55 protein-coding genes and 1 riboswitch are annotated in these 57,367 nt (G+C 44.3%); of the genes, 17 read left to right on the top strand and 38 right to left on the bottom strand.

Going from position 1 to position 57,367, the window contains the following annotated elements; all coding sequences use genetic code 11:
* Nucleotides 1-383: 383 nt before the first annotated feature.
* A complete protein-coding gene (locus AB4513_RS23140; protein ID WP_009848258.1) occupies nucleotides 384-836 on the top strand; it encodes an RNA-binding protein in 453 nt (150 codons plus the stop codon).
* On the opposite strand, the gene murI is transcribed toward AB4513_RS23140, so the two are convergent.
* Genes murI through AB4513_RS23125 form a run of 3 tightly spaced genes read right to left on the bottom strand, consistent with a single transcriptional unit; the run spans nucleotide 799 to nucleotide 4,140 of the window.
* Nucleotides 799-1,605 (bottom strand): glutamate racemase, encoded by an 807-nt coding sequence (gene murI, locus AB4513_RS23135; RefSeq protein ID WP_009848257.1) that lies wholly within the window; start codon nucleotides 1,603-1,605, stop codon nucleotides 799-801. The genes AB4513_RS23140 and murI overlap by 38 nt on opposite strands.
* Before the next feature lie 60 nt (nucleotides 1,606-1,665).
* Nucleotides 1,666-2,331, bottom strand: coding sequence for an ATPase (locus AB4513_RS23130; protein ID WP_009848256.1), 666 nt, complete (start codon nucleotides 2,329-2,331; stop codon nucleotides 1,666-1,668).
* Between the two features lie 48 nt (nucleotides 2,332-2,379).
* Nucleotides 2,380-4,140 (bottom strand): TonB-dependent receptor domain-containing protein, encoded by a 1,761-nt coding sequence (locus AB4513_RS23125; protein WP_009848255.1) that lies wholly within the window; start codon nucleotides 4,138-4,140, stop codon nucleotides 2,380-2,382.
* A gap of 39 nt (nucleotides 4,141-4,179) precedes the next feature.
* Nucleotides 4,180-4,383, bottom strand: a riboswitch (cobalamin riboswitch).
* A gap of 154 nt (nucleotides 4,384-4,537) precedes the next feature.
* On the opposite strand from AB4513_RS23125, the gene trmA reads away from it, so the two are divergent.
* A complete protein-coding gene (trmA, locus tag AB4513_RS23120; RefSeq protein ID WP_009848254.1) occupies nucleotides 4,538-5,647 on the top strand; it encodes a tRNA (uridine(54)-C5)-methyltransferase TrmA in 1,110 nt (369 codons plus the stop codon).
* A gap of 82 nt (nucleotides 5,648-5,729) precedes the next feature.
* On the opposite strand, the gene AB4513_RS23115 is transcribed toward trmA, so the two are convergent.
* Nucleotides 5,730-6,101 carry a YijD family membrane protein gene (locus AB4513_RS23115; RefSeq protein ID WP_004736696.1) on the bottom strand — a complete coding sequence of 124 codons (372 nt, stop codon included), beginning with the start codon at nucleotides 6,099-6,101 and terminating at the stop codon, nucleotides 5,730-5,732.
* Nucleotides 6,101-6,742, bottom strand: coding sequence for an HTH-type transcriptional repressor FabR (gene fabR / locus AB4513_RS23110; protein WP_009848253.1), 642 nt, complete (start codon nucleotides 6,740-6,742; stop codon nucleotides 6,101-6,103). The genes AB4513_RS23115 and fabR overlap by 1 nt, the downstream gene beginning before the upstream one ends.
* A gap of 327 nt (nucleotides 6,743-7,069) precedes the next feature.
* Here fabR and sthA point away from each other — a divergent pair, with 327 nt between their 5' ends.
* Nucleotides 7,070-8,470, top strand: coding sequence for a Si-specific NAD(P)(+) transhydrogenase (sthA, locus tag AB4513_RS23105; protein ID WP_009848252.1), 1,401 nt, complete (start codon nucleotides 7,070-7,072; stop codon nucleotides 8,468-8,470).
* A 96-nt stretch (nucleotides 8,471-8,566) separates the two neighbouring features.
* On the opposite strand, the gene dinF is transcribed toward sthA, so the two are convergent.
* The 4 genes from dinF to AB4513_RS23085 form a co-directional block, all read right to left on the bottom strand.
* On the bottom strand, nucleotides 8,567-9,922 hold the full coding sequence (dinF, locus tag AB4513_RS23100; protein WP_032555306.1) for an MATE family efflux transporter DinF: 1,356 nt from the start codon (nucleotides 9,920-9,922) through the stop codon (nucleotides 8,567-8,569).
* 141 nt (nucleotides 9,923-10,063) lie between these two features.
* Nucleotides 10,064-10,942: a class I SAM-dependent methyltransferase gene (locus AB4513_RS23095; protein WP_009848250.1), complete on the bottom strand. Its 879-nt coding sequence runs from the start codon at nucleotides 10,940-10,942 to the stop codon at nucleotides 10,064-10,066.
* A 97-nt stretch (nucleotides 10,943-11,039) separates the two neighbouring features.
* A complete protein-coding gene (gene lexA, locus AB4513_RS23090; RefSeq protein WP_009848249.1) occupies nucleotides 11,040-11,660 on the bottom strand; it encodes a transcriptional repressor LexA in 621 nt (206 codons plus the stop codon).
* 94 nt (nucleotides 11,661-11,754) lie between these two features.
* Nucleotides 11,755-12,117: a diacylglycerol kinase gene (locus tag AB4513_RS23085; protein ID WP_029223019.1), complete on the bottom strand. Its 363-nt coding sequence runs from the start codon at nucleotides 12,115-12,117 to the stop codon at nucleotides 11,755-11,757.
* Nucleotides 12,118-12,336: 219 nt separating this feature from the next.
* Here AB4513_RS23085 and plsB point away from each other — a divergent pair, with 219 nt between their 5' ends.
* Entirely contained in the window at nucleotides 12,337-14,760 is a 2,424-nt protein-coding gene (plsB, locus tag AB4513_RS23080) for a glycerol-3-phosphate 1-O-acyltransferase PlsB (protein WP_009848247.1), read from the top strand.
* 104 nt (nucleotides 14,761-14,864) lie between these two features.
* On the opposite strand, the gene ubiA is transcribed toward plsB, so the two are convergent.
* Together ubiA and AB4513_RS23070 are read right to left on the bottom strand one after the other, a co-directional pair.
* On the bottom strand, nucleotides 14,865-15,719 hold the full coding sequence (ubiA, locus tag AB4513_RS23075; protein WP_009848245.1) for a 4-hydroxybenzoate octaprenyltransferase: 855 nt from the start codon (nucleotides 15,717-15,719) through the stop codon (nucleotides 14,865-14,867).
* A complete protein-coding gene (locus AB4513_RS23070) occupies nucleotides 15,720-16,262 on the bottom strand; it encodes a chorismate lyase (protein ID WP_170962732.1) in 543 nt (180 codons plus the stop codon).
* Nucleotides 16,263-16,424: 162 nt separating this feature from the next.
* On the opposite strand from AB4513_RS23070, the gene AB4513_RS23065 reads away from it, so the two are divergent.
* Entirely contained in the window at nucleotides 16,425-16,832 is a 408-nt protein-coding gene (locus AB4513_RS23065) for a flagellar basal body-associated protein FliL (RefSeq protein WP_009848242.1), read from the top strand.
* An 87-nt stretch (nucleotides 16,833-16,919) separates the two neighbouring features.
* On the opposite strand, the gene glpG is transcribed toward AB4513_RS23065, so the two are convergent.
* The 6 genes from glpG to ftsY form a co-directional block, all read right to left on the bottom strand.
* Nucleotides 16,920-17,762, bottom strand: coding sequence for a rhomboid family intramembrane serine protease GlpG (gene glpG / locus AB4513_RS23060; protein ID WP_009848241.1), 843 nt, complete (start codon nucleotides 17,760-17,762; stop codon nucleotides 16,920-16,922).
* Between the two features lie 55 nt (nucleotides 17,763-17,817).
* Nucleotides 17,818-18,138 (bottom strand): thiosulfate sulfurtransferase GlpE, encoded by a 321-nt coding sequence (gene glpE, locus AB4513_RS23055; RefSeq protein WP_009848240.1) that lies wholly within the window; start codon nucleotides 18,136-18,138, stop codon nucleotides 17,818-17,820.
* Between the two features lie 441 nt (nucleotides 18,139-18,579).
* The gene (gene rpoH, locus AB4513_RS23050) at nucleotides 18,580-19,437 is read right to left on the bottom strand and encodes an RNA polymerase sigma factor RpoH (RefSeq protein ID WP_029223159.1); all 858 of its coding nucleotides are present in this window, start codon (nucleotides 19,435-19,437) and stop codon (nucleotides 18,580-18,582) included.
* Between the two features lie 177 nt (nucleotides 19,438-19,614).
* Nucleotides 19,615-20,583 (bottom strand): permease-like cell division protein FtsX, encoded by a 969-nt coding sequence (gene ftsX, locus AB4513_RS23045; RefSeq protein WP_009848238.1) that lies wholly within the window; start codon nucleotides 20,581-20,583, stop codon nucleotides 19,615-19,617.
* Nucleotides 20,570-21,247, bottom strand: a complete 678-nt coding sequence (gene ftsE / locus AB4513_RS23040) for a cell division ATP-binding protein FtsE (RefSeq protein ID WP_009848236.1) — start codon at nucleotides 21,245-21,247, stop codon at nucleotides 20,570-20,572. Before ftsE ends, ftsX begins: the two co-directional genes overlap by 14 nt.
* 77 nt (nucleotides 21,248-21,324) lie before the next feature.
* A complete protein-coding gene (gene ftsY / locus AB4513_RS23035; RefSeq protein WP_102258045.1) occupies nucleotides 21,325-22,599 on the bottom strand; it encodes a signal recognition particle-docking protein FtsY in 1,275 nt (424 codons plus the stop codon).
* Nucleotides 22,600-22,829: 230 nt separating this feature from the next.
* Here ftsY and rsmD point away from each other — a divergent pair, with 230 nt between their 5' ends.
* Both rsmD and AB4513_RS23025 read left to right on the top strand, forming a co-directional pair.
* Complete coding sequence (gene rsmD, locus AB4513_RS23030; protein ID WP_009848234.1) at nucleotides 22,830-23,432, top strand: 16S rRNA (guanine(966)-N(2))-methyltransferase RsmD; 603 nt, start codon at nucleotides 22,830-22,832, stop codon at nucleotides 23,430-23,432.
* A gap of 10 nt (nucleotides 23,433-23,442) precedes the next feature.
* Nucleotides 23,443-23,709 carry a DUF1145 domain-containing protein gene (locus AB4513_RS23025; RefSeq protein WP_009848233.1) on the top strand — a complete coding sequence of 89 codons (267 nt, stop codon included), beginning with the start codon at nucleotides 23,443-23,445 and terminating at the stop codon, nucleotides 23,707-23,709.
* A 117-nt stretch (nucleotides 23,710-23,826) separates the two neighbouring features.
* Here the strand turns inward: AB4513_RS23025 and AB4513_RS23020 are convergent, their stop codons facing one another.
* The 4 genes from AB4513_RS23020 to AB4513_RS23005 form a co-directional block, all read right to left on the bottom strand.
* On the bottom strand, nucleotides 23,827-24,411 hold the full coding sequence (locus tag AB4513_RS23020; RefSeq protein ID WP_009848232.1) for a YhgN family NAAT transporter: 585 nt from the start codon (nucleotides 24,409-24,411) through the stop codon (nucleotides 23,827-23,829).
* A gap of 212 nt (nucleotides 24,412-24,623) precedes the next feature.
* Nucleotides 24,624-24,860, bottom strand: coding sequence for a YecH family metal-binding protein (locus AB4513_RS23015; RefSeq protein ID WP_009848231.1), 237 nt, complete (start codon nucleotides 24,858-24,860; stop codon nucleotides 24,624-24,626).
* Between the two features lie 90 nt (nucleotides 24,861-24,950).
* Nucleotides 24,951-25,571 carry a lysoplasmalogenase gene (locus AB4513_RS23010; protein ID WP_009848230.1) on the bottom strand — a complete coding sequence of 207 codons (621 nt, stop codon included), beginning with the start codon at nucleotides 25,569-25,571 and terminating at the stop codon, nucleotides 24,951-24,953.
* A gap of 928 nt (nucleotides 25,572-26,499) precedes the next feature.
* Entirely contained in the window at nucleotides 26,500-26,874 is a 375-nt protein-coding gene (locus tag AB4513_RS23005; RefSeq protein WP_009848229.1) for a hypothetical protein, read from the bottom strand.
* A gap of 244 nt (nucleotides 26,875-27,118) precedes the next feature.
* Between AB4513_RS23005 and AB4513_RS23000 the strand changes: the two genes are divergently transcribed.
* Nucleotides 27,119-27,448 carry a DUF2500 domain-containing protein gene (locus AB4513_RS23000; protein ID WP_009848228.1) on the top strand — a complete coding sequence of 110 codons (330 nt, stop codon included), beginning with the start codon at nucleotides 27,119-27,121 and terminating at the stop codon, nucleotides 27,446-27,448.
* Between the two features lie 60 nt (nucleotides 27,449-27,508).
* Here the strand turns inward: AB4513_RS23000 and AB4513_RS22995 are convergent, their stop codons facing one another.
* The 7 genes from AB4513_RS22995 to rhtB form a co-directional block, all read right to left on the bottom strand.
* Entirely contained in the window at nucleotides 27,509-28,522 is a 1,014-nt protein-coding gene (locus tag AB4513_RS22995) for an acyltransferase (RefSeq protein WP_009848227.1), read from the bottom strand.
* A 154-nt stretch (nucleotides 28,523-28,676) separates the two neighbouring features.
* Nucleotides 28,677-29,897 carry an organoarsenical effux MFS transporter ArsJ gene (gene arsJ / locus AB4513_RS22990; RefSeq protein WP_009848226.1) on the bottom strand — a complete coding sequence of 407 codons (1,221 nt, stop codon included), beginning with the start codon at nucleotides 29,895-29,897 and terminating at the stop codon, nucleotides 28,677-28,679.
* A 221-nt stretch (nucleotides 29,898-30,118) separates the two neighbouring features.
* Nucleotides 30,119-30,628: a cyclin-dependent kinase inhibitor 3 family protein gene (locus AB4513_RS22985; RefSeq protein WP_009848225.1), complete on the bottom strand. Its 510-nt coding sequence runs from the start codon at nucleotides 30,626-30,628 to the stop codon at nucleotides 30,119-30,121.
* 26 nt (nucleotides 30,629-30,654) lie between these two features.
* Nucleotides 30,655-31,656 (bottom strand): ArsJ-associated glyceraldehyde-3-phosphate dehydrogenase, encoded by a 1,002-nt coding sequence (locus AB4513_RS22980; protein ID WP_009848224.1) that lies wholly within the window; start codon nucleotides 31,654-31,656, stop codon nucleotides 30,655-30,657.
* Nucleotides 31,657-31,757: 101 nt separating this feature from the next.
* Nucleotides 31,758-32,099: a metalloregulator ArsR/SmtB family transcription factor gene (locus tag AB4513_RS22975; protein WP_009848223.1), complete on the bottom strand. Its 342-nt coding sequence runs from the start codon at nucleotides 32,097-32,099 to the stop codon at nucleotides 31,758-31,760.
* A 98-nt stretch (nucleotides 32,100-32,197) separates the two neighbouring features.
* Nucleotides 32,198-33,418: an EAL and HDOD domain-containing protein gene (locus tag AB4513_RS22970; RefSeq protein WP_009848222.1), complete on the bottom strand. Its 1,221-nt coding sequence runs from the start codon at nucleotides 33,416-33,418 to the stop codon at nucleotides 32,198-32,200.
* Nucleotides 33,419-33,463: 45 nt separating this feature from the next.
* Nucleotides 33,464-34,081 (bottom strand): homoserine/homoserine lactone efflux protein, encoded by a 618-nt coding sequence (gene rhtB, locus AB4513_RS22965; RefSeq protein ID WP_009848221.1) that lies wholly within the window; start codon nucleotides 34,079-34,081, stop codon nucleotides 33,464-33,466.
* A gap of 81 nt (nucleotides 34,082-34,162) precedes the next feature.
* Here rhtB and AB4513_RS22960 point away from each other — a divergent pair, with 81 nt between their 5' ends.
* Nucleotides 34,163-35,143, top strand: coding sequence for an alpha/beta fold hydrolase (locus AB4513_RS22960; RefSeq protein WP_009848220.1), 981 nt, complete (start codon nucleotides 34,163-34,165; stop codon nucleotides 35,141-35,143).
* Nucleotides 35,144-35,333: 190 nt separating this feature from the next.
* The gene (locus tag AB4513_RS22955; protein ID WP_009848219.1) at nucleotides 35,334-36,161 is read left to right on the top strand and encodes a Cof-type HAD-IIB family hydrolase; all 828 of its coding nucleotides are present in this window, start codon (nucleotides 35,334-35,336) and stop codon (nucleotides 36,159-36,161) included.
* 88 nt (nucleotides 36,162-36,249) lie between these two features.
* On the opposite strand, the gene AB4513_RS22950 is transcribed toward AB4513_RS22955, so the two are convergent.
* Nucleotides 36,250-36,717 carry an EVE domain-containing protein gene (locus AB4513_RS22950; RefSeq protein WP_017098543.1) on the bottom strand — a complete coding sequence of 156 codons (468 nt, stop codon included), beginning with the start codon at nucleotides 36,715-36,717 and terminating at the stop codon, nucleotides 36,250-36,252.
* A gap of 39 nt (nucleotides 36,718-36,756) precedes the next feature.
* Here AB4513_RS22950 and AB4513_RS22945 point away from each other — a divergent pair, with 39 nt between their 5' ends.
* Together AB4513_RS22945 and AB4513_RS22940 are read left to right on the top strand one after the other, a co-directional pair.
* Nucleotides 36,757-38,301, top strand: coding sequence for a COG3650 family protein (locus AB4513_RS22945; RefSeq protein WP_009848217.1), 1,545 nt, complete (start codon nucleotides 36,757-36,759; stop codon nucleotides 38,299-38,301).
* 2 nt (nucleotides 38,302-38,303) lie between these two features.
* Entirely contained in the window at nucleotides 38,304-38,900 is a 597-nt protein-coding gene (locus AB4513_RS22940; RefSeq protein WP_009848216.1) for a tRNA-uridine aminocarboxypropyltransferase, read from the top strand.
* A gap of 180 nt (nucleotides 38,901-39,080) precedes the next feature.
* Here AB4513_RS22940 and AB4513_RS22935 read toward each other — a convergent pair whose 3' ends face one another.
* From AB4513_RS22935 to lptM, 8 genes are all read right to left on the bottom strand, one after another.
* A complete protein-coding gene (locus tag AB4513_RS22935; RefSeq protein ID WP_009848215.1) occupies nucleotides 39,081-41,561 on the bottom strand; it encodes an EAL domain-containing protein in 2,481 nt (826 codons plus the stop codon).
* Nucleotides 41,562-41,752: 191 nt separating this feature from the next.
* Complete coding sequence (locus tag AB4513_RS22930) at nucleotides 41,753-44,251, bottom strand: EAL domain-containing protein (RefSeq protein ID WP_009848214.1); 2,499 nt, start codon at nucleotides 44,249-44,251, stop codon at nucleotides 41,753-41,755.
* A gap of 165 nt (nucleotides 44,252-44,416) precedes the next feature.
* Nucleotides 44,417-45,133: a 5-amino-6-(5-phospho-D-ribitylamino)uracil phosphatase YigB gene (gene yigB / locus AB4513_RS22925; protein WP_009848213.1), complete on the bottom strand. Its 717-nt coding sequence runs from the start codon at nucleotides 45,131-45,133 to the stop codon at nucleotides 44,417-44,419.
* A gap of 15 nt (nucleotides 45,134-45,148) precedes the next feature.
* Nucleotides 45,149-46,081, bottom strand: coding sequence for a tyrosine recombinase XerC (gene xerC / locus AB4513_RS22920; RefSeq protein ID WP_009848212.1), 933 nt, complete (start codon nucleotides 46,079-46,081; stop codon nucleotides 45,149-45,151).
* Entirely contained in the window at nucleotides 46,050-46,748 is a 699-nt protein-coding gene (locus tag AB4513_RS22915; protein ID WP_009848211.1) for a DUF484 family protein, read from the bottom strand. Before AB4513_RS22915 ends, xerC begins: the two co-directional genes overlap by 32 nt.
* Before the next feature lie 43 nt (nucleotides 46,749-46,791).
* The gene (gene dapF, locus AB4513_RS22910) at nucleotides 46,792-47,622 is read right to left on the bottom strand and encodes a diaminopimelate epimerase (RefSeq protein ID WP_102258046.1); all 831 of its coding nucleotides are present in this window, start codon (nucleotides 47,620-47,622) and stop codon (nucleotides 46,792-46,794) included.
* Nucleotides 47,623-47,633: 11 nt separating this feature from the next.
* Complete coding sequence (lysA, locus tag AB4513_RS22905) at nucleotides 47,634-48,887, bottom strand: diaminopimelate decarboxylase (RefSeq protein ID WP_009848209.1); 1,254 nt, start codon at nucleotides 48,885-48,887, stop codon at nucleotides 47,634-47,636.
* 41 nt (nucleotides 48,888-48,928) lie between these two features.
* Complete coding sequence (gene lptM / locus AB4513_RS24795) at nucleotides 48,929-49,045, bottom strand: lipoprotein (RefSeq protein WP_407829960.1); 117 nt, start codon at nucleotides 49,043-49,045, stop codon at nucleotides 48,929-48,931.
* 75 nt (nucleotides 49,046-49,120) lie between these two features.
* Here lptM and cyaY point away from each other — a divergent pair, with 75 nt between their 5' ends.
* Nucleotides 49,121-49,435, top strand: coding sequence for an iron donor protein CyaY (gene cyaY, locus AB4513_RS22895; protein ID WP_009848207.1), 315 nt, complete (start codon nucleotides 49,121-49,123; stop codon nucleotides 49,433-49,435).
* 71 nt (nucleotides 49,436-49,506) lie between these two features.
* On the opposite strand, the gene AB4513_RS22890 is transcribed toward cyaY, so the two are convergent.
* Entirely contained in the window at nucleotides 49,507-52,035 is a 2,529-nt protein-coding gene (locus AB4513_RS22890; RefSeq protein WP_009848206.1) for a class I adenylate cyclase, read from the bottom strand.
* Between the two features lie 344 nt (nucleotides 52,036-52,379).
* On the opposite strand from AB4513_RS22890, the gene hemC reads away from it, so the two are divergent.
* Genes hemC through AB4513_RS22870 form a run of 4 tightly spaced genes read left to right on the top strand, consistent with a single transcriptional unit; the run spans nucleotide 52,380 to nucleotide 56,475 of the window.
* Nucleotides 52,380-53,318, top strand: coding sequence for a hydroxymethylbilane synthase (gene hemC / locus AB4513_RS22885; RefSeq protein ID WP_009848205.1), 939 nt, complete (start codon nucleotides 52,380-52,382; stop codon nucleotides 53,316-53,318).
* A gap of 2 nt (nucleotides 53,319-53,320) precedes the next feature.
* Complete coding sequence (locus tag AB4513_RS22880; RefSeq protein WP_009848204.1) at nucleotides 53,321-54,049, top strand: uroporphyrinogen-III synthase; 729 nt, start codon at nucleotides 53,321-53,323, stop codon at nucleotides 54,047-54,049.
* An 18-nt stretch (nucleotides 54,050-54,067) separates the two neighbouring features.
* Complete coding sequence (locus AB4513_RS22875; RefSeq protein WP_009848203.1) at nucleotides 54,068-55,294, top strand: uroporphyrinogen-III C-methyltransferase; 1,227 nt, start codon at nucleotides 54,068-54,070, stop codon at nucleotides 55,292-55,294.
* The gene (locus AB4513_RS22870; RefSeq protein ID WP_102258047.1) at nucleotides 55,294-56,475 is read left to right on the top strand and encodes a heme biosynthesis protein HemY; all 1,182 of its coding nucleotides are present in this window, start codon (nucleotides 55,294-55,296) and stop codon (nucleotides 56,473-56,475) included. The genes AB4513_RS22875 and AB4513_RS22870 overlap by 1 nt, the downstream gene beginning before the upstream one ends.
* The last annotated feature ends 892 nt before the right edge of the window (nucleotides 56,476-57,367 follow it).

Below are 57,367 nucleotides of genomic sequence, written 5' to 3'. Positions count from 1 at the left end.
GTTTAAATTGTTAAAGAGCTCTAGCGTTTTGTGACTTACATCTCAGTCGCTAGGGGTGCGTACTATACCTGCACCACTTAGAGAGTCAAGGGTTATTTTCAAACTCTTATTCTCTACCGATTTCGCAGCGTGACTTTCGTCTCACTCCTTGTCGGTGAGGCGGCATTATAGAGAGTTCGATATAGAGCACAAGAGCTTTTTTAAATAAAAGTTTTGTTCGCCTAAAAAGCCACCACATCCGCATTTTTCGAATAAAAACTAAACATTTGAGACGTATCACAGCAATACATTGGCAAAATGGAAGCCATGAACGTAAGATTCATGTGTCTATTTTGTTAATGGTAGATGCGTATATTTCGTTTATTAATATGTAGTATTCCGATATGAACTCAAAAAAATCGATGTTGTTAATTGTCGCGCTAGCTGTATTGGGCGGCATTGTTTTCTCTCAGGTAGATATATCGCCTGCAATTACCTTTATCCTTGGTGTCTTGGCTTCCGCTTTTGTTGTTAATTTTTCAAGCACCAACTCAAAATCAGAGTCAGAACCTAAGGCTTCAACAAAAACACTTTATGTGGGTAACCTTCCATACAAAGCGAATGAATCACATGTACGTGAATTGTTCTCTGAATATGGTGAAGTATTTGCTGTACGTTTAATGAAAGACAAACGTACTGGTAAAAGAAGAGGTTTTGGATTTGTTGTTATGGCAAGTAATGATGTGAATCATGCTATTTCAGAACTTAACGATAAAGATTACATGCAACGTACTTTAAAAGTACGCGTTGCAAACGATCCTAAACATCCAGAAACGGACGAAGCTGAGCTGAGCTAAACCCTAACCGCTTCAGCATACTATTTAGTGCACTTTCTTTTTTAGGAAGTGCACTACAAAAAGCCTCACGCACTCCCCCTTCTTCAGTACTGCTCTCTAAATCCAATAAATCTTGAACCCGCTTAGCAATAGCCTTACCTGAATCAATCAACATCACGTTTTTACCTAGCACTTGCTGAATCTCTGATTTGATCAGTGGGAAATGAGTACACCCTAAAACAGCCACATCAATTGTGTTGATCATTGGTTGAAGGATTTGCTGCAGCTCTTCAAGGTTAATCGCCTCTCCTCGGAGTTTATCTTCGGCCATATCCACCAGCTGAGTAGAACCTAAAAGCTCAACTCTTTTATTACTAGAGAAGTTTTTGATGAGCTCGTGTGTGTATTCACGAGTAATCGTTGCGGGTGTTGCAATAAGACCAACGGCTTTATTGGCAAGTAGCGATGCTGGCTTGATTGCCGGAACAACCCCGACAATAGGGATTGGGTTATTAGCCCTTAGTGTAGGTAACACAATTGTACTTGCTGTATTGCAGGCTATCACCACAATATCAATAGCGTGGCTAGCCACAAAACTGGCGACGATGCTTTGAACTCTGTGGATAAGGACTTGCTGGTCGAGCTCACCGTATGGGTAAGCCTCGTTATCGAATACATAAGTATAGTTATGATTCGGTAGTAAGTGGCTTATCTCTTTATATACGGACAGACCGCCAACTCCAGAATCAAAGATCAATATGTTTTTTTGTATGCTTTCCGACACAACCATTACCTGTAATAAGTTCCGTTGCAATGATACCCCTTCACTTAGTTTTCGCCAATCATCACTCTACATAATGCAGGCTCGGTAGCGTTGATGCACAAAGCGCTCACCCTGATCTACATTTTCCAGCTCTATCTTAAGCCTTCCTTTAAAGCATGGCGCTGACGTTACTAAAGTATGGAACTCACCATCTTCGCCGCATGGGTCGACGTGACTCGGTAAACTGTCGATTAGCTCAAACGTGTATTCTTTCCCGCAATAGCTCATGTCTAATGCATCGGTATCGACCGTGACGAGAAAGGTTTCGATTCCTCTGTCTATTATTTCACTCGCAAGTACCTGACTGCTCTCTCCCATTAGGGGAAACACACACTCCCAACCAGCTGGCTCTATATAACTTCTTCGGTAATCGGCAATGCCATTACAGAACATATCTCCAAACGCGACCGCATCGATTGATAAACTAGAATCTTTAAGTACCGAGACAATCGTACTTTGATAAACCTCATTACTTGGGAAGACTTCCGGTAGCTCAATCATGATTAATGGTAAACCGACCAATCGAGCTTGCATTGCAACTACCTCAATAGGAGTGACCTGGAAAGGAACTTCATCTCCAACATACGTAGTATACAGAGCAACAACTTCATACTCGGTGCTTTCAAGTAGGCGCTCTAACGTTAACGTAGAGTCTTTTCCTGACGACCAACTCATGACGACTTTCTTTTTCATTGATATATCCAATAAGAAGAAACCGCCCGAAGGCGGTTTAGTTGTTAATTAGAACTGGTAGTCAGCGTTTATAAAGAAACTTCTTTCTTGTGTTTCATACCCTTTGGCTAACGTGTAATCTTTATCAAAAAGGTTAGCAATACGCCCTCTCATTGTGAAATGATCCGTCACAAAGTAGCTCGCAGCTATATCTACTAGCGAGTACTCATCTAACTCAGCATTGCCGCTATCCATACGTTTACCTTGATATAAATAACTCAAGTCCGCCTGCCAGTTGTCCGCAAAATACGTCACGTTCCACTTAGCATTTTGTTTCGCTCTACGTAAAAGTTGAGACCCATCGCTTTTATCTGTCGGGTCCATAAAGTCAAGGCTAACTTGGTGAGAAAAACTTCCTGTATCGAATTCTCCCGATAGCTCTAAGCCTTTAATTTCAGCGACACCAATGTTTTTTGAAGGCCATCCAACTATCATGTTTTTAATATCATTTTTGTAAGCCGATACTCTCCAATCAACCAATGATTGATGGGCTTCGAACGCGACTTCATAGTTTTTTGACTCTTCAGGTTTCAGCGTTGGAACACCTGAGCCCGGCCAATATAGTTGATTAAATGTAGGTGCTTTAAATGCCGTACCAGCATTAGCCGTCACGCGATAATTAGCTGCTAACCAATATCCTAAACCCGCTTGCCATGTCGTATTCTTGCCGTAGCGTTGGTTATCGTCACCGCGTAAAGCTAATTCAGCTTGTACGGCTTGGTTGTCATAAAAGCCACTAACATATAGCGAGTTATTCGTACGAGATTTCTCGGCATAGTCTTTTGAGGACTCTGATACGTCATCTTTAGACCAATCAAGACCCGCACCAATAGAAACTTCATTGTTCACAGTGAATAAATTTGTGAAAGCAACGGCCTGGTGGTCCGTTTGATAAGTACTTTTGTAGTAATAATCTTTACTAGAATCTTGAGCTTTACTTAAAGAAAAGTTGCTCGACAACGTTTCTCCAGTATAACTAAGACGGCCAATTGCACTGTAAAGTGTCTGATCTTTTGTAGCATTTTTCGGATCGTACTCTGTTTCACCATCCGAGTAAGTAGAATTAAACTTAAGCTTAAACTCGTCATTCAGCTTATGAGTTATCGCAAGTGCTAGCTCAGTCACTTCATGTCCATCTGCGTCTTGATCACCTGCTGAGTTTTGAACAGAAAACCCATCAGTCTCTGCTCGCTTTACAGCTACAGAACCACTTGTCGAGTCTGTAATATTACCAGACACTGCCACACTGCCTTTTTTGTATGAATCAGATCCAAACCCTACGCTAACTTTTGCTTCTGAACTTGATGTGTCTGTAATAATATTAATTACACCACCAATCGCATCGGCTCCATAAATTGCTGCTCGAGGACCACGCACAAACTCAATGCGCTGAACACCAACTAGTGGAATAGCAGCAAAATTTGCTCCTCCTGATGTTGCACTTGCTGTTTTTACGCCATCAATAAGTACTAAGATGTGGTCAGAGTTAGTACCTCTAACAAAAACACTCTGCTTTTGTCCGTAACCGCCGTTGCTCGCTACCTGAATACCAGGTAAACGACGTAGTACTTCGTAAATATCATTAGCTTGAATCGCTTCAATCTCTGCTCGAGTAACAACTACAACAGGTAACGTTGTACTTTGAGTGCTTTGCTCAAAACGGTTAGCCGTAACGACCATGGTTTCGTCAGCAGATGCTTCTTGTGCGTGTAAATTGGAGATAGGTGAAAGCAGCGATGCTACAGCAACCGCTAAAAGGGATTTGTTCATGTTGTGATCCTAAATCGCGTAAAGTCCTACCAAACCACATTGTATGGCTTAGCCGCTGGCAGGTATTCGGACTTAAGAGCACAACCTTTCGGTTACCTAATATTCGACTTCCCACAAAATGCTATTTGCAGTGTCTATGAATACTCGTTCTCTTTTACCGCTGCGCGTCAGTTCTGGATTTTCACCAGATTCCCTCTTCAGCCATCTATACATCCACATGGCACCAGCTTGCCGGAAATAGTATTGACCTATGAATCATTTGTCTAGTCTAAGATAGTTATAAGCTATAGTTTTCGTCGTCTATTTAGACTGAATGGCTCTCAACACTGGACAAGCGCCTGTGATTGAATAAAATCTGCGCTCTTGATTTAAAAGCACGATAGCAAAAGGCATAACAATGGCGAATTTAGAAGTAAACCCGCAACGCTACCAAGAACAACTGGCAGAAAAGACTGAGCGTCTTACTGAAATGTTCTCAGAATATAATGTGCCTGAGCTGGAAGTGTATGAATCTCCAGAACAACACTACCGCATGCGTGCAGAGTTCCGCGTGTGGCATGAAGGTGACGATATGTATTACGTCATGTTCAATCAAGAGACCAAAGAAAAATACCGCGTAGACCAGTTCCCAGCGGCTAGCCGCCTGATCAACGACCTAATGCCTCTATTAACGGATGCAATGAAGGACAACCACTCTCTACGCCACAAACTATTCCAAGTAGACTTCCTTTCTACATTAAGCGGCGAGATTTTGGTGTCACTGCTTTACCACCGCCAATTGGGTGAACAGTGGATTCAAGATGCTAAAGCACTTAAACAGCAATTAAACGATGAAGGTTTTAACCTAAACCTGATCGGCCGTGCGCGTAAGATGAAAATCGTACTGGACCGCGACTACGTTATCGAAAAGCTAGATGTGAATGGTGATAGCTACATCTACCAGCAAGTTGAGAACAGCTTTACTCAACCAAACGGTAAAGTAGCAGAGAAAATGCTGGAGTGGGCTGTCGACTGTACTCAAGACAGCAAAGGCGACTTGCTTGAACTTTACTGTGGTAACGGTAACTTCTCACTAGCACTGGCACAGAACTTCGAACGTGTACTGGCAACAGAACTAGCGAAGCCGTCAGTAGAATCTGCGCAATACAACATCGCAGCCAACAAGATTGAAAATGTTCAGATCATCCGCATGTCTGCGGAAGATTTTACCGTAGCAATGGAAGGCAAGCGTGAATTCCGTCGTCTACAGCAAGCGAACATCGATCTTAAGAGCTACAACTGCAACACTATCTTTGTTGATCCACCGCGTTCAGGTATGGATGTCGATACTTGTAAGATGGTTCAAGGCTACGAGCGTATCATGTACATCTCTTGTAACCCTGAGACATTGAAAGAGAACCTAGACATTCTAAGCGAAACACACGACATAACTCGTTTTGCTCTATTTGACCAGTTCCCTTATACGCACCACATGGAAGCCGGTGTATTCCTAGAGCGTAAAGCGTAAGCCTAGCTCTCTAGGTCGAAGTCGAAGCAGCAGATACAAAAAAACGAGCCAATTGGCTCGTTTTTTTTATTTATAGATTGATTTAAGCGGTTTTACCGATAAAGCCTAGCTTCTTACCTACCCAAGCGAGCAGTAGCATCGCAACGATAATCGCAAAGAAGTTTGACCCGGCATCAGGGTGTTGTGCTTTCACAAAAGCCGAGTGGCCAAATGCACCTACAAAGAAACAAGCTAAACCCACTAACGGAATATCTTCAGATACTGGATTTGTTAGGTATTCTTGGTATAGCGCTTGTACAGCCAACACTAAAGCAATCAGCGGGAAAATAGAGAAGCCCACTTCGCTCATTGTTACCCAAGATAGCAGTGCATCACCACACACACCTGCTACAACAGCAAGTACGAGTGTCTTTCTTTCAGAACCACGGTTTACAGTATTATTTTCATTCGACATTATTCAATCCCGCCTTTTAATCGGTTACGTTCACGTTCTTTACGATACCAAAAAGCCCCTTTGGCCATCATTCGCAATTGCATGATCAAACGCTCAGCCAATTCATCTCGCTGACGTCGATCTAAATCTAATGCTTCTGCCCCTGAGTTAAAAACCAAGATGACGGAGGCTTCCGCTTGAGTAAAAGCTTCGTCTCTTGTCATGCCAGTCGTTATCAAATATTCGGTTAACTCAGCAGAGAAGTGCTGTATCTCACGAGCTACCGCTGCACGAAACTCAAATGAAGTTCCTGAGCGCTCCCGCAATAACAGTCTGAATACGTTTGGGCTGCTTTCAATGAATTCCATAAAGGTTTCAACCGATGTGCGAATCACGCTGCCTTCTTTTACTATGCGTTGCCTAGCTTGACGCATCAACTGACGCAACAATAAGCCACCTTCATCGACCATGGTTAAGCCAAGCTCATCCATGTCTTTGAAATGGCGATAAAAGGAAGTCGGAGCTATTCCAGCCTCACGAGCGACTTCTCTCAAGCTTAGATTAGAAAAACTACGATCGGCACTGAGTTGGCTAAATGCCGCATCAACTAAGCTACGACGAGTCTTTTCTTTTTGCTGTGCGCGAATGCCCATTGGTTTCATACTTTATCAACATCTTCTTTTACAGCCTAAACAGGCATGTCTAATACTCTATTCAATATAACGCGAATCACTTACTTATATAAGGCACTCTGGTTATATAAGACACTAAACACACCTCTTTGTTCACGTATCGAAGTAAATACGTTCAAAGAAAACATTTCAATATCCGCACCGTCATTTGGAGACATACGACATACCAAATATTATTTTTTCAGTAGCATGACGTGATCTCACCGACTCTCTGATGCCCTTTTCATGTACCCAAGAACAGAATCAGTTAAAATCTCGCTAAAGCAATGTTAATCAAATATAACAAGGAAGATATCTATGTCGCACTCCAACCACTTTGATGTAATCGTAATTGGTAGTGGCCCCGGAGGAGAAGGGGCAGCGATGGGATTAACCAAAGCCGGGTTGAACGTTGCTATCATTGAAAAAGAGAGCAGCGTTGGTGGTGGTTGTACCCACTGGGGGACTATTCCTTCCAAAGCACTGCGTCATGCCGTAAGTCGTATTATTGAATTCAACAGTAACCCTCTGTTTTGTCAGAACAATAAAAGTATCCACTCAACATTTTCCAATATTCTGGGGCATGCTAAATCGGTCATCGACAAACAGACTCGCTTGCGCCAAGGTTTCTACGATCGCAACCAATGCACGTTAGTCTTCGGTACTGCACGTTTTATCGATACCCACACGATCTCCGTAATGCAAAGCGACGGTACTGAAGAACACTACAGCGCAGACAAATTTGTTATCGCGACAGGTTCTCGTCCTTATCAGCCAGACAACGTCGACTTCATGCATGAACGTGTCTACGACAGCGATTCAATTCTTTCTCTTAAACACGATCCTCAGCACATCATCATCTATGGTGCTGGTGTTATCGGCTGTGAATATGCCTCTATATTTCGCGGTTTAGGCGTTAAAACCGATCTCATTAATACTCGCGATCGCCTGTTGTCCTTCTTAGATAACGAAACCTCAGATGCACTTTCTTACCACTTCTGGAACAGTGGTGTTGTTATTCGTAACGATGAGACCTTTGAGAAAATTGAAGGAACAGATGATGGTGTAATCATTCATCTCGAGTCAGGTAAAAAAATGCGTGCCGATTGCCTACTGTATGCCAATGGTCGAACGGGTAATACTGATAAACTGAACCTTGGTGCGGTTGGCTTAGAAGCGGACTCTCGTGGACAAGTATCAGTCAACAGCAACTACCAAACCAGTGTTGAACATGTTTACGCTGTCGGTGATGTGATTGGGTATCCTAGCCTAGCAAGTGCTGCTTATGACCAAGGTCGATTTGTGGCCCAAGCAGTGGTGAAAGGTGAAGCAGAACGACACCTTATCGAAGACATCCCAACAGGTATCTACACCATTCCTGAGATCAGCTCTGTCGGTAAAACCGAGCAAGAGCTTACTGCAGCTAAAGTACCGTATGAAGTGGGACGTTCTTCATTCAAGCACTTAGCTCGCGCTCAAATTGCAGGTAAAGATATTGGTAGCTTGAAGATACTTTTCCATCGTGAAACTAAAGAGATTTTAGGTATCCACGTGTTTGGTGAACGTGCCGCTGAAATCATTCACATTGGCCAGGCGATCATGGAACAAAAAGGCGAAGCCAACACCATCGAATACTTTGTGAATACCACCTTTAACTATCCGACGATGGCCGAGGCGTATCGCGTAGCAGCGCTTAACGGACTTAACCGTTTGTTCTAAACAAAGAACCAACAGGACTATTTGACCACCTGTAGGCCAAATACATAAACAGCAAGCCATGAGCTTGCTGTTTTATTTTTCGTTCTCTGAACTAAGCTAGGCGAGAAACTCACCTTTCTTCCACTGAGAAATAAATAAAACACCGAGACCGATGCCACGCACCGCCATAAAGCTCAACATTGCTAGCCACAGCGCATGGTTATCAAAACCTGATGCTAAGTAGAAAATTACGAAGAAACTGCAGGTCGCAACAAACATACTGTTACGCATATCTTTGCCTTTGGTTGCGCCTACGAAGATACCGTCCAGCAAGAAGCACCACATTGAAACCAGTGGCATTGCGATCAACCAAGGCAGATACACCTCAGCTTGGCTTTTTACATCTGGGATAGTGGTGATCATATTAATTAAATTAGACCCAGCGATCGCGAATACTGTGGTCAGCACCAAACAAATATTAAAGCTCCAGAAGAAAGTACCAATTAAAGACTGATTAAGCTCTTCTTTATCTTTCGCGCCTATCGCCTTACCAACCATAGCTTCCATTGCATAGGCAAAACCATCCATCCCATAAGAGATGATCATCAAGAAACTCATTAACACTGCATTGGCCGCAACAACATCATCGCCAAAGCTTGCACCTTGGAAGGTCATGAAAGTGAAAGTCGTTTGTAGGCATAGTGAACGAAGGAAGATATCGCGATTCAGTTTTACGAAACGACTCAAACCTTGACTGGTTTTCTTAAGCAGATCCCATGGCGATGGTAACTGCTTCTTCACCCAGATTCGGTAAACACAAATCAGGCCAAATGTTAAACCGGCATAATCAGCCATTACAGATGCCAATGCTGCGCCTTCCACTTGCCAGCCGAGGCCAATCACAAATACGATATCTAAAACGATGTTGGTGATATTAGTAATGATCACCATCCACATGGGTGCTTTGGCATTTTGGGTTCCGAGTAACCAACCTAACAGCACAAAGTTAGTCAACGCAGCAGGCGCACTCCATGCTCGGATAGAGAAATATTGCTGACCATAGTGTTTCACTTGGTCACTGGCACTACTCAGAGAGAAAACCGCATCCGCAACAAAGCTATGCAATAGCAAGAAGAAACCAGCAAACCCTAGTGCCATGGTCACGCCTTGCACAAAGACTAAACCAAGTTGCTTGCCATCGTTCGCCCCATAAGATTGCGCGGCCAGTCCCGTCGTCGACATTCGTAGGAAACCAAGCAACCAAAAGGTCACGCTGATCATAGTCCCACCCAAAGCGACACCACCTAAATACCAAGAATGCTCTAAGTGACCGATAACCGCAGCATCGACTAAGCCCAACAGTGGAACCGTAATATTAGAAAGAACCATCGGGATCGCGAGCAACAGCACTTTTTTGTGCATCGCCTGATTGGATAACGTTTGAAAAATAGTTTGGGGATTAAATAACTTCACGATCACCTCTTAGATTAGAGGCGATAGTTTAACCTAGTGAGTGGGCTTTCACTATGGTGTGGGGAGGCGCTTGCCTTTTATCGATAACGAATAGCTATAACGAGGCAAGTATTCAGATACCTGCCAACAGAACCGCTAGCACTACCACTTAACAAGCACTAACTGCGGCGTTAAACGCTTTTTGACCTGAGAGATTTTACAAAGAAGTCGCTGCCACAATTTCCAACGATTACACTGCTGGTCAAGTGGAGAAAACGCTTTTACCCACTGAGCCCATGGCAGCCAATTAAGGACGCTGTCTATCGGAGAAGATAAGCCATGTGCGTATTTTCCAGAACCGAGCTTTTGCCCCAGAGCACTAGAGCTTTTATCTCCAGCTAACACTAAACACGCATGTGCGTGGGTAAAATAACGACTCAAAGATTGAATAAAGTTCGCCGTCTGTTGTTCATTACAATCCAGCAGAGCATGTTCACACACCACCATCACTGAGGCTTGTTCTGGAATATTAAGTTCATCCAACCAGGTCAGGTCATCCACCGAGCCACACTCTAGACGGTAGCGTTCATTCTTGTGGAACAGGCGTTGTCGCCAAACTAAGTTCTCGGTTACATCTAGCTCAACCCAATGACAGCGGCCATTATCTAAACGGTAGAAACGGGTATCGAGCCCTGCTCCCACGTTAATAATCCAAGCATCTGGGTTATGAGATAAAAACTGTTGAACTTGAGAGTCACAAAGTTGAGTCAGTGTCGCGTAAAGGAGTTGTTGCTGGTCGAGTTCACCGGTAAGGCATTCAGGTGCGAGTTGGCAACGCTTGCAGGCTTGTGCTGCAATAGGGTCATAAACAAGACCGTCATCGGCTAGGCTTTCGCGGCTGCGAAACCAAAGGTGTTGAACAAGATTCGTCGGTACTTGGAATTCTTGATGTGCTGACCCGAGATCAGAAGAAGCCTTTTGATCATAGGTGTGCGACTTACGAATAAGCGGCTTCATTTGAGGTTTGGTTGGGTTTGGCATCATCATCTTCCTTGTATCTCGACAAAGAAGATGATAATGAATATCAATTACAATAACAAGTTATTGAGAGTAAATATCAATAAGCTGTTTGCACTGACTACATCCAGTCCGTGTTACGAATAATACCAACCGCAAGTCCTTCAATAGACAAGTGTTGGGATTCTAAGTCCACGTGAATTGGAGAAAACTCTTCATTTTCAGCATGCAACAGAACGGTAGAACCTTTGCGCTCTAGGCGTTTTACCGTTACATCATCGTCGACACGAGCCACGACAACTTGTCCATCACGCACGTCTTGTGTTTTATGCACGGCCAGTAAATCGCCATCCATAATACCGATGTCTTTCATACTTTCGCCATTTACGCGAAGTAAGAAGTCAGCTTGTGGCTTAAACATACCTGGGTCAACTTGGTAATGCATTTCTACATGCTCTTGAGCCAAAATAGGCTCGCCAGCGGCAACCTGACCGATTAATGGTAACCCTTGCTCTTCATTCGCTGCATCTTCAAGCAAAATACGAATACCGCGAGACGCACCCGGGATAATCTCAATCGCTTCTTTACGAGCAAGAGCTTTCAAATGTTCTTCTGCAGCATTTGCAGAGCGGAAACCAAGTTCACGTGCGATTTCTGCACGAGTCGGTGGCATACCGCAATCTTCGATCTTACTTTTGATAAGGTCAAAAACTTGTTGCTGGCGGGGCGTTAACGGCTTCATGATTCACCTGTCTTTTTATACAGTTGACTGTGAGTATATCCAGTAACTGAACAAAAGCAAAGCAATTGGTTGTTTTTAGTTCATTTTTAGCGAATTACAAAAATAAGATCTCTAACCACACGTAACCAGCTAATACTAAACAGATAAAAACGGCAGCTGAGCCAACATCTTTCGCCATCCCAGAAAGCTCATGATGTTCGCTACCGATTCGGTCAACGACCGCTTCAATCGCGGTATTAATCAACTCGACAACCATCACCAACACGACGGCTGAAATCATTAATATTCGCTCAACTTGGTTTACATCTAAGTAGAACGCCAACGGAATAAGCACTGCGGCCATGAAGACTTCTTGTCGAAATGCAGCCTCGTTTTTAAACGAGCTCGTGATGCCTTGCCACGAAAAGCCCGCAGCTTTGACGATACGTTTGAATCCGGTGTTTGATTTTTTGGTCATTTTTAACTCTATACTCAATCAGTCGATGAATGATTTTCCACAAACTTAACGGCAATATGACTATTTCCATTAAAAGGTTAGACCAGTTTCTGGTATTCTTGCATCGATTAAATTTACGCCTAGGCTTATCCCTATTTCACTCATAGGATTTATCCTCTCATTATAGAAATAGAGATACGCTTGAGCACATTGAAATAACTATTGAGGCAGTGAACCTATATGTCTTCTGGACAATCTTTTTCACGTTCATTAATGAAGCTACCTTTATCCCTATTGGTAAAGAGCACATCAATCCCTTCAAACCCTGTAGAGGATTTGAACATTGATTTGAGCAAACCGATTGTATACGCCTTACCGTTTCGCTCAAGTGTAGACATTCTTACATTGCAAAAACATGCACTTGAACTAGGGTTGCCTGATCCATTGAGCAAACTTGAAATCAATGGCAAATCACTGCAACGCTACGTTTTTATCTCTTCTCGCAAAACTCTGCTGCAAGACGATGATTATGTACCAAGCTCATCAATTGAAGTCTTCTCTGAACTGCTTTCACTGCATGCTGAAGACTCTGAGCTCGACGTTCAAGTTATCCCTGCCACCGTATTGTGGGGTCGTAAACCTGGTAAAGAGAATAACCAGAAGCCTTACCTACAAGCAATGAACGGCTTAGAGAAATCGAAAGCTGTATTGCTAGCAGGTCGTGACTGTCTGGTTCGCTTTAGCCCAGTGGTATCTCTACGATACATGGCTAACTCACACGGTACCGACAGCACCATCGCGCATAAACTGGCGCGCGTGGCACGCATTCACTTCTCTCGTCAAAAGCTTGCAGCATCGGGTCCAAACCTACCAAGCCGCCAAGCTCTGTTCGACCGCCTGCTAAAGTCAGAAGCAATCAAAAAGGCGATAGAAGATGAAGCTGAATCAAAAAATATTTCCATAGAGAAAGCGAGCAAAGAAGCTCAAGACATCATGGATGAGATCGCAGCTAACTTCTCTTACTCGCTGATTAAACGCGGTGAGAAGATTCTTGGTTGGTTGTGGAATAAGTTGTACCAAGGCCTGCATATCAGCAACGCTTCAACCGTTCGTAAGCTGGCTCAAGATGGTCACGAGATCGTTTATGTACCTTGTCATCGTAGTCACATGGATTACTTACTGCTTTCTTATGTGCTTTATCATGAAGGCATGGTGCCTCCGCACATCGCAGCAGGTATCAACCTGAACTTCTTCCCTGCCGGTCCTATTTTCCGTCACGGCGGTGCGTTCTTTATTCGTCGTAGCTTCAAAGGCAACAAGTTGTACTCGACTATTTTCCGCGAATACCTAGCGGAATTATTCGCTAAAGGTTACTCGGTAGAATACTTCAGTGAAGGTGGTCGCTCTCGTACAGGTCGTCTATTGCAGGCGAAAACCGGCATGCTAGCGATGACAATCCAAGCCATGCTGCGCGGCATGAACCGTCCGGTGACTTTGGTTCCTGTATACATCGGCTATGAGCACGTAATGGAAGTCGCGACCTACGCGAAAGAACTTCGTGGTAAGCGTAAAGAGAAAGAAAACGCGAGTCTAGTGATTCGTACAATTCGTAAGCTGCGTAACTTTGGTAAAGGCTACGTGAACTTCGGTGAGCCAATTCAGCTTAACCAATATCTGAACGAACATGCTCCTGAGTGGACTAAAGATATCGACCCAATGGGAACCAGCAAACCACAATGGATGAACCCGGTGGTTAATGACTTGGCAACCAAAATGATGACGCACATTAACGATGCGGCAGCGACCAATGCCCTGACTCTTTGTGCAACGGCACTATTGGCTTCAAGACAGCGCGCATTGTCTCGTGACTCTTTGGTTTCTCAGATCAACTGCTACCTGTCTTTACTTAAGAATGTGCCTTATTCAGGTACATTCACAGTGCCTAAAGACAGCGCTGAAGACTTAGTAAAACACGCAGAGTCATTGAACAAGTTCTTAATTGAATCAGACACTATGGGCGACATCATTTCGCTTGATCGTCACCAATCGATTCTGATGACCTACTATCGTAATAACATCATTCACTTGTTTGCATTGCCATCATTGATCGCTCAGATGACCATTCGTCAGCACGGTTTATCAATCGACGCTATTCAAGAAAATGTTGCAGCTATCTACCCATTCTTAAAGAAAGAGTTATTTTTAAGCTACGACGAAGATCAGCTTGAAAGCGTGGTTGCGAACATCATTGATGAGCTAGTCGGTCAAGGCATGCTTGTTGTGTCGAACAACCAAGTAACGATCAACCAGTCAAACAGCCAAGCACTGATGCTACTAGGCCGTACGATTTCAGAAACGCTCCAGCGCTACTCAATTGCTCTGAACCTATTGGCAGAGAATCCTGATCTAGATAAGTCAGACCTTGAGCAGAAGAGCCAAGACATCGCACAGCGACTGGGTCGCCTACAAGGTATCAACGCACCGGAGTTCTTCGATAAAGGCGTGTTTGCGTCGATGTTCGCAACTCTGAAACAGCAGCAATATCTGGATAACGATGGTAACTGTGATTTAGAAAAGACTCAGCAATTCGCTAAACTTCTCTACTCAATGCTTTACCCTGAAGTACGTTTGACGATTCAAGAGAGTATCCACCAAGCAGAATAATCTCTTGGCTAGCATTCACTTTAATCACTAGACTGAACACGATCAAAAAAGGCACCCAATGGGTGCCTTTTTCTTTAGCGTTCGTTTACTTGTAAAGTTGATGCTTACCAGAAGGTAATGAACAAGCCTACAGTCACCGCCATTCCAACATAGTTATTGTTCAAGAAGGCTTGGAAGCAAAGGTCTCGATCGCGGTGACGCATCAGATGCTGTTGATACACGAACAAGCTTCCCGAAACTAACAGTGCCCAGTAGAAAGTATCACCGAGTTGGTAGTGCATGCCCAATGCAATCAACATCGCCAGTGTAACTAACTGCAGCGCGCCAACCATAAGCTTATCAAAACGACCAAACAGAATAGCCGTCGACTTGATGCCAATCTTCAAGTCATCATCTCGGTCAACCATCGCATATTGCGTGTCGTAGGCTATCGTCCACAACGCATTAATCACGAAGATAAACCACACAATGCTTGGCAGTTCATTGGTTTGCGCCGCCCAAGCCATTGGTATTGCCCAACTGAAAGCCAATCCGAGAAACAACTGTGGAAGGTGTGTAAAACGCTTCATGAAAGGATAAATGAACGCGAGACCAACCCCAATAAAAGAGAGCTTAATAGTCAGCGGGTTCATGGTGAGTACCAACAAAAAAGAAACCACAGCTAACACTAGAAAGAGCACAATGGCTTCCTTGCTGGAAACCAAACCTGAAGGTAATGGACGTTGCTTGGTGCGTTTGACATGACCATCAACTTTACGGTCAGCAAAATCATTAATCACACAGCCAGCCGATCGCATTAACACCACACCGAGTATGAAAACAACCAAGACATCAAAATCAGGCATGCCTTTCGCAGCAATAATCAGCGACCACAAGGTCGGCCAAAGGAGTAACAGAGTACCAATCGGGCGATTCATTCGCGTCAATTGCCAGTACGCCTTCGCTTTGGTGGCAAGCATTTACACACTCTCCTTAGAGTAAATGGGGGATGTTGGTAAAAAAAGTTCGGCCACAAGCATCGGTTTATGATTCATCCATAATCGAGAACGACGCGCGAGTAATCGCTCATCGCCAGCGATAACCCAACCGACTTGAAGCGCATCTCGATCCACGTTCTCAGCACTGAAAACCGTTAACCCAAGCGGGACATCCCCTTGTTGAGAAAGGTCAGAATGCTGATGATCTTCTAGGGTAATTCGAGGTATTAAGGTTCGACCTAACACCCACGGCTCATCATCACCCTTTAAAATCACTTTACGCAGTAAGCAATCATGTGATGATAAAAGGCGTTCTTCGTCCTGTTGCAGAATTGATCGTTCCACAACTTGATTATGAAGCAACTCAACAGACAGGTGCTTGCAGCACTTGCCCAACTTACGGGAAAGCGATCCTTGTTCCATAAGCCACTCTTTGGTGGTTTCATTAGGAAAATTAAATTTTTCTGTGCTTTGCCAATCTACATTCATTAATGAATTTAGATACAATGATATTGACTGATTCATACTAGTATTCAATAGGTGACTTTACACGTACAATAAAGCTTCAACTTTCGAATAAAATTAAAGCGTCCTTCGAATTGTAAACGTATTTAGATTTAGACCGCTCATTGTAACAAGACTAATGCGTTTCGAATATCGCGAATAAACTAAAGAAAAGTCTCAAATATGCACAAACGTTATGTAGCCCAACTATTTATTGCGATTAATCTACTATTTTCAGCATCAAGTTTCGCTGAAGAAGAATCGACACCCAAACTAGCCTACTTCACGCTAGAGCCCGATCTCACCACCAATTTTTACACTAAAGGTAAAAAACTGGGCTATATTCAGGTCCGTCTAGACATAATGGTCGCAAATAGTAATGACTTAGAAGCCATTGAGCATCATCAGCCATTGATTCGTGATGCGGTGATTGAATTACTCGGCAAGCAAAATGAAGAGACAATTAAGTCTCTATCCGGTCGTGAAGATTTGAGAAAGTCCTTAGTTGAGCACCTCAATAAGATTTTACTTCCTGAAACAGGTAAAACTCTCATTGCTGACTTATTGTTTACCAAATATCTTTACCAGTAACGATGTAAAAACGAATCCCAATAAAAAAGCGGCTCATCTGGCCGCTTTTTTGTTTCTATCGTTTGGCTACTCACTAAAAAAAATGAGTTAGCTTCTTGCCGAGCTCGGTGCTTTCATCGCATCGATAAAGCCAATAATGACACCAGCGGCTAGGCCAGCTAAATGCGCTGTATTGGCGATCGCCATAAATGGCTGCATGTACCCAAGCACTAACCACACCAACATAAAGCCGACAATCTGTCTTGGGATACCTAAACCAAGTTGTGGCGCCTTCGCACCGACAACCCATAAGTAACCAACCAAAGCATACACAACACCAGACAAACCACCGAAGTTCGCCCCTTCAACCCAATACTGACCAGCACCTGAAAGCGCAGAAGAGACAGCAAAGATCTGAAGTAGCTTGAGGCTGCCTAGTTTCTTCTCAATATCCCCACCTAGCTGCCACCACCACAAAATATTGAATGCGATGTGCATAACAGAGAAATGCAGAACAGCATGGCTCAACCAACGCCACAGCTGCCATTGCTGTCCATCAACCGCTGGGAAATGCAGGGCATTGAAAATAGCTTGGCCAAAACCAATCTGTTGCAGCGCAAAAATCACCACACACACCAACATTAGGCTCAGTGTCACAGGACCTGCTTTTGCTTTGATCATGCCCAAAAAGCTTGGTGTGTGGTAATGGAAATGACTCTTTCTAGACTCAGCCATATCCCAAGACGCCGCTTGATAGCGTTTATGATTGGGTTCAGCAAGAAAACGATTCAGCTCAGCTTCGGTTTCAACCTGAAATTGACCATCAAGAAGCCACAAAGCAAAACGCCCTTCTCCCTCTGGAGACATGTGAATAGAGATCTGACGAGAGGCCATATAATCAATAAATGCTTGAGCAAGACGTGGGTTGTCTAACACCATCAATCTAATCATTGTTACTTCCTATTCATACTATGGAGATGCTTGAAGCGTTTAAGTGATAAAGCTATTAACCCGCAATCACCGGAAGTTCAGCACGATGCCAAGCTTCGAAACCGCCATCAACACTATATACCTCTTCAAAGCCTTGGTTCACTAAATATTGTGCCGCGCCTTGGCTACTAATACCGTGGTAACACATCACTAAGATAGGCTGTTCGAACTCAACCTCATCCATAAACGACACCATTGTATCGTTAGTCAGGTGGTAGGCGGTTTCTGAATGGGCTACCGCAAAAGATTGCGGATCTCGTATATCGACAAGTCGAGCTTCACTTTGTTCAATAAGGGCTTGAGCGCCTTTAACGTCGATATGTTTAAACTGGTCCATGACTTTCTCTTTTTATACTGATTTACTTTGCTGCCATTGTAACCTATCCCAAGGCTAACAATCACACCCACTTAATAAGGTTATCCACCAGCGATCACTTTTACACCATTTGTGGATAAATCTGTGAATTGCGTGAATAAAGTGCCTTTTTAAAAATAGATCCACAACATGTAGTAATGATCCTGATCTAACTGTGGGTTAACTGAAACATATCCCCACTCAAAAAAACCTGTCAAAGCCTTACTACACCCTGCTTTTAGACAGCTGACGAATAAATTCCTCACAGAGTTATCCACAAAATCATTTTGCAAATTTCGATCGCAAAAGTTGAGAAATCGATCCAAAACAAAAAGGCCGAGATCTCTCGATCTCGGCCTTTTCAAAATTAAGCTATTTGCTTGCTACTATGAGAAACCAAATACTATTAAAAATTAAATGCTATTAGAAGTCGCCAACTGCTTGCTTCAATTTCTTCATCGCATTCTTTTCTAACTGGCGGACACGCTCTGCAGAAATGCTATAGGTATCCGCTAAGTCTTGCAGTGTTGCTTTGTTGTCGTCTAACCAACGTGAGCGAACAATGTGTTGACTACGCTCGTCTAAGCTCTTCAATGCGAGACCTAAGCGATTATTAGTATGAGATTCCCAGTTAGCTGCTTCAACCGTCTCAGCAACGTCTGACGCTTTATCTTCTAGGTAATAAACTGGAGCTGTGTAAGCAGAACCACCGTCGTCGTCGTCCATAGGCGCTTCAAACGTCGCGTCTTGTGCCGCTAAACGAGATTCCATTTCTCGAACTTCTGAAGGCTCAACACCCAGTTCACGCGCAACCGTCTCAACTTCACCGTTATTGAACCAACCTAAACGCTTTTTAGACTTACGAAGGTTAAAGAACAATTTACGCTGTGCTTTAGTCGTTGCGATCTTAACGATACGCCAGTTACGCAATACGTATTCATGAATCTCAGCTTTGATCCAATGAACAGCAAAAGAGACTAGACGGACACCAACTTCTGGATTAAAGCGCTTAACAGCCTTCATCAAGCCGATGTTACCTTCTTGGACAAGGTCAGCCATTGGCAGCCCGTAGCCAGAGTAGCCTCTTGCAACGTGCACCACGAATCGTAGGTGTGAAAGGATCAAGCCTTTCGCAGCGTCGATCTCACCTTTGTAATGTAATCGCTCTGCAAGTCCACGTTCCTCGTCAGGCGTCAGCATTGGGTAACTGTTCGCTGAGCGGATATAGCTATCTAAACTATCTTGTGTGACTAAAGCCATTTGATACGCTTGGTTTGCCATTCGGTTCCTCATCAATCTCTGATCTGGAGTAATACATCTATTAAAACCCGACAATCTTGAACCTAAAATGAACAGGTTTCAAGGAGGGGGAAGTAATTATGCATAATCAATTCGTCTATACAAGGCAAAAACTGGTTAAGAACTGCCTATTTTTCGTATAAATATGACTCTATTCACCTAAACTGGTTCAATTTCTTTGAGATGACGCTGTGCAGAAAGCTTCGCAGCTACACTACCAAGCAAGGTTCCGACGATCAAAAGCAGTAAAGATTCATCCCAACTCAGGCCAATTAAGCGGAAGTGGCTATCGTACAGCTGAGCCAAGTCATCCACAGCACTGTTCAGTAATACGGTAATCAATGCCGTCATTACCCACGCGCTAATCGAACCTAAAACACCAAACCACATTCCAGCATAGAGGTATGGTCGAAGAATGTAGCTGTCGGTAGCACCAATCAGCTTCATGGTTTGAATCTCTTCTTTATGCGCCAACACATTAAATCGTAATGTGTTGCCGATAATCAGAAATACTGCGCCCAGCATCAGCACAGTTAAGGTAATCACGATGACGGCTGCAAGTGCTTTGATAGCATCCAGTCGAGCTAACCAGTCTTCATCTAAACGAACATCGGTGACTAACTTTTGCTTCTTAACCTTGCCTGCCAGTTCTTTAATTAACGTGTCGCTGTGTACGCTTGGCGTAATCACCAAAACACCTGGCAATGAATAATCATCTAGGATAGTTAGGGCGTCCTCAAAACCAGAATACTGGCTAAGATCTTCAAGACCTTGCTGCGGAGAAATGTACTCAACCAGATCGACTTGGTCCCAACTTTCGATTTCATCCTTAAGCACCATGACTCTCGGCTCAGGGATACCATCCTCTACATAGGCACTAATTTGTGACGGGCTGGTGACATCTTGCGCCACTTCACCAACGTTCTTGCCCAGTAGGTACAAACAAGCGGGCATAGCTAAAGCCATTGAAATCACCGCAAGCGTCAGCAAGTTACCCAACGGACGCTGCCACATTTGCGAGAACGATGACTTGGCTTGTTTCCAATGAACAACAAAGAAACCGTCGCTTGAAGCCCGGTTTACTGCTCGATTGGATTGAGGTTTCTTAATGCGCTTATTCGCGGCCATAATCTTCAACCTCACTCAAAAAGCCTTGGTTTAATTCCAGATGTCGATATTGAGGGCGAGTGTTCACTAACCCGATATCGTGCGTCGCTAGCATGATCGTGACACCCGCACGGTTGAACTCTTCAAACAAGCGTAATACACGACTCGATAGTTCAGGATCTAGGTTACCAGTTGGTTCATCCGCTAAAAGCAGAGTTGGACGGTTAACCACAGCGCGAGCAATACCGACCCGTTGTTGTTCACCCCCAGAGAGCTGGCTTGGCAAACAACGGGCTTTATCTAATAAACCGGTTTTGTCCAACGCAGCGCTGACTCGACGTTTAATTTCGTTTTCAGAAATAGATTCTATACGCATAGGCAGAGCGACGTTATCGAAGATCGAGCGATCCATAAGTAGGCGGTGATCTTGAAAGACAATCCCGATGTTACGGCGTAAAAAGGGAATGTCTTTGGCTGGGATACGAGTAATATCGTGATCGTTAAACCAAACACGTCCGTCAGTTGGACGCTCTATCGCGCAGATCAACTTCAGCAAGGTACTTTTACCAGCACCAGAGTGCCCGCCTAAAAATGCCATCTCTCCTCGTTTGAGATGAAAGTCCACTTTTTGGAGCGCTTGTCGTCCGCCTCGGTAGGCTTTGCTCACTTGCTGAAATTTGATCACCGAAAATTCCTCTTACGATCACTCATATCAAATTTAAAACGGTAGCAGGTTAAGAATAAACCACTTTGCTACACGCGTTACTCTTCGCGGCTAAATAGTGCTTCAATAAAGTCTTTCGACTCAAATGGACGCAGGTCGTCAATGCCTTCACCCACGCCAATGTAGCGGATTGGAATCTGGAACAGGTCAGCAATTGAGAAAATTACGCCACCTTTCGCTGTACCATCTAGCTTAGTTAGCGTAATGCCCGTTACTGGTGCCACGTCACTAAACAACTTCGCTTGGCTAATCGCATTCTGACCGGTACCTGCATCTAGCGTTAACATGATTTCGTGCGGTGCAGAATCATCGATCTTCTTCATTACACGAACAATCTTGCGTAGCTCTTCCATCAAGTTGCTCTTGTTCTGCAAACGGCCTGCAGTATCTGCAATCACAACATCAACACCACGCGCTTTCGCCGCTTCAATCGCATCGTAGATAACAGACGCGCTATCGGCACCAGTGTGCTGAGCGATAACCGGAACATCATTACGCTGCCCCCAAACCTGAAGTTGTTCAACCGCTGCCGCACGGAAGGTATCACCCGCCGCCAGCATCACTTTCTTGCCTTCACTTTGGAATTGTTTCGCCAGCTTACCGATAGTGGTTGTTTTGCCCACGCCATTCACACCCACCATTAAGATAACATAAGGTGTTTTAGTGGTATCAACAACCAGTGGCTGTTCCACTTGGCTCAAGATTTCTGACATCTCTTCTTTAAGCAGACCATAAAGCGCTTCACCGTCTTTTAGGTCATTACGGGATGCTTTTTCTGTTAGGTTTTCAATGATCTTCACGGTGGTATTCATACCCACGTCGGCGATCAGAAGTTGCTCTTCTAATTCTTCAAACAGGTCTTCATCGATTTGCTTGCCTTTGAACAAACCAAAGAAGCCAGCACCAATGTTTGCTTTAGTACGGCTTAGGCTACGCTTAAGTCGTGCAAAGAAGCTTTCTGTCGGCTTCTCTTGAACTTCTTCAACCTTAGATTGAGAAGCAATCACTTCTTCCTGTTCTGCTTCTGCTTCTGCTTCTGCTTCTGCTTCTGCTTCTGCTGCGACAGGCTGCTGATCTTGTTGAGCCTCTTCAAGCGTTTGCTCTGACTCCGCAAGTTCAGATTCAACAGACTTAGGTTCCGTTGATTTAGCGTCTTCAACTTCAGGTGCGACCTGTTCAGCCTCAACTTGTGATTCAACTTCAGTTTGATCTTCAACGTTTTCTACGTTCGCTTCATTCTGAGTTTTTGGGCTTTGTTCTTCTTCACCAAAACCAAGCCACGATAATAATCCGCGCTTCTTTTTTTCCGTCATCAGAGGAGTTTCCTAGATCTACTAATTAGCTGTATTGACTTAATACACGTCGACTCTTTGCTATTGTTATACAATACAAGCTTGTACAAACGAATAGTAAAGAAAAATGACAAAGCAGTGATAAGTTTGCTTTTAGCTTGATACACTTTGTCATTGTAAATTTATTTAATACTCGAACCCACTTAAATTGGGCTCGGTATAGTATCACTTTATTAGCGGTCAAAAAATCTATGGTAAGACGTCGCCAGCAAAACACATCACAAAAAAAGCCATCCGGAGGCTTTGTTCGAATTATTAGTGGCTCATGGAGAGGTAGAAAGCTGCCTGTTCATGATTTAGAAGGATTACGCCCAACCATTGACCGAGTCAAAGAAACACTCTTTAACTGGGTGGCACAAGATATCCCACATTCGACCTGCTTGGATGTATTCGCCGGTTCTGGTGGTCTAGGTTTTGAAGCCGCTTCTCGCCAAGCAAAAATGGTGACACTGCTCGAAATGAATCAAAAAGCGGCCAAACAGCTTTCTGATAACGCGAAAGAGCTCAAAGCAGACAACATCAATGTAGTCAACACTGATGCTATCTCTTTTCTTAAGCAGCCAGGCACTCCTTACGATATGGTCTTTCTCGATCCTCCATTTCGTAAAGGCTTACTCGCAGAAACAGTACAACTGCTTGAGAGCAACGGTTGGCTTGCCGACAACGCCATCATTTACGTCGAGACAGAGAAAGAGCTAAAACTCGAAGCTATGCCAGAAAACTGGGAATTACACCGCGATAAGACCACTGGCCAGTCGAGCTACCGACTGTTCAATCGAATCACTGAAGAATAGGAGTTATTGAATGAAGTTCTTGCTTCCACTAGCAAAAGCAGCCATCGCCTTTGTTTGGTTTATCTTAATCGCCAATATTTTCTACCCATTCCCGGGTAATGCTGCGATTGCGCTTTATATCATGACAGCATTCTTATTCTTCATGCACGGCCTGCAAATGCTGATTTTCATCGGTGCTTTTGGCGATAAGATCGAAATGTCACGTTGGGAGAAGTGGTCCATATTGATTTTCGGCGTCTTTGCCCTACTCGATATCCGACGCAAACACATGATGTAATAAAGCTTAAGCTTAGATATAAAACGCTTAGCGACAGAAAACATCATGACAGAAACAGTTGATACAAAAGCGCCGCTCATTTGAGCGGCGTTTTTTTATTCAGCGATGATACTGATGTTAGCCCATGTAGCCCTTTACACCATCTAGGAACATTTGCGTCGACAGCATAACCAACAACAGGCCCATCAAGCGTTCGATGGCTTTAAGGCCTCTCTCACCTAGTACTCGTAGGAAGAAGCCATTAAACATCAGAATAAAGAAGGTGGCGCCCCAAGCCAGCATCACTGCGCCTGAAAGCTCTAACATGTTGTCAGGGTGCTGTGTCGACAACAGAATCAATGCCGCAATCACTGAAGGGCCAGCAATCATAGGGATCGCCATCGGCACAATAAACGGTTCTTCACCCGCCGCGAGGCCAGTAATACTACCCGCACTTGGGAAAATCATCTTAATCGCGATGATAAACAGAATAATACCGCCAGAGATACTCAAGGTTTCAGGCTGCACATGCAGGAAGTTCATGATGCTTTGACCAGCAAACAAGAACAGCAGCAGGATAATCAGCGCAAACATGAGTTCACGAACAAGAACAATACGGCGACGCTTCGGATCAATATGCTTAAGGATAGAAAGCACGATTGGTAAGTTGCCAAGCGGATCCATAATAAGAAACAGCATGGTCGCTGCAGATAAAATTTCCATAAGTTTGTCTCGAAATCGTAAGTGCGCGGAGTATAGCAGCCTCAAGATTGATTTTCGAACACAGTAACAAACTTAGGAATTTACGTTATTGGAAGGGTATTTATGAGAGCCAAACGAGGGAGAAATGGTCGGAGTGGAGCCGAGAATATCGCATCCACTCGCTAATCACAGTTCACTGTTCACCGGCGACAAGAACTGATGGTCATTCAAGATCAGTGATTACAAACACGTTCGCGATTAGTGCAAAGCTTGTCATCAATGATCACGACCTTTTCCATTTTCAGGAAAAACTTCAGTAGGCCATCCAAATCCAGACCGTTCAGCTTACACGTATGAAAGCGAGCTTCAGCGCCATAGGTTTGAGCAAGCTCTTGCGTCAACTCTTCACGAGTCAGTGGCTTTTCACTCAGTAAGTTTAAAACGTTGTGTGCATGAATTTCGGTAGTCATAAGTCTATCTCATGTTAAATGAAGTAGACGTAGAGTACCTACTTTCATCTGAGCTGCCTTGATGTAGCTCAGAGTTAAGCTAGCTCTACCCTAAATGGTGAGGGAAGCAACGATGAGAGCGTGTGCAAGAAAGTAACTGCCCGTTACCCAAAAATAAGCGCCCTTAATTGGGCTGCGATAGAAATTTAGGGCGTACGCCAATGCGGAAAGCAGCAGCACGCAGCAACCAACAAAACCAACAGCATGTGATAGCTGAGGCTCAAGTAACCAGACTTCACCAGAAGCCCAAGCAAGCTGAATGAGTACAATACCCATGATAACCACTGGAAAAACGAGTTTGTCTAAGCGAGGGAGTAATAGGAAGAAAGCAACGATACATGCAGCTAACAGCAGCGCGAACAACCACCAGACCATTTCTCCTGATAGCTGTAACCAAAATGCTTTGCTGTAACAAAGTTGAGCCAACAGGAAACACACAAAATGCAGAAGACGTTTTTGAGTAACAGTATGAAGCACATCTGCGATCGCGGATATAGCTAACCCAGCGACTACCCAATAGGTAAAATCAACGACAACAGATTGAGTTAGAGCAATAATCGCCAATAATACAAAGGTAAAGACCTTATACAATAAAGCCTGACCGATATGCCCATGTTTCGTTCCTGTTATTGCTCCAATACCAGACAAGGAAACCGCCAACCAACTCCACATATCATTTGCCCTATTGCTTTTAATCGTCGCCAGTCTAGGCACACGGATGTTGATGTAAAGCCTCAGCCCTTCAAAATTGGATCTTGATTACGCTTCCACTAAAAAGAGCATCTTTAGATTGAAGTCGTCACAATACCTGCAGCGATAGTGATTATTCCTTTTAAAATAGACTCATTGTTCGGAAAACTCATATAAATTGACGCTAGAGAACCCAAACTTAAATTCCAATCACTTCTATCCTGCCAACGCCACAATATGTCGCTATATATTGCAAATACCACATAACTAAAAGTTCAAAATCAAATACACAAAAATATTAAAAACAAACACTTAAAATCAAAAAACAGACTTACATAGAACTTTCCAACACTATACAAACCTAGACTTACAAAGTGCGTAAATTACCTTTATAAAAACCACTTTGTCAGGTTTCGCTAAGCTTCCTGTCAAAAAACCATCACAAAAATTAAACCTAAAACCTATAAAGCTTAATTAAACAAACCTAGACACCACCAAGCCCTATTAATACAGTTTAACAACCTTTAACAATATAAATTACACAAAATGACCATTACAAAACAACAACTTAAACCAAATGAGAACAAAAATAAATCACAACGAACAAAATAAAAGCTCCCCAAAATACACAGTAAAACATAGCAAAAGTGATAGAAAACCCAATAGTTTTCTATCACTTTTAAAGGCTTCGAAAGTAATTCTTGATCTAAAGCCATAAGTAGTGCTATTCTTTAAAACATAGCGAGAGACAACCAAATTTAGGAGTAGTGTTATGATTTCATCTTCGCAAAGACAAGGACTTGTAATGATCGCGGTAGTTGTAGGTCTAATGACACTACCGATGATGTACTAAGCAAGTTACAGATAAAAAAAGGGACGCCATTAGCGTCCCTTTTTTTGTTCAATTTTTTCATTTCGAAAACAGATGCAGTGTTAACACATCCCAGTTCGCATAATAGAAACCAGCAGCAGCTAAAGTCATTGCCATCATCAGTAAGATTGCAACTCGCCAAATAAAACGACCACTACGTGGAGTCAACTCCTTCTCACAGTCGTTACACATCATGATGAACTTATGCTGGTCTTCCAACTTAGCCTCATGCTCATTGACTACCTTATTACGACACGTTGCGATATAACGCAGCTTACTCACCGTATCGTGCGGTAGCCTTTCTTCACAGCTTGACACAAGCTCATGCAATCCTTCGCCTTCGGCATGATATTGAAGCCTCAATAATTTCTCTATATTACGAGTTCTTGTCACCACTTTTTCAATATCGGTCATATTAGCCCTCCCACTCCACACTATAATTCTAGTCGAGCATTTCCCTATTCTTATACAAAATCACTGTTATTTACGAGAGAAAGAGACAATAAATAACAATGCTTTATCCCAAACTGGCCTCTAAATGTGATGTCTGCCGAAAAATAATCAGCTTGGCTTACAACAGTTCACGAATAACGGCTTGAAACACATATCCCTATTGCTTGAAAGATTAGAATAACCATCACGACTACATGGAGGTTACATGCCTAATTCACTCTTTTTTGCCATCTTTGCACTCGCCGGTCTAGCGGCTTGGGTATTTCTTGGTTTCTATCGAAAGCACTCACAAGGTGAAAATGCGCCAGAAAAGAAAGTGAACGTCACTGTGTTGGACAAACAATCCATCGACCTTCCTGATGCAGAACCTGGCCAAGAAGATCAAGAGTATTGGATTTACGTTCAACGTGGTGTGGTTGGTCCAAAACGAGAGTTCCAAGTCGGAATCCACTACTTCCACGCCCTGAACCCTGGCGACAAAGGTACCTTAACCTACCAAGGCGATAAGTTCTTACACTTTGCATTGAAGCGCTAAACATTAGGTACTTCAACTGTATCTTCTAAGCAATCCATCAGAAAGCCTTAGCACCCACCGCTAAGGCAATAACCAACGTGTTTTCTCTGACTTAGAGACCAACCAGCTCATCCATAACGCGCCAGCTCCGCTGATCACGATCCATAATGGAATAACCCAAGCAGGGTGGCCTTGGTACCAACCGAACTCTTTCATTGGCCATAAGAAAATCGGGTGCAGCAGATAAATACCTAAGCTGTGTTTACTGATAAAACCAACCACTTGATTGCTCTTCTCAGACAAGCCTTCACCATAGTAACGGCACACCATGAACACCATGCTCGCCGCTAATACGGTGTTCAACGTCTTGTAAGATAACCAACGCCCTACCGTGTACTCTTCTGCGACCAAACTTGCATCAACCACCATATAAACCGTGGTCAGTAACGCTAATCCACCAAGTAACACACTCACGCCGACAGTCATCTTGTTAAGTGGAACCATCTTATACAGCAGGTAACCCAACGGTAAGTACCCGGTGTACAACCACAACTCGTGACTCCAAGGGCCATCGATTTTCAATAAGAACAATAGCGTTGTGAACAACCATACAGCCGTAAAGGCATAGACAGATCTATCACCGTACTTTCTGACCATGATCTGTAAAAAAGGAATCACAAAGTAGAGTGGGATGAAGTAATAGAAGAAACCAAGGTGATAGTACGTGTAGTGATGATAACTATTGAGCAAAACCTCCCAACTCACGCCCGCATCAAAACCCATTAGCGACCAACCTGATAGGTAGGTATAGAAAAGCGACCAAACAATGAATGGGATCAGTACCTTACCCAGACGGCGCTTGAGGTAGTATTTAGCATCAAACGGGCGCTGATCACTCAGCATCAATGCACCAGAAATCAAGATGAACACAGGCACTGCCCATCGGCTGAAACCATTCACCGTAATGGCAGTCAGCCACTCACCGAAAGGAATGGTGCTTAATTCATTACGATAAGGCGCCAAAACATGAATCGCGATAACAGCTATGGCCGCGACACATCGTGCTAAATCAAAAAAGAGAATTCGCTGCTTCATGTAAATGCCTGATTAATATTCAATCATTCTACTATAGCAATAAAAAAGCTGACCGGAATAAATACCAAGTCAGCTTATTGTTAAAGGAGATGCTTATCGCGAATTTAGCTCATTCGACTCTAGGTTATGCGACTTTAACTCTTACAAATGAGGCTCATGCAGTTGATGTTTCAGGCACTTTAGGTAAACGCAGAGAGATCACCGTCGTTATCGCTAAGAATGCGAAGGATACCCACAGACACGCAGACAAACCGGCCATCTGGAATACCAAGCCCGACAATATCGTGCCAATCAAGCGACCCATCGCGTTTGCCATGTAGTAGAAACCAACATCAAGAGAAACCCCATCGCCTTTCGCGTAACTCACAATCAGGTATGAGTGAAGTGATGAGTTCACCGCAAAGATGGCACCAAATACCATCAATCCACCGATGATAACTAGCTCTGGTTGCCAGCCAATTTGCACCGCATAGGCAATACCGGCAGTCACAATAGCCAATGCACCCGCCCATAGTAGCGCTGCATGTCCATCAGGCACCTTGCCTTGTGCTTTACCAGTAATCTTAGGTGCAATGCCCTGCACAAAACCGTATGCGATGGTCCAAGCCGCTAAGAAGCCACCCACCCATGAGTGGTCCCAACCAAACACACTGCCTAGATAAATCGGCAAAGCAATCACAAACCACACATCACGAGCACCAAACAGGAACATACGCGCAGCCGACAAGATATTGATGGATTCAGACTTAGAGAAGATTTGTTTAAACTTCGGTTTGGTTTTCGCTTTGCCCATGTCTGCTTCTAAGCTCACTAAACTGCCAATGAAGACCAAGGTCAGCACAGCAGCCATCGCGAGCACTGCGTATTGGAAACCAATCGTCGAAAGCAGTAAGCCACCGATAAAGAACCCGGCACCTTTCAGTGCATTCTTAGATCCGGTTAGAATCGCAATCCACTTATAAAGCGCACCTTGCTGCTCATCTGGGACTAAGGTTTTAATCGAGCTTTTAGCACTCATCTTATTGAGATCTTTAGCGATACCAGACAAGGCCTGCGCCGCCATTACCCAAGGAATGGTCAACATTACGGTTGGCACCGCGAGCATGCCCAAGGCGACAACTTGCATCCCTAAGCCGATATTCATGGTCTTATTGAGGCCAAGACGCGCCCCTAACCAACCACCGATTAGGTTAGTCACCACACCAAAGAATTCATAAAAAAGGAACAGTGAGGCGATCTCTAACGAACTGTAGCCAAGGTCATAGAAATACAAGACCACCAGCATACGAAGTGCACCATCAGTAATGGTGAAGTTCCAGTAATTGAAGGTCACCAGCATGTATTGGCGAACGCTCTTACTTAGATTTGAAAACATAACGCTATCTCTGCAATCTAAACAAAAAGAGCTTTTAGATCATAGGTGTCCAAAAGCTCTAATTCTTACTTTCCACTTAACTTATACTCAAAATAATTGGAGTTGCAGCTAGGCAACAAGCAAGTTCAGCCCTATGAGCATAGGTGTTCTATGTGATTAGGGCGGCCGGCGATCCGGTGAACTTGCGCAGTTAACAACGCTGCAGGTTCAAGAATGAAGAGCTACGCAGAAGCTACGCCATTAATGTATTCAACCTGAATGGCTTTAGTGAATGCGCCCGGACGCAGTGCCTGCACCTCTTGAACAATCTTATTCATGTCCCAGCTCTTCTCTAACAACAGGTGTGCAGCCAGCAAACCAGTACGGCCAGAGCCGCCCATGCAGTGCATTGCTACCTTGCCGCCGTTATCCACGACTTGGTGTAGTGCAGGGCTCGCCGCCTGCCATTTCGCAGCAAAATCGGCACCCGGTGCACAGTCGTCTTCGATTTCGATTTGAAACCATTGCATGCCTAGCGCACGTGTCTTCTCACCAAGTGCCGCAACGTCTTTGCTTGCAAGCTCATGGTCATCAAGTGCTGTCACGATAGCTTCAACGCCTTGTGCTTTCAGTTGCGTTAACGATGCATCTAGGTCAGCGTCTTTAGTTCCTGGGCACGGAGTAAGCACTAACGCACCAGTTTCTAGATCTAGTTGCCATGTTGGGTGTACTTGAGAGTTTGTCATCATCATCATCTATCTCTTAAAAATCTTATAAATTAAGCCAGACCAACGGTACGAACTAGCTCAGCAGTACGTGTTGCGTAGCCCATCTCGTTGTCGTACCAAGCGTAGATCTTAACCATGCGCTTACCAACTAGCATGGTTGATAGCGCATCTACGATAGTTGAGCGTTGGTCGCCTTTGTAATCGATAGAAACCAGGGGACGCTCTTCAAAGCCAAGAATGCCTTTCAGTTCATTCTCAGACGCTTCTTTCAGCATCGCGTTGACTTCTTCAGCTGTGGTGTCTTGCTTCACTTCGAAGATGATGTCGGTCAGAGAAGCGTTCGCTAGTGGTACACGAACCGCGTGGCCATTAATACGATTTTCAAGCTCCGGGAAAATCTCAACAATCGCTTTTGCACTGCCCGTTGTTGTCGGGATAAGACTCATGCCACATGCACGTGCACGGCGTAAGTCTTTATGGGGCGCATCAAGAATAGTTTGCGTATTGGTGAGATCGTGAATAGTGGTAAAGGCTGCGTTCTCGATGCCTAACTTCTCGTTAATCACCTTCACAACAGGCGCAAGACAGTTAGTCGTACAAGATGCCGCAGTCACAATCTTATGTACCGCTGGATCGAAGATAGCGTCATTCACACCGACAACGATGTTTGCAATGCCTTCTTCTTTCACTGGCGCCGATACCACAACACGCTTCACACCTTGCTCAAGGTATTTGTTTAGGAAAGATGCCTTACGGTGAACACCGGTCGCTTCAAGGACAACATCGCAACCAGACCAATCGATCGCATCGATATCGCGCTCTTGCGTAGTTCTAATGCGTTGACCGTTGATGATCATCTCATCGCCTTCAACCATGACTTCGTGGTTCCAGCGACCTTGAACCGAATCGAACTCAAGAAGATGCGCCAATGTCGCGGTGTCGCCAGCCACATCGTTAATCTGTACGAACTCAATTTCCGCCCAATCAAACGCTGCGCGAAGTGCTAAACGGCCGATACGGCCAAAACCATTAATACCTACTTTGACTGTCATACTCTTTTCTCTCAGTTAATTGCCTTCATGTTTGAAGCCGCAGTGTTGTTGACTATGCCTAACTGCAATCTCAACGATTTTGGCAATAAATTTAAATGTATTTAAACGCAACATTGAGGGCGTGAAGTCATGGCTTCTAGGCGCTCAATATCCTGTTGGTATTCAGTTTTCAAACAGTTCGATGCGATAAGGTCATCAATTAACTTTAGCATCCAACCCGGTAAATCTTGTGACAGACGGTAGAACACCCACTGCCCTTGGCGAACGTCAGTTAAAATTCCGTTTGAACGCAACTGCGCAAGATGGCGGGAAATCTTTGGCTGACTTTCTTGTAATGCCTGAGTCAACTCACCAACAGATAGGCACTCTTGGCGCACAATCAACATTAAGCAACGCACTCGCGTTTCATCAGACAGTAATTTAAAAAATTGGTGAGGAAGCATAACTACATACTCATATATGGATGTACATATATATTAGTTGTAAAAAAACGCACGTCAAGGCGTGCGTTTTCATTGTCATAAAAGTTTAACGAAGAATATCAGAGCTTGTTGGTAACAATATGGCTCCAACGTCGAGCTTCAGTGAGTTCTGTTTTCACTTGTTCCACGTTCAACCCTAGATCAGCACAGTGATCATCAATCTTTTGCCAATCAGCATGTTCGAAACTTTCTTCAAGTGCTAATAATGCGCCATATGGACCTTCTCTGCGCAGCAAGGCGACCTTAATACTTGTGCATAACGGTAATTGTTCAATTAAGTTCTCTAACGACAGATCGAGCAACGCATCAAGTAATGAGAACAAACCAATCATAAAGGCTTGTTCAGTATGCCCTTTAAATACTTGGTAACGAGACATCCGTTGGCAAAACTGCGCACGCTGCAAAGACAGGCCATACAGCTCTTTGGGCTTTTTATCAGAGACATAAGACGCTACTGCTAGCGAGACAAACATTTTCAATTTCTCTTGCCCTAAATAAACCAAGGCCTGACGAAATGAAGAGATGGTGACCTCAAGGCGGGGTGACATAGTATTCACAAAGCGCAGAAGCTTATAGGATAAGGCAATATCTTTCGCGACGATGCTTTCAACACGTTGGAAGTCGACATCCGGCTTACAGACCTCTTGGAATAGCTCCATCGCTATCACTTGCTCTGGGCTAATATACTTAGTCTTTATGATTTCTGGCTTACTAAAGAAATAGCCTTGGAAAAACTTAAACCCTGCTTCTTTCGCTTGTTGGAACTCTTGTTCCGTTTCAACCCGCTCAGCAAGAAAACTATACTTCTTCCCTTCGTGCTTTTTGACTAACTCACACGCCGCATCCAACCCCATCTGCATGATATCAAGCTTAACAATATGCGTATATTGAAGGAAACGTTCCCACTCAGGTGTCGAAGTAAAGTCATCTAGGGCAATCATATACCCTGCTTGATAAAGCTCTTTGATTACCTCTAATAGCTCATCGGTCGGTTGGCAGGTTTCAAGAATCTCAACTACGACCTTATCTTTCGGTAAGCTCATTGGAAGACGGCGAATCAAGCTCTGATACGGAAAATTAATAAAGCAGCGTGAAGATGGGATCGAAGGGTTAAGCCCAACGGACAAGAAGTTTTCAACGATCAGGCGATACGTTGCTCGATTAGATTCAATATGCGCGGGGTAGGCATTCCTATCACCGTCACGAAACAGCAGCTCATAACCAAGCGTGTTCTTGTTACGGTTTAAGATAGGTTGTCGAGCAACGTACGTAGCGGTCATTTATTGATAACTCTAATTGATTTAACTATAACTCTATTACTTTCATTAAGCTTTGGCAGCAGCCAGCAAAGCGCCGCAACCCATGAACATACCACCAAATATTTTATTTATCTTACCCATTATGCGATCTGAGCGAATAAAACGTCCCATTTGTGAAGCTAATGAGGTGTAACCCAACATAACCACGCTATCAATAAATACAGTGGTCACTCCAAGCACCAACAACTGCGGTGCTTGCGGTTGTGTCGGATCGATAAATTGCGGAAACAGAGCAACTAAGAACACGATAGATTTTGGGTTAGTCAAATTGATAAGCACTGCATTTCTGAGCAGCTTGCCACTCGATAGCGTTGATTTTTCTTCTGAAGCCACCAAGCTAGACTTATCACGCCACTTTTGAATGCCTAACCATAGAAGATAAACCACGCCTACCCATTTGATGATGGTAAATGCCAAGGCGGACTTTGCCACTAGTGCACCAATACCCGCTCCCACCAGCATAATATGAAATGCAAGACCGAGCTGTAAGCCTACGATCGACGCAAGTGACTTCTTGGTGCCATAGCTGAGCCCATTGCTGATTGAGTTAACGGTACCTGAGCCCGGTGCCAAACTAAACAAAATCGCCGTGACGACATAAGCAAGCCAAACATGAGTATCCATTTGCATTTCCTTACTAGTTCTTTAATCTAACAACATTAGTAGCGATGACGCTCTCACATGCATCAGTTCAGGTAATTTCCCATGGAAAACCACAGTGCCACCCTGTTTTCATACACGCAAGAACCTGAGTTCGAGCAAGCGATTAAACACCCGATCTCCACCCTTTGGCAACAACGAAAGGATGGTTATGTCACATCATCTGGTAAAAAAAGGTTGTACTGGTGTAGCTTAACTTCTCCGACACACACCAAAGCTATTGTTATTTCAAATGGTCGCATCGAGTGCTGCTTAAAATACCAAGAGCTCTTTTATGATTTCTATCAGCAAGGTTATGACGTTTATTCATTTGACCACCAAGGTCAAGGTCAGTCGGAACGTATGGTAACAGACTCTGACATTGGTCACATTCACGAGTTTGATGATTACGTATCAGATATGTCTGACATTATTGCCAGTTTTGATCTTAGCAAGTATTCCAATCGCTACCTGCTCGCACATTCGATGGGCAGTACAATCGCCACTCGCTACTTGCAAACTCATCCCAACCACCCGTTTGACAAAGTCACTCTGTGCGCTCCGATGTTTGGGATAAATACTGAATGGTACTTCAAGCCTATCGCAATGCTTGTTGGGCAAGCTCTCACCGCTTTCTATGCCAAGCCGACTTATGCCCCCGGGCAACAGGCGTATTACTCTAAGCCCTTCGAAAATAACTTATTAAGCCACAGTAAGGTGCGCTATCAGTGGTTCCGTTGCTTATATGACGGTTCCCCTTCTTTGCAGGTTGGCGGACCAAGTACTCGCTGGGTATGGCAAGGGTTAATGGCCGCCAAGCAGGCAATACAACAAACTCGTCAAATCAAGATCCCACTGCTATTGATTCAGGCAGGGGAAGAGAAGATTGTGAGTAACGATGCTCAAGTGAAGTTCATCAATAAGCTGAAAAAAACCAACTCTGATTGCCAGTTTAAGGTGATTGAGGGTTCTAGGCATGAGGTACTGTTTGAGCAAGATGAATACCGTAATCACACACTGGATGCTATCAATCAGTTTTTTGCCTAGATCGAATAAGCTAATAGGCTAAGTAACCGACCAAGAAGATAAGCGCTAAAGAGGAAGAGAAGTAAGTGAGCTTTGCCCTCTTTTCTTGCATGAAATTGGCATACAATTTCCACCTAGAGATATTGTGGTTAAAACGATGCTAGCGTTGGCTAGTATTGATATTTGCTAAGCATTTTGCAATGAGGGTTAAATGACTATTCCTGCACTTAAAGATTCCGTGAAAATTGTTGCTTCTGATTTAGATGGTACGCTTTTGGCTCCCAACCATCAGCTAAGCGACTTTACCAAACTAACGCTTAAGAAGTTACACGAGCAAGGTTACACCTTTATCTTCGCTACGGGTCGCCATCACGTCGACGTAGCAGGGATTCGTCAAATTGCAGGGATTCCGGCATACATGATCACGTCAAACGGTGCTCGCGTACACGACCAGAACGATCAACTGATGTATAGCCAGGACGTCCCTCAGAAATTAGTTCAACCGGTTATTGATATTGTTCGCCAAGATCCAAATATCTTTATTCATATGTACCAGAATGAAGATTGGCTACTCGACCGTGAAGACGAAATGCTCGCTAAGTTCCATAGTGAGTCTGGCTTTAGCTACAAGCGATTTGAAGCTGATAATGCCCCAAGCGACGGCATTGCTAAAGTCTTCTTCACACATCCAGAGCAAGACCACGAATATCTGGTCACGTTTGAGCAAAAGCTAAAAGATGCGTTTGGAGACAAACTGAACATCGCCTTCTCAACACCTTGGTGTTTAGAAGTGATGGCCGCTGAAGTATCTAAAGGCCACGCCTTAGACGCTGTTGCGAAATCATTGAACCTAACACTGGATAACTGTGTTGCCTTTGGTGATGGCATGAATGACGCAGAGATGCTGGCGATGGCGGGTAAAGGTCTAATCATGGGCACATCACATGAAAAAGTGATGAAAGCTCTACCAGACAATGAAGTGATTGGCAGCAACGCAGACGACGCCGTTGCTCACTATCTAGAAAAGCACCTGCTCTAATCTCGTCTCGTCGAAGAGATCTGAATAAATAAAAAGGCAGCCAACTAGCTGCCTTTTTTGAACCTTACGTAAAAAGCTCTCTCTAACGCTATCGAGAACCCTGTATTTCTTTGCTTAATATTGCCTGCCACTCTTGTTCGGTAACCGGCATGATCGATAATCGGTTGCCCCGTTTAACCAGTGGCATTTCTGACAGTTCAGGCATGGCTTTAAGTGTTGCCAAAGGAATCAAGCGTTCAGTCACTCGCACAAACTCAACATCAACCATTATCCAGCGTGGATTATCGGGCGAAGACTTAGGGTCGTAGTAATCACTCTCTGGGTCGAACTGAAAGTGGTCTGGGTAGGCTTCTCTGGTTACTTTCGCGATCCCCGCCACGCCAACTTTTTTACATGATGAATGGTATATCATCACCAAGTCTCCAAGCTTGACGTCATCACGCATCATGTTTCGAGCCTGATAGTTGCGTACACCCTCCCAACAAGAGGTTTTTTGTACTCTCAGAGTCTGAATAGAAAAGGTGTCGGGTTCTGTTTTAAATAACCAATATGCCATAATAAATCCAATTAACGGTTGCTCCGAGGAAGATATAACATGAAGGTAATGAAAAACCCAGTGACATGGCTAGTCGCATTCACTCTACAAGGCTGTGTCACAGCGCCAGATGCTCCCCAAAAGCCAGAACTACCACCAGCAACCTTGGATGAGCCACTGAGCATTCAACCGCAAACCTTCATCATGCGTGGTCAGGTTGTGGTTGGCCATGAAAGCCGAACCTTCACCCCTTGCGGTAGCCAACAACAATACTGGTTAAACTTATCTCCAGAGTTAGCGCTAGAAGCACAAGGGCTCTCAACGAGACCTTACCAAGCTTTATATGGCGAGCTGATTGGTCACCTAACCGTACCGAGCCAAACCGGGTATAACGCAGATTTCACGGCACGTTTCGTGGTTGATCAAGTGAATATCCTAACCGCAGAAAACCCTAATCGTTGTGACCAACCACTGCGTTCAACACGAGTATTCGGTAACGAACCCTTTTGGTCAGCAACCTTCGATAAAGACCAGCTCAAATACACCAAGATGGGCGAACAGCCACAGCTCCTTGATATTGAATCGAGCCGCACCACACCAAGCAGTCGTGATTACCAATTAGAGGGTAAAACAGCACAAGGCAAACTCAACCTTACGAAGGAGAGCTGTAGCGACGGTATGAGTGATTCTATCTATGGATGGCATGCCAAGCTTAACCTCAATGACAGTAACTATAATGGCTGTGCAACGGTCTCTAACCAAGACTCAACACTGGACTGGAGTGGGCTCTACTTCGCGAGCTCAACGCAGAACACTGGATTCTCTATCAACCTTGAACTCAACGATGACCACAGTGCTATCACGACTTATTCATACAGCAATGGAGACCCTTCTATTGTTGAACAGGGCTTCTGGCAGCAACTGAATCAAAATCAGGTACAAGTGGTTATGACTCGCCACCAGCAACAGTATTTGATCTCTGAGCGCATCTTCACGCTCGATAACGGTAAGCTCGTCGCTGAAAAAGAGAAAGTGGGCAACGTTGTCTACCCGATTGCCAATGGCGGTCTGGTGCTATTCGAAGCTAAGAATGCACAAGCGCAAGTAAACACCACCGCTAACGTTGATCTAACCGCAAAGCAGGTGAACTCCAGTGATCAACTTGATCTAAAAGTCGACCAAGCGATCCGTGAGTATTTTAAGATCAACAACAGCTCACCTGACGATACCAAGTACCGCTGGTTAACCTACGACTTAAATGGCGATGGTAAGGAAGAACTGCTTGCCCAGCTCGATTGGTGTGGCTCTGGTGGCTGTACATTGCTAATTTTCGAAAACCATCAAGATAACTGGCGCTTCAATAGCCGAGTGACACTGGTTAAGGGCGACATACGCTTAGGTAAATCGCAAAACCACGGCTGGCAGGATCTGATCTTCAATGTCAGTGGCGGCGGTGCTACACCTGCAAAACACACCCTGTCATACTCAGGTGTCAGCTACCCGCTAAACCCAAGTGTCGCTCCAGTTGCAGATGATGCTGATATCAGCGACGTGGTTTTGTTTGCTGATGGTATCTCACCCGCACAAAGTGGAGTAAAGCTGTAAACATGAGTAACCAACAAGCTTGCCCCGGTTGTGGCTTCACTCACCAGTGCGTTTGTCATCTAATACCGACGGTTGAAAGCCAAACTGATCTTGTACTATTGACTCATGAGAATGAGCTGTCGCGAGACACCAACACCGGAAAGCTGCTTCAGCAATCTCTTGAGCAGTGTCAGTCCTTGGTATGGCAAAGGAAAACACCACCAGCGGAGCTAATGGCACTGCTTGAAGATGAAACACGACAACCGTTTCTGTTATTCCCAAGTGATCAAAGCATCGAGTGTCAGCAAGCTGTGATGACCCAAGCCCAGAATCGTAAACCGCTATTCATCATCTTGGATGGCACATGGCAAGAAGCGAAGAAGATGCTTAACAAGAGCTCGTGGTTACAAGCAGTCCCACAAGTTCATCTCGACATCACCAGTGAATCCTCTTACACCTTGCGCCGCAATCAAGACAGTGGCCATTTGTGTACTTGCGAAGTGGGCATTGAGTTGCTCAAATCTTTAGGTGAAAGCGAACCTGCCAAGCTCATTGATGACTACTACCAACAGTATCTAAAAGTATTCCACGCCGACAAATGTGGCCATGCTCTCAAATAGATCAAGCAAGAGCACGGGAAGGCAATAAGCACATTTTAGGGCGGGACAGATACTGAAAACAAAAAGGGTGAGCCATGAGCTCACCCTTTTTACATCGTACTTTAATCTATTGAACCATTTAGTGTTTCACGTGAAACGCACACTCTAGCTGTTCCTTGAAAAGAGATTCTACTCTCCCTATCAGAATAAGCGTTGAGGCTGACCAAAGTAGTAACCTTGCAGGTAATCGATACCCATGTCTTCCGCAATACGGCACACTTGTTCGTTATGAACAAATTCAGCCACCGTCTTAGCATTCAGAATCTGACATAAACTCACCAGTTGCTGAGCGATCTTGCGCTGTTTCTTATCTTTATCGATATTGCGAATCAAACTGCCATCAAGCTTTATGACTTGTGGTTCTAACTTCAATATCTCATCAATGTTCGAATAGCCGGAACCAAAGTCATCAACAATAATATTCACACCAAGGTCGCGGAAGTGATTACACACCTCGATCAAGCGACCGTAATCCTGAATTTGTTCCGTTTCTAACACCTCTAAGCCAATACGCTGTGGGTGACTGATTTTCTTGATGGCTTGCTCAAGGTGAAGAATGGTTTTCTCATTGCTAAAATCTTGTGGCGCCAAGTTAATTGAGAACGAATCGGTTCGCTGACTCATAAAATCAAAGGTACGCGTTATCATCTGGCGACTCAGGCGCGTATAGAGATGCGTTCCTTCTATGATTGGCAAGAACTTACCCGGTGCAATCAACTGACCGTCCTCTTCAATTCGGACCAAGCACTCATAGCTTTCTACCTGATGGCTGTGTGCCGAGACAATAGGTTGGGAACACGCCACAATATTCTGATTAAGCACCGCGCGACTGACACACGACAGCCAGCCAAGCTGCTCTTGGCGATGCTTCTCCAATTGAATGAGCGTCTTGGCGCTCACTAGATGCTTGTTCTGACTCACGGCGCTGCGCCTAGCATCAATCGCCTTCAACAACAAATCATCAATCGAGGTCGTAGGAAAATCTCGACGGCTGGCTATACCCGCACAGATGGATACCGACAGGTAATCAATATCAGGCAACCCCGTTGGTTCAAAATTCACATGTTCCGTTTGGTCTGCAAATTCAGAAAAACGCTGATGAATATGTTCTTGCCCCACCCAGCTATCAAACACCACCGCCCACTCACCGATACCAATGCTATAGAGCTGACACCCCTCATCAAAGAACTGCCACAGCGCCTTTTGAAAATACTCGCTTAAATCATGCAGAAGCTTGTCACCGACTCGATAGCCATACTTCTCATTGATTTGGCCAAATGTCGTGACTTTCAAAGCCAACAAATGACTATCGGTACTCATTTTTGACAGCTTTTCACGCAATACGCTTCGGTTAGGTAAGCCTGTACGGCGATCAATTCGGTAGCTCGCGGTCAATGCGGTCGCTTGCTGTTGAATCTTACTCGCCATGCTGTTGTTCATGTCATCGACATCAAGCAGAGCATTTCGTATCAATGAAAACAGAGGGGAAATATTGGTCGCGGGTTGTGTCTCTAATGGCAATACCGCCTTGCCCTCACCTTCCCTAAGCGCAAGATAAGTGAGGCTATGATGCAAAATTCGTTGCTGGCCATTATCTTGATAGAGCTCTCCCATGCAGTAAACGCCATAGGTGTCCGCTAATGCTTGGAAAACCTCAACCTCTTGGTTGCCATCAATGAAATCAATGCGAGAGGTACAGTTGTAGATAAAAAACTGTTCTGGCTTATGGGAAGCAATCTGTTGAACGCCCAATCGGATTTGCTCTAGGGTCAATGAAGGATGGTCATAACAAAACCGCACCTCATCACCAACCTGAAACGACCCACTGAATTCGATCTCTCCGCCCTCTGTCACCTTGAGCGGTAAGTGAGTGTTCTGGTCTTTGGGTTCACCGACCATCAAGGGGAAGTTATACAGTTGCTCAAAAGGGATTTCGAGACCGTCAGCGAGGTAACGATTATAGACTTCTCGGACAGGTATACCGTCCAATTCAGCTAGCCGATTATCTTGAGCATCAGTCACTCGGAAGGTACGACCAATGGGGTTCCATTCGCAGTAATACCCCTTAGTAATTGAGAGTTCAACACTGTGCAGTGCTAACATGACATAGGCATTTTCATAGCAAATACCATCGAGCATCACCCATCGTCCATGCTCTGTAATGGTCGATGCACCGCCACAAACAGGTAATGAATATATCGACTGCTCAAACGCTGAAAATAGATCTTGGTTATTTATCTGCAAGCGATCGGCGAAACAGATAATGCTTTGAGTATCAGCATTACATTCAAGCTGCTGCCACATCGCTTGGCTATCCCGTCGAGGCTGCTCGCTATATTCGACAACCCCACAAGTGTAAGACGTCGCTTCAAAGCGAGTAACAATAACATAGAGACCTTTATGCAGGATTACACCTTGGCTGATGTAGTGATTAGCACTACAACCAATCAATTTGGCGTTGGGGAAAGTCGACTGGATTACTTGGCAGGCAGCCAACACCGAATCTTTCTCGAAAGAAGAAAACACCTGAATCAGTAGATTGTCATGTGGATGAAAATCTATCTTTTGCAATTCACGCTGGGTGTACTTAATGTCTTGTATCTGGAAAGAGGTCGATTGCATATTCACATTAATCGTTACGTTAATGATTTGTTATTGTGCTTATTATAGATAAAGCTTGCACGGAATACTTACAATCGTCTGATAAATAATGTGACGCTAGTTAGACATCATTCATTCTACTAAAGAGCCATCATCAGTGCCAGTGAAGCACTTTAAAAGCAAGTGACGTTAAGGTCTGAGGGCTTTAATAACTAAAACAGTCGCTTAGGCTCACCAAAGTAATAACCTTGCAGATAATCGACACCCATTTGCTCTGCAATTTCACAAACCTGTTGGTTATGGACAAATTCGGCAACTGTTTTGGCGTTAAACACCTGACACAAGCGTACTAATTGAGAGGCGATATTCCTTTGCTTTGGGTCTTTGTCGATATTGCGAATCAAGCTACCGTCGAGCTTTATGATCTGCGGCTCAAGTTTAATGATCTCATCAATATTGGAATAACCAGAACCAAAGTCATCAACAATGATTCTCGCCCCAAGAGCACGGAAGTGATCACACACTTCTATCATGCGGCCATAATCTTTGATCTGTTCAGACTCGAGAACCTCTAGACCAAGTCGAGTAGGGTCGTTCATACCACTAATCGCTGACTCGAGAACCTCAAGCGTCTTATCGCTCAGTAAGTCTTGTGGGGATAGGTTGATTGAAAAAGAACTCTGCTTATTTGCCATGTAGCCAATGGTGTTTCGAATCATGTGCCGGCTAAGGCGAGTATAGAGATGCGTGTCAGCAATAATGGGTAAGAACTTACCAGGGAGTACAATGGTACCGTCCGACTCCATGATTCTGACCAAACACTCTTGGCCAATCATTTCGTGAGTACCAGACGCCACAATCGGCTGTGAGTAGGTGATAATGTTCTGATCTAAGATTGCGCGGCTTACACAGCTCAGCCAGCCTAGTTGTTCTTTACGATCTTCCTCACTCACCTGAATGTTTTTGGCATTAGTGATGTGAGTATTGTTCCGCACCCCGTAGCGTCGAGCTTCAATCGCTTTCAACAAGATCTCATCACCGCTATCAGCTAAGAAATCACAGCGACTAGCGAAACCACCACACAGAGAAACCGAAAGGTAGTCTATGTCGGTTAATCCATATGGCTCAAAATTAATATGCTCAATACCATCAGCAAACTCGACGAAACGTTGCTCTATCTTCACGCTATCGACACTCGCGTTAAAGATAATTGCCCACTCACCGACACCAATACTGAACAGTTCAACCTTTACCTTGGATTCCGTAGCCACACTAAGGTGCAATCGGTTGACAAAATGATTCGACAGATCAAGCAGTAATTGGTCACCCACTTGATAACCGTATTTTTCGTTAACTTGATGAAAATTAGTCAGCTTCAGCGTCAACAGATGTTCATTGAATAAAATCGTATTGAGGCGTTCTTTTAATACAATACGGTTAGGTAGCCCAGTGCGAGAGTCAATACGGTAGCTTTCAGTTAAGCGACGTGCTTGTTGATGGAGTTTGTTCTCCATCTGAGTATTCATACTGTCAAGATCTGCGACCGCATTTCTGACTAAGTTGAGTAGTGGCGATACCGTTGAGTCTCGCTTAAAATCTTCGCAACGAAACTCATTAATCTCGTCCGACTCTCTCATCGCAATATAGGTAAGGCTGTGATGCAGTATCTCTTGGCGATCGTCGTTGCGATATAGTTCGCCCATGCAGTATGCACCACACGCGTTTACTATCCCTTCAAATGGTTTGAGCTCAAGTTTACTGTCGATAAATTCTAGTCGAGATACACAGTTATAGATGATCACAGATTCAGGCTGATGCACGGCAAGCATCTCAGCGCCGTGACGCACTTTTTCTGCGGTCAAAGAAGGATGATTATAACAAAACTGGGCCTCTTCGCCGACATGCCAAGGGCTATCAAACTCAATACTACCATCATCATTAATACGTAGAGGCGTCGAGATGCACTTCTTTCTGCCGAGCTCTCGATACAGGGGGAAGCTCATCAACTGACTAAAAGGGAGATCTTTACCATCAGCAAGGTAATGTTTGAACACCTCGATAGCCGGCTTGTCATTCAACGCATATAAACGATTTCCAACTGCGTGTGTCACTCGCAATTTCATCCCAATAGGATTCCACTCAGAATACGCGTCCGACCAAATCTTTAAGCTAGGGTTAGTCAATGCAACCGCAACACAAGCATGTTGGTAGGTTTGCTCATTATGCATAACCCAACGGCCATATCCATTCTCGTGGCACAGCCCACCAGCAACTGGTAATGCGTAAGGTAAACTCTCAAAGGCGCTATAAATAGGATAGTCACGCCCTTCAACCTGATCGCACAAGCTGATAACCGTTTTGGTTTCTTCTGTAAGGTTTAATTGAGAAGCGAGATCTTGGCTGTCTTGATTTGGGTTTCCGGTAAACGTCTGAACTGTAGACGTTAAATGGGTATCGTTAAATTCACTGACGACGACTAAGGTACATTCATGCTTCAGGCTGTTATCACAGATAACATAACGGGCGCTCTGACCGATTAACGTCGCATGCCCTATGCGATTGAGGGCTGCATTGGCAATTCGACGAGCGATATCAGAGGACTGAGCAGAGAAAATTTGAATAAGGTACTGTTTGCTGTCACACCACTCTCGCTGATCAAATTGAGACTTAAATAACTCCTCAGTATTTGCGAGAAATGTAAATGTTTGCATGCCAACCCTTGTTCGAAATCGAGTGAAATGAGAACCCGTACTACTATGAATCAAAAATTCCGATCAAAAGTAGTCGCCAATTATCCTAGCCTAAACAGGCATTTAATTGTGACTAATGTAACAATTCAATATCATAAATGCGACACATTAAGCTTACTACGGCCATTAAGTTAATCGCATAAGATCACTAAGTTGCTCTATTTCAACATCAGGCAGCACTGTTGCCTTAGGGGAATCATATAAATTGGAACCAGTATCATTAAACCAGCATGCTTGGAAACCATTTGTCTTCGCTCCACAGACATCGGTTCTAAGATGGTCACCAACATGGAGAATATTCTCAGCGTCACAATTTAGGTATTGCTGAGCTCTATCAAACATATCTGGGTAGGGTTTTGCTCTGCCGTCAGGACCGGCTTTAAGGATTAATTGGAAGTACTGCCCCAAGCCAATTTTATGTGGGTCGACATTGCCATTAGTAATCGCAACTAAAGGAATACGTTGGCTCAGCTCAGCCATCACTCGATGCGTTTCTTGTGGCACATCCACCTGATTTCGCAGCCACAAGGCGTGTTCTATGCCTTCACGAGCCGCTTGTTCTGCTTGCTGCTGAGAATACCCCAGTTGTAACAAACCACGCTTAATCTGTGTTTCTCGCCACACGGTGACATCATGCTTTAACGCTGGGTTTTCAGAGGCGACTTGCTGTTTGATACCTTGCCACTCTTCTAACGAAAGAGAAGCAGACACAGGATGCTTTTGATAAAGCCACTGCGCCATCTCTTTCTCAACCTTCATGATCACAGGCCAGTTGTCGTACAAGGTATCATCCAAATCAAAGGTCATGGCTTTGATGGGCTTTAACCCTCGATAAATTCGCATAGTTAAACCTTTAATCTAATCTTTATTCTTCTTACGAGCTCTTGGATGAGCTTGGTCATAAGCTTGTGCTAAATGTTGGAAATCTAAGTGAGTGTACACTTGGGTTGTCGAGATGTTTTCATGCCCGAGCAACTCTTGAACCGCACGAAGGTTTTGGCTCGACTCCAGTACATGCGTTGCAAAGGAGTGGCGCAGTTTATGCGGGCTGATGTGACTCGCGACAGATTGCTTCTTGCCCCACTCTTCCATGCGCTTTTGCACGCTGCGATGAGAGATACGAGTCCCTAACTTCGAGACAAACAGTGCTGGCTCACCCGGCGAAGCTAGTTCACCACGAACTTTGAGCCATTTCTCAACCCACTCTTTCGCTAAACCAGAAAAAGGCGCTTTGCGTTCTTTGTCGCCTTTACCAATCACTCGGATTTCGCCTTGTCGACCCAATACATCTTTAAGATTGATACCGACCAGCTCAGCCAAACGTAATCCAGCACCATACATCACTTCCATCATCGCTCGGTCGCGAATTGACAGTGGGTCGTCCTCATTCACATCAAGCAACTGACCGACTTCATCAACATCGAGGTTTTTAGGCAAAGGACGTTGTTTACGAGGTGCTGAAACCCCTTTGGCTGGATTGGCGGTCATTTCGCCACGCAAGACAAGGAAATCAAAGAAGCTGCGCAGTGACGATAAGCGAGTCGCAATACTGCTCGCTTTCATTCCTTCGCGCATGCCTTTACTTGCAAGTTGTCTTACCCACGCCGCATCGACTTGAGACCAATCCTTTAGTCCAAGAGTGACTAAATGAGCGGCCATGGTTTCAAGTTGTTGTTTGTAGTTACGTTGGGTGTGTAAGCTGAGTCCCTTCTCACTTCTAAGATATTCATAGAAGCGAGAAAGCGGCTTTTGAAGGCTATTAGGAAGAGGTATTTTGGGCTCTAGGCTCATTATTTATCTGCCAAGGTAAGGTGTCCGCCAAATGAGCGACAACAAGTGCTAAATGGCGTAAAAAGAGCGTGTCCATATGAGGCTGGAAGTGTCCGCCATCTTCACTAGAAAAAGCGAGTACACCCAGTGGAGTTCGCTTAGCAAGGGGGAGCACTACATAAGAGCCTAGCTCTGGAACTGGATAATCACCAAACAAATCGTGTCTGTCTGCCTTTCTCAATCGCCCTAGATAAGCATCTTTGCCATTGAAATGGTTAAGTGAAAATTTCGAGTAACGCTCTTCATTCAGCTGATAAAAACCTAATTGTGAGAGAACTCGTACATGAGCCTTAAGCCCTAGTTCCAACGCTTTTTGTTCAACAGCCTTGATAACCTGAATGAAGTCACTGCATTTCAACACTTGAGTTTGCAGATCCATGAATTCATAGAAAGTTTTATCGTTATTCGCCGCTAGTGACATCAGGCCAGTGATCTCTTCTTCCAGCTCTTCGATTCTATGACGCTGACGTTTAAGCTGAATCTCAACCAGAGAAACAGCGCCCTGCTCAACATTATTAATAGCAAGGCGATCAACCAAATCTTTCCTGTTTTGAAAGAAATCTGGGTTATCACGTAAATATTCCGCAACCACCTCTGCAGTCAGAGTGTCGCCTTCAACGTAAGACAAAACCTATCCTTTATTTTTTATAAATCTATTTGTTATATCGTTATTAGCAAGAAAGCTGACCATCAAACACATGCGTTGCTGGGCCAGTCATCAACAGAGGTTTCCCAGGGCCTTGCCAGCTAATGTGTAAGTCACCACCAGGTAGACGAACCTTCACATTCTCAGCCAGTAAGCCTTGTGTTATACCAACAGCAACTGCACCACATGCGCCACTGCCACACGCCTGAGTTTCACCCGCACCACGTTCGTAGACGCGCAAGCGAACCTCTTCACGGTTAACCACTTGCATAAAGCCAGCATTAACACGCTCAGGAAAACGTTCGTGAGATTCAAGCAGCGGACCTAAGGTATCCACATCTGCTGTATCGACGTCATCAACTACGGTAACCACATGTGGGTTACCCATGCTAACAGCACCACAGAACAAGGTGTGTACATCCGTTCTTAGGATATACGTCTTTTCTGGCTGCTTCGCCTTAAATGGAATCTTGCCCGGTTCGAACTCAGGAATACCCATGTTGACAGTGATTAAATCATTGTCTTCAATCTTAAGAACCATTTTCCCTTTCTTGGTGCTCACGTTGATGCTGTACTTATTCGTTAAGCCTTTCATGCGAACGAATCGAGCAAAACAACGTGCACCATTGCCACACTGCTCAACTTCACTGCCATCTGCATTAAATATGCGATAATGGAAGTCAGTTTCAGGATCATAGGGAGCTTCAACTACAAGTAGCTGGTCAAAACCCACACCAGTGTGACGATCCGCCAAACGACGGATCAAATCTGGAGAAAAGAACATATTTTGAGTAATGCAGTCCACGACCATGAAATCATTGCCCAAACCATGCATTTTAGAAAAGTGGAAGTGCATAACGCTTAAAATTACTCCGGAAGAATGTTTTCAAGTTCCCACAGACTCGTAAGCTCTTCACGCTGACGAACCAAATGAGTTTTATCGCCATCAACCATCACTTCTGCCGCACGCGAACGAGTGTTGTAGTTAGATGACATAGCGAAGCCATAAGCACCTGCTGAACGAACAGCCAATAAATCGCCCTCTTCAAGAACAAGGTCACGATCTTTACCTAGGAAGTCACCCGTTTCACATATAGGGCCAACTAAATCGTAAGTCACAGCTTCACCCTGACGCGGGCTAACTGGAACAATATCTTGCCAAGCTTGGTAAAGTGCAGGGCGCATCAGGTCGTTCATTGCCGCATCGATAATGGCAAAGTTCTTATGCTCTGTTGGCTTAAGGAACTCGACTTTTGTTAATAATACACCAGCGTTAGCCGCAATCGCTCTTCCAGGCTCGAAAATCAGCTCTAGATCAGAATGATTGTCTAGGCGAGCCAACAAGGCTTTCGCGTAGTCAGAAGGCTGTGGTGGTAATTCATCACGATAAACCACCCCCAAACCACCGCCAACATCAAGATGCTTGATGTTGATATCGTTAGCTCGTAGTTGGTCGATCAACGCAAGCAAGCGATCAGTGGCATCGATGAAAGGTTCGATATCGGTTAACTGAGAGCCGATGTGGCAATCAATACCATGGATAGACAAGTTATCGAGTGTTTTAGCAAACGCATAAACAGCAGGAGCACGATCGAAGGCGATACCAAACTTGTTATCACGCAGACCCGTAGAGATATAAGGGTGAGTATTGGCATCAACATCAGGGTTGATTCTCAGTGAAATCGGCGCTTTAACTCCAAGTTCACCGGCCACTTTATTCAGTCGCTCCAGTTCTGGCTCAGACTCTACGTTGAAACATTTAATGTTCAACTCAAGCGCTCGCTTCATTTCTGCGGCTGTTTTGCCGACACCAGAGAAAACAACTTTCGCCGGATCGCCACCTGCAGCAACCACACGCTCTAGCTCACCACCAGAAACGATGTCAAAACCAGAACCCAAACGAGCTAAGGTATTCAACACGCCTAGATTCGAGTTAGCTTTAACGGCGTAACACACCAAATGCGGGTGCTCACCTACCGATGAGTCAAATGCGTTCCAGTGACGTTCTAATGTGGCACGAGAATATACATACAGCGGTGTACCATATTGCTCTGCTAGTTGTGAAAGTGCGACGTCCTCAGCCCAAAGCTGGCCATCTTCCTGATAGTTGAAGTAATCCAAAGTTCTTATCCCTTATAAATAACGATTTCTGCGTTTTTCACTTATTGTGATTGTTCAGTCTGTTGAACTTCATCAGGATCATACAAAGGACCCGTTTGACCACAACCAGAAAGTCCAATAACGGACACCATAAACAGAGCTGTAATTAGTTTTTTCATTTTGCACATCGTGATTATTAACTCAATGCCCCCTATAATCGCACCACACTCAGGAAAAGCAATAGGATAGAAAGGATGAACGAGACTGAATTTCATAAGCTGGTCGATATACAGATGCAAAACATCGAAGAAGCGATCGATGAATCAGAGGCAGATATTGATTATGAAGTGACTGGTAACGTAATGACGTTGGAGTTTGAAAACCGCAGCCAAATTATCATCAATCGCCAAGAACCAATGCGTGAGATCTGGTTAGCGTCTAAATCTGGCGGCTTTCACTTCAAGCTAGTTGACGACAAGTGGACATGTTCAAAGACGGGCATGGCGTTGTTTGAGATGGTCAAAGAAGAGTGCGAAAAGCACGCAGATGAAGAGATTAATTGGGTCTAATCATTTGTAAGCAAAACTAAAAAGGAGTGAATCAATCACTCCTTTTTTAATATCAATCAGTCTTGGTAAGACTAGATATTGACTATCTTTGAGCTCCGAGAAGCTAAAGTCGCATCGTTACGATATGGCACCACATAAGAGTTACCTTCTTCAGGGTGAACAATTTGGTAGTACTGAGGTAGGTTAAAGTTAATCAACTTAGACGACACCTTTGACTCATCTTTTACTGAAGTGTAGAAAGAATTCACGCTTGCGATCATCTCATCTTTTTCACCGCTGTACTGGTGATACACCTCAACCTGATTCGACTCGTCCAATACATAAATATTGAAACCTTTGTCGGTATCCTCAAAGAAAAATTGAATTAAACCTTCACTCGCAAAACCATCAACCACTTCTGGTAGCTGATACTCTTGCTCTTTATCGAGCATCAGTAAAGGTGAGCCCTTCAGCTTATTCGTCGAGATACTACGATAGAAATCGACCGAGTTTTCCAGCATCTGCACCGAAACGCCACGACGTTCAAAGAACAGACCAAACATTTTGTTTGCCAGGCGAATAGCTTTAAATCGGCGGCGCTTCTCTGGCTCAATTGGTTTTAATCGCAAGTCGATACACTCGGCAAGCAGTTGATACACCATATTACGCATCACACCGCGTAAGTTTTTGCTGTAACAGAACACATCGACCGACTCTGGCGGCAACGCATCCTGGTGCATTTTACCCAGTACCGTCTTCAGCGCGTCCAACATCGCGGTTTCGCCTTGGAAATGAAGTGTACGAACTTCATGCCAAGAGTTCCGATAAACCAGATCGACACTACCGACTAAGCTCTTACCTTCTTCACCAAAACTGAAAATATCGGCATTCTTAAGATCCACTTTTAATGCGCGACCACTTAATTCAGACGTCGGGTCATTTTCAAAGTTGATGAACATCGCCAGTTGGCTTATCTCACACGGGCTCGCCAGTGCCTGCATACTCGGACGACGCTTACGCAAAGAGAAGGTATTACGTAGATCGCTCACCATTTGATAGAACTTATCGATATCAATGTGGGCGTCACGAACCACAGAGTGCAAACGCGTCGACTCCGTAATCAAACCATTAAAGAATGACCAAGCAACCAACTTACTCAAGTACTCATGGTGCTCAAGTGAAGGCTGACCGAGAATGCGATGTGCAATCAAAGGCTGTTTGTACAAGTACCAACCCGCTTTATTTGACTGACCCTGACGAACTTCGATAAAGCTCAAATCAGGCTCATGGAGATCCGGGGATATTTGTGGATTCAGTAGCGTCACTTTGCCTGGTAACACCTCAAACGCAGCGTAAAGTTTACGTGCCAAGATACTGATATCTTGCGGGCTGATAGCTGAAGTGATGTCGTTACGACGTGCAAATTGAATCAGGTTACGATAGCTAAGCATCAATGCATCAAGCAGCGCATGGTGCACCACTTTAACCTGCTCAACCTTCCAGTTACGGCGGTTGTCGAGCTCAGCAATGGTTTCATGTCCCCAGTTCCAAGATTTAGTCATCTCGGTTAAGGCTTCACGACGCCATGCGACAGAACCAATACCCGCATCTCGTGACAACTTCTCGTGGGTTTTAAGATAGAAGCAGCGTCTCACCAAATCCAATCGAGTATGGTCGTTGATACGTTCTAGGTAGCGAGTTACCTTCTCAAGCATCAGATAGTAGCTATCCATGCCATACAGATCAGGTTCATCTGCGAAGAAACGACGCTTGGTGTCAATACTAAGAAGCTGGGTGTTTGGGTATTCCCATGAATAAGCTTCTAGCAGGATCGCCTTCAACACCGATTTATACGGTGAGTCGATACTCTTATAGAGCTGCCATAGGTTTGAACCAAAGTACTCTTCAGCAGGAATACTGTTCAGCTTGCCGAAATCGATCCACTGCGAGCAATCAAGATAACCATCGTTACATAAACCTTGGACATACTCGTCGTAGCACTCCTCCATTTCTGGCGGGATGATTTGCCACAACAAACGCTGGCCAGCCAAACGAACGGCTGAGCGGTAGAACTCATCAAGCAGTAGTAAGTGCTGTGAAGAACCACAGTTATCACCGGTCATCTCTTCAGAATGATTCGAGCGGAAACGCTCTTCATCCATCAAAAAGAAGTTCGCTTCAACCCCTAAGGTTTCAGCCCAATCAGTAATAAGCAGACATTTATTGGTCAGGCTATCGCGAGATGCGCCATCCATATCTGGAGATACACACACCCAGATATCAAGATCACTTGAGGTACTTTGACCAATAGACGAAGTGCTGCCCATGGTGTACAAACCCAAGATTGCTGGTTCAGCGGCCTCGGTAAGTTTTCCGCCCAGAGTTAATTCAGTATCAGAGACAAATTGCTTTTGGAATTCATTAAGCGTGAAGCTACGAATTCCAAAAGGAACTTGTTGGTCATAATAACCAGGCATCATCGGATGATTGAAGTGAAGCAGCGCGGGGATAAGGTTAAAAACTCGCTGGCCCTGGACATTCATCAACGCCAACGCACGATCAATGCGCTGCTGATTTAGATTGTCTAATCGTTGAATCAAAGTTTGAGTGTAAGCCTGCAAGGTAAGTCCTTGGTTTGAGATTAAGTGTACTTCTGTTTAGTTACTGAACGAAAGCAGCAACAAAACGTGATCAATTTAACACTTTTACCCTTATCGGTAAAGCAAAGGACGCCGTCATACTTACGAATCCCTTGATGACTGAAAGTAAAACTCGCGGCGCCGTAGTGTCCTCTTTATTGACTATTTCTAATAATAGCCCATGTTTCAAATGAGATACCAATCACACTATTTTGGTGAACTCATGAAATTCCCTCTGCTATCAAAGTATCGAATGATCAAACAGTAAGAATTTTCGCCTCACAATGGTAGGATTAGCCTATTACAGAACCTATATCGGAAACACCATGACAAATTCAGCACCAATTCGTATCGCGACCAGAAAAAGCCCTCTTGCCCTTTGGCAGGCATACTTTGTAAGGGATGCACTGCAAGCTGCTCACCCTGGTTTAGAGGTTGAGTTGGTAACTATGGTGACCAAAGGTGACATCATCCTAGACACGCCACTTGCTAAGGTAGGCGGTAAAGGGCTATTCGTTAAAGAACTTGAAGTAGCAATGCTAGAAGGTCGTGCTGACCTCGCAGTTCACTCAATGAAAGACGTACCGGTCGACTTCCCTGAAGGTCTAGGTCTAGTAACTATTTGTGAGCGCGAAGATCCTCGTGATGCTTTCGTATCAAATACTTACAACAACATCGATGAGTTACCACAAGGTGCTGTCGTAGGTACATGCAGCCTGCGTCGTCAATGTCAGTTGCTAGAATATCGCCCAGATCTCATCATTAAAGAGCTGCGTGGCAACGTTGGTACTCGTCTAGGTAAACTCGATGATGGTCAATACGATGCTATCGTGCTGGCAGCAGCTGGCCTTAAGCGATTAGAGCTAGAAGAGCGTATCCGTAGCTTTATCGAACCTGAACAGTCTCTACCTGCTGTAGGGCAAGGCGCTGTTGGTATTGAGTGTCGTCTAGATGATGAACGTCTAATCAAGCTTCTTGAGCCACTGAACCACAAAGACACAGCCGATCGTGTGCTATGCGAACGTGCAATGAACCTAACTCTAGAAGGTGGTTGTCAGGTTCCTATCGGTAGCTACTCATTATTAGATGGCGATAATATCTGGCTACGTGCATTAGTAGGCGAACCAGATGGTTCTAAAATGGTTCGTGGTGAGATCTCTGGCCTTCGCAAAGATGCAGAAGCACTTGGCGTTACTCTGGCAAATCAATTGCTGGATGATGGCGCGAGAGAAATCTTAACCAAGCTATACGCAGACCAAGAATAACTATGACAGTGTTGGTGACTCGTCCCGGTTCAGAGGGACAATCGCTTTGCCAACAACTAGCGGATGAAGGGATTCAAGCAATCCATCATCCGCTTATTCGTATCGTTGATAATCCACACTCATCGGATTTAAGCACCCAGCTTAATAACAGCGATATCATTATTGCAGTCAGTCACCACGCCGTGACCGCTGCCCAAAACATCCTTTCGAAAACTTCATCTATTTGGCCAACTTCGCCGCTTTATCTTGGCGTTGGTCAAAAAACTGCGCACGTTTTAAGCAAAGTTAGTAAACAAAAAGTAAACTATCCCAAAGTGAGTGATAGTGAACATCTTCTCAAACTTACTGAACTTAATGGCGTAGATAATAAATCCATTTTGATACTGCGTGGAAATGGTGGGCGTGAGCTCATTAGAGATTCTCTACTCAATCGAGGTGCAAAAGTCTCTTATTGTGAGACCTACCGTAGAGAATATATTCCTATTAGCGACCACAATACCTATCAAACATGGATAAACAAAAAAACGTCCAAAGTTGTCATCACTAGTCAGGAACAATTGGAGTATCTCTGCTCAATTACCCCTGATGAGTATTTGGCTTGGCTTTCAACAAGACATTTATTTGTCCCAAGCCAGCGCATTGTAGAACGAGCACAACAACTCGGCTTCTCAAACGTGACCAATACTCACAGTGCTACGAACCAAATATTACTGGCTGCTCTCCGGCCCTAGCTAGAACAGGAAATAAGCATGACAAGCAAAAAAAATAATGAGCATATTGAACCTGAAAAGAAACAAGACACTCAGCCAGTAGTTGTTGAAAACGAAAAAGCTGACTCTACAGAGACAAAACAGCCTGAACAAAAACTTGATGCCTCTGCGTCAAATACCGCTCAAAATGAACAGCCTCAAGCTGAGCATAAAGAGCAAATAGAGAGAGCAGAAAAGCAAGGTAAGCGCGGTGTAAAACTAGGCGCTATTGCGATCGCGATTTCAATTATCTTCAGTGGCGGTATCGCATTTCAAATGCAGCAAAAGAGCGCTGAATACTCGGCTCAAATCGCTGCTCTTCAAGCACAACTGCAAAATACCCAATCTGCGGTAAATAAAGATCTACAAACCATCAAGCAAGAGACTATCCAAGAAGCATCACATGCGGTGGAGAAAACTCAAGTCGTGCAATCTCAGCAACAGAAGAGCATTCAAAGCCTACAGCTAGCGGTTGCTGATGTTAAAGGTCGCCGTCCAAATGACTGGTTGCTTGCTGAAGCTGATTACCTTGTGAAACTAGCAGGACGTAAACTGTTCCTAGAGCATGATGCCGTTAGTGCAACCAAACTAATGGAAAGCGCCGATCAACGTATCGCCGCACTGAATGACCCAAGCTTGGTCTCTCTTCGTCAATCAATGACCAATGACATTACTAAGCTTCGCACTATTCCTCTTATCGACCGTGATGGCTTAGTTCTACGCATCACAAGCCTACAACAACAAGTCGATACGCTGCCGCTTGCCAATGCAATCCTGCCTGAGGCTGCCGTTGTTGAGAAAAAAGCCGTATCTCAAGATATTAATGACTGGCAGAACAACCTGATGACGTCGATGAAAGACTTTTCAGAAAACTTCATCACATTCCGCAGTCGTGATGGTGAAGTTATTCCTCTACTCTCTCCTGAGCAACACTTTTACCTGCGTGAGAATATCAAGGGCAAACTAGAGACCGCAATTCGTGCTATCTACAAAGAACAAGGTGATGTCTACAGTGCTGCACTACAAACAGCTAACGAGTGGTCGAAGTCGTACCTAAACCAAGATAACAACTCAGTGATTGAGTTTGAGAAGGCAATTAAGCAGCTGAGCGAGCAGAATATTTCTGTGAAATACCCTGTGAAACTTGAGTCTCAAAATGAGTTATCAGACGTGATACGTGAACGCCTACGTCGTGAAGTCACCGTTATGACCACGGAGGAAAAATAATGATTCGTTGGATTTTTCTTCTTCTCGTTCTAGGTGCTGGGTTAATTGTTGGTACTCAGTTCTCTGGTCAACAAGGCTACGTTCTGATCTCAATTGCGAATAAAACCATTGAGATGAGCGTGACAACACTGGTTATCTTTGTCATTGCTCTTCTAGCGGCTCTATTCGGCTTAGAGTACCTATTTAAAAAGCTTATGTACGCAAGCTCGACAACTTGGAACTGGTTCAGTGTTCGTAAACTAAAGCGCTCTCGTCGTTATACCAATGAAGGCATCATCAAGCTTCTTGAAGGTGACTGGAAAGGCGCAGAGAAGAAGGTAACTCGTTGGGCTAACCACCACGACATGCCGCTACTTTGTTATTTAGTCGCTTCTCAAGCTGCTCACGAACAAGGCAATACAAGTGAGCGTGATAAGTACATTGAGCTTGCTAGCCAACAAGAGGACTCTCTATTGGCCGTTGAGCTAACGAAAGCAAAACAACAGATCAGTGAGTCGAACTACGAAGCCGCATTCGATACACTTTCAACATTGAAAGGTTCGTACCCGAATAACACCGCCGTACTTGGCCTGCTAAAAGCCACTTACATGCAGCTTAAGCTGTGGCAGCCACTGTTAGAGCTAACGCCTAAGCTGGCTAAGAACAAGCTTCTTACACCTGATGAACAAGTTGAGCTGGAACAGAAAGCTCAATGTGGTTTGCTTCACGATGTGGCACAGCAGCAAGGTAGCGAAGGTTTAATCAGTCATTGGAATAAGCTTTCAAGAAAGCAAAAACAAAGCTCTCACCTTGTTTCTTGTTTTGTGAAGCAACTGATCGCTCGTAAAGCTGATTCAGAAGCCTTCACAGTGATTAAAGAAAACATTGCGAAGAGTGGTTCAAATGAGCTCTATATGTTGCTTCCTGAGCTAAATCTTGCCGATCACCACCCAGTAGTTGTGATGCTAGAGCGTGCTATCAGTAAAGATGGTGGCAATGCCGAAGCACACAGCGCATTGGCTCAATTCTACCTAAGAAAACAGAAGTGGGCAGAAGCACAAAGTCACTTTGAAAAAGCACTAGCACTTCGCTCAAATGTTTCAGATTACGGATACCTATCTGATGCCCTAGAGAAGCAAAACTTAACGAAAGCAGCTCACGAGGTTTCTCGTAAAGCACTCGCTCTCGTTCAACCAGCGTAATTCAAAACGACTCAAACTAAGCCGATGTCTAGCATCGGCTTTTTTGTATCTGTTATTTGCCCCTAGATAACTTCTACAACACCTATAAACCAAACTCATCGAACCCTACCCGTCCAACGCCACCAAACCTAGTGCACAAAAGTAACTATGAAATAGCGTAATAAAGCCTCCCAAACAAACGGAGAACGACACTAATTGTGTCTATATGTAGTTTTACGATTTTTATATACAAGCTCTTAGAAGAGGCTCGAGAGGTATGACGCCTGTAAGCTGAAGAGTAAAAGGAGCTCACTTTGAGAGAACACATTTAAAGATATTCACCAACAGACCGAAAGCCACGTTAAATCACGCTGAATTAGCAATTAAATGGCCATCAATATTCCAACTATAAAACGCTAAAGCCGGGGTTTCACGCAACTGCTTAATAGGTTCATCTATTAAGCAGTAGAGATATAGCAAGAGTTGCCGAACCAGAAAAACCTTGTGACTAAAGACGAGACATCTTTATCAACCATTTCAAATTAGTAAGAAGTAAACCTCACTAAGACATTCTCTAAAGGTTAATCATTGAATCGATAGCCACAAATATCAACTAACGTAATCAAGCGCTTCTAGAAAGAGCAGGACTTTTATAATTAGTGTTGGAATATCAGAGTTCGTGAGCAACGAGAAACGCTTCAACAAAAGTCGGAGACGAATAATAAACTCAGATGCCGGAAACGACGAAAGCCTAGTCGTCAGACTAGGCTTTCTAATATGTGCCGGATATAGCGTGAAGTGCAGGGGCGAGATAGCTTTACAGCACTCATACAACCTAACAGCAAAACACTTTTCTCCAAATGTAAAAAAGCCCCGCTATTTCTAGCAGGGCTTTTCTAATAAGTGGCGGAGT

Origin of the sequence: Vibrio sp. 10N.222.54.E6 (assembly GCF_041473955.1) — a bacterium.
Classification (GTDB): Bacteria; Pseudomonadota; Gammaproteobacteria; order Enterobacterales; family Vibrionaceae; genus Vibrio; species Vibrio tasmaniensis_A.
This window is presented reverse-complemented; position numbering and strand designations above follow the sequence as displayed.

What these genes read in the sequence shown, in the direction of transcription:
- AB4513_RS23140 (WP_009848258.1), top strand. Translation starts at nt 384, where the DNA reads ATGAACTCAAAAAAATCGATGTTGTTAATTGTCGCGCTAGCTGTATTG.
- murI (WP_009848257.1), bottom strand. Translation starts at nt 1,605, where the DNA reads ATGGTTGTGTCGGAAAGCATACAAAAAAACATATTGATCTTTGATTCT.
- AB4513_RS23130 (WP_009848256.1), bottom strand. Translation starts at nt 2,331, where the DNA reads ATGAAAAAGAAAGTCGTCATGAGTTGGTCGTCAGGAAAAGACTCTACG.
- AB4513_RS23125 (WP_009848255.1), bottom strand. Translation starts at nt 4,140, where the DNA reads ATGAACAAATCCCTTTTAGCGGTTGCTGTAGCATCGCTGCTTTCACCT.
- trmA (WP_009848254.1), top strand. Translation starts at nt 4,538, where the DNA reads ATGGCGAATTTAGAAGTAAACCCGCAACGCTACCAAGAACAACTGGCA.
- AB4513_RS23115 (WP_004736696.1), bottom strand. Translation starts at nt 6,101, where the DNA reads ATGTCGAATGAAAATAATACTGTAAACCGTGGTTCTGAAAGAAAGACA.
- fabR (WP_009848253.1), bottom strand. Translation starts at nt 6,742, where the DNA reads ATGAAACCAATGGGCATTCGCGCACAGCAAAAAGAAAAGACTCGTCGT.
- sthA (WP_009848252.1), top strand. Translation starts at nt 7,070, where the DNA reads ATGTCGCACTCCAACCACTTTGATGTAATCGTAATTGGTAGTGGCCCC.
- AB4513_RS23095 (WP_009848250.1), bottom strand. Translation starts at nt 10,942, where the DNA reads ATGCCAAACCCAACCAAACCTCAAATGAAGCCGCTTATTCGTAAGTCG.
- lexA (WP_009848249.1), bottom strand. Translation starts at nt 11,660, where the DNA reads ATGAAGCCGTTAACGCCCCGCCAGCAACAAGTTTTTGACCTTATCAAA.
- AB4513_RS23085 (WP_029223019.1), bottom strand. Translation starts at nt 12,117, where the DNA reads ATGACCAAAAAATCAAACACCGGATTCAAACGTATCGTCAAAGCTGCG.
- plsB (WP_009848247.1), top strand. Translation starts at nt 12,337, where the DNA reads ATGTCTTCTGGACAATCTTTTTCACGTTCATTAATGAAGCTACCTTTA.
- ubiA (WP_009848245.1), bottom strand. Translation starts at nt 15,719, where the DNA reads ATGCTTGCCACCAAAGCGAAGGCGTACTGGCAATTGACGCGAATGAAT.
- AB4513_RS23070 (WP_170962732.1), bottom strand. Translation starts at nt 16,262, where the DNA reads ATGAATCAGTCAATATCATTGTATCTAAATTCATTAATGAATGTAGAT.
- AB4513_RS23065 (WP_009848242.1), top strand. Translation starts at nt 16,425, where the DNA reads ATGCACAAACGTTATGTAGCCCAACTATTTATTGCGATTAATCTACTA.
- glpG (WP_009848241.1), bottom strand. Translation starts at nt 17,762, where the DNA reads ATGATTAGATTGATGGTGTTAGACAACCCACGTCTTGCTCAAGCATTT.
- glpE (WP_009848240.1), bottom strand. Translation starts at nt 18,138, where the DNA reads ATGGACCAGTTTAAACATATCGACGTTAAAGGCGCTCAAGCCCTTATT.
- rpoH (WP_029223159.1), bottom strand. Translation starts at nt 19,437, where the DNA reads ATGGCAAACCAAGCGTATCAAATGGCTTTAGTCACACAAGATAGTTTA.
- ftsX (WP_009848238.1), bottom strand. Translation starts at nt 20,583, where the DNA reads ATGGCCGCGAATAAGCGCATTAAGAAACCTCAATCCAATCGAGCAGTA.
- ftsY (WP_102258045.1), bottom strand. Translation starts at nt 22,599, where the DNA reads ATGACGGAAAAAAAGAAGCGCGGATTATTATCGTGGCTTGGTTTTGGT.
- rsmD (WP_009848234.1), top strand. Translation starts at nt 22,830, where the DNA reads ATGGTAAGACGTCGCCAGCAAAACACATCACAAAAAAAGCCATCCGGA.
- AB4513_RS23025 (WP_009848233.1), top strand. Translation starts at nt 23,443, where the DNA reads ATGAAGTTCTTGCTTCCACTAGCAAAAGCAGCCATCGCCTTTGTTTGG.
- AB4513_RS23020 (WP_009848232.1), bottom strand. Translation starts at nt 24,411, where the DNA reads ATGGAAATTTTATCTGCAGCGACCATGCTGTTTCTTATTATGGATCCG.
- AB4513_RS23015 (WP_009848231.1), bottom strand. Translation starts at nt 24,860, where the DNA reads ATGACTACCGAAATTCATGCACACAACGTTTTAAACTTACTGAGTGAA.
- AB4513_RS23010 (WP_009848230.1), bottom strand. Translation starts at nt 25,571, where the DNA reads ATGTGGAGTTGGTTGGCGGTTTCCTTGTCTGGTATTGGAGCAATAACA.
- AB4513_RS23005 (WP_009848229.1), bottom strand. Translation starts at nt 26,874, where the DNA reads ATGACCGATATTGAAAAAGTGGTGACAAGAACTCGTAATATAGAGAAA.
- AB4513_RS23000 (WP_009848228.1), top strand. Translation starts at nt 27,119, where the DNA reads ATGCCTAATTCACTCTTTTTTGCCATCTTTGCACTCGCCGGTCTAGCG.
- AB4513_RS22995 (WP_009848227.1), bottom strand. Translation starts at nt 28,522, where the DNA reads ATGAAGCAGCGAATTCTCTTTTTTGATTTAGCACGATGTGTCGCGGCC.
- arsJ (WP_009848226.1), bottom strand. Translation starts at nt 29,897, where the DNA reads ATGTTTTCAAATCTAAGTAAGAGCGTTCGCCAATACATGCTGGTGACC.
- AB4513_RS22985 (WP_009848225.1), bottom strand. Translation starts at nt 30,628, where the DNA reads ATGATGATGACAAACTCTCAAGTACACCCAACATGGCAACTAGATCTA.
- AB4513_RS22980 (WP_009848224.1), bottom strand. Translation starts at nt 31,656, where the DNA reads ATGACAGTCAAAGTAGGTATTAATGGTTTTGGCCGTATCGGCCGTTTA.
- AB4513_RS22975 (WP_009848223.1), bottom strand. Translation starts at nt 32,099, where the DNA reads ATGCTTCCTCACCAATTTTTTAAATTACTGTCTGATGAAACGCGAGTG.
- AB4513_RS22970 (WP_009848222.1), bottom strand. Translation starts at nt 33,418, where the DNA reads ATGACCGCTACGTACGTTGCTCGACAACCTATCTTAAACCGTAACAAG.
- rhtB (WP_009848221.1), bottom strand. Translation starts at nt 34,081, where the DNA reads ATGGATACTCATGTTTGGCTTGCTTATGTCGTCACGGCGATTTTGTTT.
- AB4513_RS22960 (WP_009848220.1), top strand. Translation starts at nt 34,163, where the DNA reads ATGGAAAACCACAGTGCCACCCTGTTTTCATACACGCAAGAACCTGAG.
- AB4513_RS22955 (WP_009848219.1), top strand. Translation starts at nt 35,334, where the DNA reads ATGACTATTCCTGCACTTAAAGATTCCGTGAAAATTGTTGCTTCTGAT.
- AB4513_RS22950 (WP_017098543.1), bottom strand. Translation starts at nt 36,717, where the DNA reads ATGGCATATTGGTTATTTAAAACAGAACCCGACACCTTTTCTATTCAG.
- AB4513_RS22945 (WP_009848217.1), top strand. Translation starts at nt 36,757, where the DNA reads ATGAAGGTAATGAAAAACCCAGTGACATGGCTAGTCGCATTCACTCTA.
- AB4513_RS22940 (WP_009848216.1), top strand. Translation starts at nt 38,304, where the DNA reads ATGAGTAACCAACAAGCTTGCCCCGGTTGTGGCTTCACTCACCAGTGC.
- AB4513_RS22935 (WP_009848215.1), bottom strand. Translation starts at nt 41,561, where the DNA reads ATGCAATCGACCTCTTTCCAGATACAAGACATTAAGTACACCCAGCGT.
- AB4513_RS22930 (WP_009848214.1), bottom strand. Translation starts at nt 44,251, where the DNA reads ATGCAAACATTTACATTTCTCGCAAATACTGAGGAGTTATTTAAGTCT.
- yigB (WP_009848213.1), bottom strand. Translation starts at nt 45,133, where the DNA reads ATGCGAATTTATCGAGGGTTAAAGCCCATCAAAGCCATGACCTTTGAT.
- xerC (WP_009848212.1), bottom strand. Translation starts at nt 46,081, where the DNA reads ATGAGCCTAGAGCCCAAAATACCTCTTCCTAATAGCCTTCAAAAGCCG.
- dapF (WP_102258046.1), bottom strand. Translation starts at nt 47,622, where the DNA reads ATGCACTTCCACTTTTCTAAAATGCATGGTTTGGGCAATGATTTCATG.
- lptM (WP_407829960.1), bottom strand. Translation starts at nt 49,045, where the DNA reads ATGAAAAAACTAATTACAGCTCTGTTTATGGTGTCCGTTATTGGACTT.
- cyaY (WP_009848207.1), top strand. Translation starts at nt 49,121, where the DNA reads ATGAACGAGACTGAATTTCATAAGCTGGTCGATATACAGATGCAAAAC.
- hemC (WP_009848205.1), top strand. Translation starts at nt 52,380, where the DNA reads ATGACAAATTCAGCACCAATTCGTATCGCGACCAGAAAAAGCCCTCTT.
- AB4513_RS22880 (WP_009848204.1), top strand. Translation starts at nt 53,321, where the DNA reads ATGACAGTGTTGGTGACTCGTCCCGGTTCAGAGGGACAATCGCTTTGC.
- AB4513_RS22875 (WP_009848203.1), top strand. Translation starts at nt 54,068, where the DNA reads ATGACAAGCAAAAAAAATAATGAGCATATTGAACCTGAAAAGAAACAA.
- AB4513_RS22870 (WP_102258047.1), top strand. Translation starts at nt 55,294, where the DNA reads ATGATTCGTTGGATTTTTCTTCTTCTCGTTCTAGGTGCTGGGTTAATT.